Origin of the sequence: Streptomyces sp. 840.1 (genome assembly GCF_003751445.1) — a bacterium.
In the GTDB taxonomy this organism is placed as follows: Bacteria; Actinomycetota; Actinomycetes; order Streptomycetales; family Streptomycetaceae; genus Streptomyces.
In genome coordinates, this window is the sequence record NZ_RJUU01000002.1 from 516,023 (window position 1) to 573,693 (window position 57,671).

Sequence of the window (57,671 nt, forward strand, 5' to 3'; positions counted from 1 at the left end):
GGCGGCTCTCAACCACTGCGTCCTGAGCGATCCGCGTCACGACTGGCAGGCGGAGAACCGCTCCCTCTACTACGCGCGCCTCTATCTCGACCTCGACGGCGGCATCGAGGAGATCGAGCGGCACCTCGTCGATCCCGACGACCACCTGGACACCGACGAGTCACGGACCGGCCTCGCCCTCGCCGTACTCGGCCACCTCGCCTCCTACGGACGGGACGACGCCCTGGCCCTGCTGCGCCGCTACGCCGCGACCGGCTCCAACTGGGCCTGGGCCCTGGACGAGCTGGCCCTGCGCGACGACGACGCCGGCCTGCGGTCCCTGGCCGTGCCCGTGCTCGCCCGCTTCGCCACGGACCCCGAGGGCTCCGCCGAGCTGGCCACCACCGTGCGCGACGCCTTCGAGCCCCGGCCCTGGCGGCTGTGGGCCGACGATCCGCGCGAAGAGGTCGGCGCCCGGGTCCGGGCCGCCTCGGAACAGGGCTCGTTCGACCGCTGGCAGCGGCAGATGCGACCCGGCGGGCCCCGGCCGGGCTGGAGCGTCCAGGCCGTCTTCGACTGGGCCCAACAGGGGCTCGACCGAGGCAGCCACCTCCACGTACCGGCGGCCCGCTGCCTCTCCGCCGTCGCGGGACCGGAGGACCGGCCCGTGATCGTCGAGGCCGCCCGCAGCGGCCCCGACGGCGCCCGCTGCGCCGCTCTGCACTACCTGGCCGAGGCCCGGGACCCGGTCGTGCTCGACCTGATCGAGGCCGCGGCGGTCAGCTCCTCGCGCACGGTCGCCGACGCGGCCGTCGCCGCCTTCGAGCGGATGTGCGGGGAGGCGGCCGTCGACCGCGCCCGGCGCTGGGCCCGTCGGCCCGACGCGCTCGGCGCATCGGCGGCCGGGGTGCTGGCCGGCCGAGGCGGCGCGCAGGACGCCTCGCTGGTCCTGGGCGCCCTGCGCGAGGCCGTACGCGGCGACGGGCCCGACGCACTCCGGCTCTGGACCCTGGTCGACGGCACCGGACGGCTGGGCATCGCCTGCGCAGCCCCCGTCCTGCGCCACGTCTACCGCGAGACGTCCTCCTCACAGCTGCGGGGCAGAGCTGCCCGCGCACTGGCCGCCACCGACCCCACCTTCGCCACCGGTTTCGCCGTCGAGTGCCTCTGGGACTGCGAGGAGACGACCCGGGAAGTCGCCGCACGCCACGCGGAGACCGGCGACATCAGGGTGGCCGAACGGCTGCGCCGGCTGGCCGCCGACCCGGCCGAGGAGGCCGAGGTGCAGACAGCCGTGCGCAGCAGGATCGGCCCGGACGCGTCCGCCGTCTGACCGGGCGGTGAACAGCGGGGCGTTGCGCGTCGGGGGCGCGCGGCGCGGCACCGCGAGCTGTCCGTGGCACGACACCGCCCAGGTCCCGTGGAGCCGCCCGGCAGGGCGTGACCGACTCCGGGGCAACCGGCCGCTTCTGCGCCGTTTCGACCCTTGTCCGTGCGAGGACCTAATCTGTGCAGCGTGACTTCGCCTGCCTACACGGAAAACGCTGCGCCCCAGCTCAGCGCGGGGCCCCGGCCCGCACCGGGCCCGGCCGCCGACGAGGGGCTCTCGCGCCGGCTGCGCGCCCTCGCCTGCACGGCGCCGCTGCACGACCTCGACGTGCGCAAGGCGAACCTCGCCGGTGAGTACAGCATCTACGCGATGGCCGAGGTGGCACTCGCCGCGATCGACCACGTCACGCTCAACATGGACTTCGACACCGGCGCGGACCACGACCAGATAGTGGCCAGGCTGCTCCCGCGTGTCGCCGCGCAGGCCCCGCGCCGCCCGGCCGCCGAGCACGAGCGGGTCGCCCGCTGGGTGCTGGAGAACCTGATCAACGTCGGCAGCGTGGACCGGGGCTTCCGGGCCGTCTACGGCACCTTCGGGCCGGACGGCACGTACGTCCGCCGCGACTACGACTTCAAGCTGATCGAGGAAGTCCCCGGTTACGGCGGCAGCGTCTACCTGCGGGCCACCGACGAGGCGGTCAACGTCCTGGTCGGCGCCCTCGACACGGACGTCACCAGCGCCCAGATCGCCGCCGAGGTGAAGCTGGAGGTCCTGATCAGCCGCGGCCGCCTCGCCGACGCACAGCTCGCCGCCGAACAGGCCCGCTACCGGACCGTGCAGTACGCGGAGACCCTCCGCAAGACCCTCGACGCGACCCGGCGCAACGTCCGGGCGGTCGACTGGCTCAACGCCGTGCCCGACATGATCACCGAGGCGCTGGACCACGTGGCCGACCGCTACCGCCACGAGAACGCCATCCTCACCAACATCCGCAAGGCCCGCGACGAGGCCGAGGAGCCCGAGCACAAGCGGCGCGCCGCCGAGCTCGTCGACATCGTCAAGGACTGCATCCGCCGCCACACGCAGCTGCAGTCCCGGCTGCTGGAGGCCGGGCCGCTGTTCCGCGCCGAGCAGGACCGGCAGGCGTTCGCCGCACCGGCCGCCCGTACCGGCCTCGACCTCTACGGACAGCTGCTGGCGCCGCTGCTGCCCCTGCCCGTCGAACAGTCGATCCGCGCCACCGACGCGTTCTTCGCCCACGGCACGGGACTGCGTACCCCCACCTCGGTACGGGTGGGCGATCTGGTCGACATGCTGCTGGCCCCGCCGCTGGAGCGCGAACACCTGGGCGCCGAGATGCCCGAACCCGATCTGATCGCCACCCCGGCCGACAGCCGGTTCAGCGAGGAACAGCTGGCGAGCGCCATGCAGTTGCTGGATCTGGAGCCCGACGCGCCGCGCCGCCTCTCCGGGCTGCTGGCCGAAGCCAGACGACGCGACGCGGACCTGCCCTACCTGGTCGCGCTGCTCGCCGTGCACGCGGCGAGCCCGCCGGTCGGCACCGCCTACCGGCAGGGCGAGCGCCGCCTGCTCTTCTCCGTCGACGACGGGACCCAGCTGGAGGACCCCGAGTTCGGCGGCGCGGACCTGATCGTGGGCACCGCCCTGCTGGACGCGGCCGGTACGGCCGCAGACCGCACGGAGGCGGCGTGAGAGCGCCGGTTTCCGCCGCCGCCCACCACGCGGACGCGGGGGCGGTGGCGGGACACGGCAGGGGCGCCCACCCGCCGCCGGAGCCCCGCCACCCCGCAGCGCAGCCGGCGCACCCCGTCCGCCCCGTACCGAAGTCCGTCCGCCCCGTACCGAAGTCCGTCCGCCCCGTACCGAAGTCCGTCCGCAGCAAGGAGCGTCCGTCGTGAGCGACCACCGCGCAGAGCACGCCGACGCGTGGAGCGAGCAGAACGCCGCGTACCCCGCCGACCGGACCGTGTCCGCCCCGCCGTCCGCCCCCGCCCCGGTCACCCCCGCCGACGCCGCCGACGCGGCCCGGCTCGTCGCGTTCGGGCTGCAGCCCAAGCTGCTGCCCGCCCGCGACGCCGAGTACGCCGAACTGCTGCGCCGCTACCGGGAGGAGCCCGCCTTCGGCCGCCTCGCGGACGCCGTCGCCACCGGGCTCGGCCTCATCGTGCTGGAGGTCTCCACCCGGGCGGGCATGGCCGTCACGGCGGGCGAGGACTCGGTCTTCGCCGTACGCATGGGCGACTACGCCCGCCGGGCCTCGCCGGACTCCGCCGACCGCTTCCTGCACGGCCTCGCCCACCTGGCCGTCGCCGCGATGGCCTTCCCGCGCCCCGAGGACCTCGCCGACGACGCCTACATCGGCCGGATCACCGTCAACGGCGTCGACGCCTTCGTGCGCCAGGCGTGCCACCGGCTGGAGGAGCGCGCCGACGAGCACGGCGACAACACCGACCCGGCCAGTGACGCCCCCGGCCTGGAGGCAGGCTGGCGGATCTACGCCCGGCGCAGCTCCACCGGGGCGACGAAGGACGCCAGACGGCTGGCCGGATCCACCACCGGCATCGTCGGCAAGGCCGTCGCCTTCCTCACCGACTCCGGCTTCCTCCAGCGCACCGGGGACGACGCGGGAGGCGCCTTCCGCACCACCGCCCGCTACCAGCTCCAGGTACGCGACATGGCAGGCAGCGCCGCCATGGCCGAACTGCTGGAACTGGGAGTGGTGCCGGTCACCGACGGATCGGCCACGCTGCTGCCCCCACCCGACCCGGACGACCTGGAGCTGGCGGCCGACGCCGGACTGCCGTTCCACAGCTGACCGGCCCTTCCCCGGCTGACCGGCCCCACCGCCGGGGCCGCCCACCGCAGTGTCCGCCCCGCCACCGACGTCTCCTTCCCGCCGCCTGAACGACGAGAGTCCGCCGCCATGTACGAGCTGTCCCGGGTCCGCCTCTACTCCATCGGGCCTGCCGGTGCGCGCTACGCCGACACCGTGCTTGACCTGCGCGGGGTGGGCGAGCCCGTGCCCCACCCCGCACCGGCGCAGGCGGAGTTCTTCGAGGAGGAGCCGGTCGGCCCGCCGCGCCGTCCCGCCCCCGCCGGAGTGCTCTTCCTGGAGAACGGCGGCGGCAAGTCCGTCCTGCTGAAGCTGATCTTCTCGGTGATGCTGCCCGGCCACCGCAACACCCTGGGCGGCGCCAGCTCCGGCGTCCTGCGCAAGTTCCTGCTCGCCGAGGACTGCGGTCATGTGGCGCTGGAGTGGCAGCACACCCTGACCGGTGAGTGCGTCGTCGTCGGCAAGGTCAGCGAATGGCGTGGCCGCCAGGTCTCCAACGACCCCAGGAAGTTCGCCGAGGCCTGGTACTCCTTCCGGCCCGGCCCCGGACTCAGCCTCGACTCGCTGCCGGTGGCCGAGGCGACCTCGGTGGGCCGCCCCGTCGAAGGCGTCTCCGGTGCCCGGGGCAGGCGCCGCACCATGAAGGGCTTCCGCGACGCGCTCACCGAGGCGGGCAAGTTCTACCAGCACCTCGACGTGCACTGGGAAGAGATCCACGACCGCTGGAACGAGCACCTCGGAGAACTCGGGCTCGACCCCGAACTCTTCCGCTACCAGCGCGAGATGAACGCCGACGAAGGAGAGGCAGCGGGGCTCTTCGCCGTCAAGAAGGACTCCGACTTCACCGACCTGCTGCTGCGCGCCGTCACCGACACCCGCGACACCGACGGCCTGGCCGACCTCGTCAGCGGCTTCGGCAACAAGCTGGGCCGCCGCGCCGAACTCACCGCCGAGCGGGACTTCACCGCCGGCTCGGTCGATCTGCTCGGCCGCATCGTGGAGGCCGCCGGAACGCGCTCGCGGACCCGGGACATCCACGCCGGCGCCGAACGCCGCACCCGCACCCTGGCCCGCAGGCTCTCCGCACGCGCCGGCCTGGAGCGCGGCCGCACCGCGGAGCTCGCCCAGCAGGTCACCGGCGCCGCCCACACCGTCACCGGCGCCGAGGAGACCCGCGGCCGGGCCGGCCTGATCGCCGCCGAACTCGCCTACCGACACGCCTCCCTGGCCCTCACAGCGGCCGAGAAGAGCGCCGCGGCCCAGCGCAAGGAGCTGGTCGACGCCCGCACCCTGCACTCCGCCTGGCAGGCGGCCGAGGCCGTACTGCGCCACCGCGCCGCCGCCGACCGCGCCGCGCGCGTCGCCGTCGCGATCCGCGAGGCCGAGCGCGACGCCGCCCCGGCGCTGGCCGCCCGCGCCACCGCGGCGGCCGATCTCGTACGGGCCCTGCACACCGCCGCCGAGGCCGGCGAGAGCGTGGCCAACGAGGAGGAGGAGCGTTCCGAGACCCTTCAGAGCTCGGGCGAGGCCGCACACCGCGACGCCACCACGGCCGCCACCGAGGCCCAGCGCGCCCGCAGCGAGGCCGGCCACCTGCGCCAGCGCCTCGCCGAGGTCGAGCAGGAGACCGCCGAGGCGGTACGGGCGGGCTGGCTCGACGACACCGCGCCCAACGCGGACCCCGCCCGCGCGGCCCTCGCCGCGAACGACGCCGAGAAGTCCGCGGTGGCCGCCTGGGACACCGCCCGCGAGGCCGCCGGGTCCGCCGCGGACCGCTCCCGGCAGGCGGCGGCCACCGAGAGCCGCGCCGAACTCGCCGCGGCGCGGGCCTCCGACGGCGCGCGCGCCGCCGAACAGGCCTACGAGGCCGAGCTCAGGGCCGCCGAGTCGATCGCAGCCGAGCACCGCCTCGCGGACCTGCTCGGCCTGCCCACGCCGCAGAGCGGCGGCGTACCCAGGCCGCGGCGGGGCGCGGCCGGCCCCGAATCCGGAGCGGAGGCCGGTACCGGCGACGAGGGACCGCAGCACGAAGCCCCCGACGCCGAGGCGCCCGCCACCGCTCCCGGCGCCGACGGAAGCGAACCGGCGGCGCACGGCACCCACACCGTCACCGCAGGCCGGCCCCGCCCGGCCGAACAGCCGCTCACCGCAGCCGAGTTCGACCGCAACGCCGAGGAGCTGCGCGAGCTCCTCGACCAGGCCGTCGGCACCGCCGAGCGACGCCTCTTCGAACTGCGCACTGCGGCCGCCGACGACTCCCGCATCCTGGGCGCGCTCGGCGACGGCGGACTGCTCCCGCCCGGCCCCGACGTACTCGCCACCGTCGAGTACCTCGGGGAGCACGGCATCCCCGCCCTGCCCGGCTGGCGCTATCTCGCCCAGGCCGTCGACCCGGCCGACCACGCGTCCGTGCTCGCGGCCCGGCCCGAACTCGTCGACGGCGTCGTGATCACCGACCCGGACGCGCACGTGCGCGCCCGTGAGGTCCTCGGCGCCGCCGCCCTGCTGCCGCGCTCGGCCGTGGCCGTCGGCACCGCCGCCGCCCTGCTCGCGCCCGTCCCGGCGCCCGGCACCGGCGCGAACGACGATGCCGCCGGGGTGTTCCTCGTCCCGCCGAACCCGGCCATGCACGACGAGCACGCCGCCGACGAGGAGCGCCACGCGCTCAGGAGCCGGGCCGCCGCCCGCGACGAGGACATCCGCACCCTCGCGGCCCGGCTCACCGCTGACCGCTCGCTCGCCGCCCGGATCGGCTCCTGGCGGGTGGACTGCCCGCCCGGGACGCTCGCCGAACTCGCGGAGGCCGCCGCGACCGCCCGCACCGCCGCCGAGACGGCCGAGGCCGCACTCGCGGAGGCCCGTACAGTCCGCGCCGAGGCCGACGAGGCCGCCTCGGACACCGCCCGGGTCCGGGACGAGCGCCAGGAAGCGGCCCAGCGCGCCCGCCGGGCCGCCGACGCGCTGGCCGGACTGGCCTTCCGCCTCCGCGAACGCGCGGGCTGGCAGGCCAAGCTCCGCGAACTGGCCGACGAGGCCGCGGAGTCCGAGGCCCGCGCCACCGTCTGCCTGGACCGCGCCAGAGCCGCCGACGAGGACCGCAGGGCCGCCCAGCGCGCCGCCGACGACGCCCGCCGCACCGCCCGCGCCCTGCGCGCCGAACGGGCCGAGATCGCCGGTGCGCCCGAGCACCTGCCCGAGCCCGCGACGGACGCCCCGCGCCGGGCGCTGCCGGCCCTGCGCGAGGCCTACCGGGCGGCGTCCCAGCTCTACGAGAAGGTGGGGGTCGGCGCCGACCTGCGCGCCGAACAGGCCCGCGCCGAGAGCGACGAGAGCGCAGCCCTGGCCGAGCTGGACCGGCTGACCAACAAGGTCCGCACCCGGGCCGCTCAGCTCCTGGAAGGAACGGACGGCGCCGACGGCCCCTCCCGGCAGGCGGCCGCCGCCCGCGCCGAGTCCCTCGTCCAGCTCCTGGAGACCCGCGCCTCGGCCGCCAGCGAGCAGCTCGGCCGGCTGCGCGGCGAGGCAGAGCGGCTGGCCCCCGCCGACGGCGAGAACCTCCACACCGAGCTCCCCGACGCGCAGGTCCCCGCCGACGCCGGACAGGCCCAGACCCTCCTGCGCACCGCCACCGCCGAACTGGCCTCCGCCACCGCGTCCCTGGACACCGCGAGGGCCGCCCACGCCGAGCTGCTGCACGCCCACCGCACCGCCGAGGACTCGGCGGGCGGCTTCGACGAGACCGCCGCCCTGCTGCGCGACCTCCTCAGGGACCACGGCGACGACGAGCCCGAGGCCCCCGAGCCGTACCCCGGCAGCCTCGACGAGGCCCGGCAGTCCGCCGCCGAGGCCCGCCGTTCACTGCGCGGCTGCGCCGCCGACCTGTCCACCGCGGAAGCGTCCGTCCGGGAGGCGAGCGACGTACTGGTCCGGCACGCCAACTCCACCCGCTACGAGCAGGTCCGCACCCCGGCCCGCCAGCAGATCCGGGAACTCCCGGCCGCCGCGCTGCCCGAGCACGCGGAGAAGTGGGCCATCGCCTTCGCCCCCAGGCTGCGGGTCCTCACCGACGAGCTGACCCAGCTGGAACGCAACCGCGACTCCATCGTCGACCGGCTGCGCGGCCTGGTCGACTCCGCGCTCACCACGCTGCGCTCCGCCCAGCGCCTCTCCCGGCTGCCCGAGGGCCTGGGGGAGTGGTCCGGGCAGGAGTTCCTCCGGATCCGCTTCGAGGAGCCCGACCAGGCCACCCTGACCGAACGGCTCGGCGAGGTCATCGACGAGGCCACCAAGGCGGCCCTGAAGAAGAACTCCGACCTGCGCCGTGACGGCATGTCCCTGCTGCTGCGAGGCGTGCAGGCGGCGCTGGAGCCCAAGGGCATCGCCGTGGAGATCCTCAAGCCGGACGCGGTGCTGCGCGCCGAGCGCGTGCCCGTCGGGCAGATGGGTGACGTCTTCTCCGGCGGTCAGCTGCTGACCGCCGCCATCGCCCTGTACTGCACGATGGCCGCGCTGCGCAGCAACGACCGGGGCCGCGACCGGCACCAGCACCACCACGCGGGCACGCTCTTCCTCGACAACCCCATCGGCCGCGCCAACGCCACCTATCTGCTGGAGCTCCAGCGAGCGGTGTCGGACGCGCTGGGCGTACAACTGCTCTACACCACCGGGCTGTTCGATACGACGGCGCTCGCCGAGTTCCCGCTGGTGATCAGGTTGCGCAACGACGCGGACCTGCGGGCCGGGCTGAAGTACATCAGCGTCGAGGAGCATCTGCGCCCCGGGCTGCCGCAGCAGGACCCCGGCGCCGAGACCGTGCACGGGGAGATCACCGCCACCCGCATGTTCAAGCGTGGCGCACCGGCGCCCGACGCCCTCCCGGGCCGGACCGAGGCGGCGGATACCGGGACCGGCTGAGCCGGCCGCGGGGACCGGGCCGTACCGGCACCAGCCCGGTGCGGCCCGGCGCGCGGTGTTCACGCGCGGGGCGTCAGGCCCGGGACAGCCTGCGGTCCGCGGAGCGGCGGCGTATCCGCGCCCCGTCCCGCTGTGCCGTCCGGGCGGCCCGCCTCGCCCTGCGCCGCTCGCGGCGCAGCTGCCGGGCGGAACTGCTCGGCATCGAGACCACGCCGTTGCGCTGGTTCCACACCTGCCGGGTGACCCACACGTCCAGCACCGACCAGGTCGCGCCCACCGTGCTCGCCACACTGCTCAGCACCATCGGGAAGGCCAGCCAGGAACCTGTCATGGTGGACAGGAACGCCACCATCGCCTGGATGATCGTCAGCGACAGGATCAGAACGGCCCGTACCGCCGCTCTGCGCACCGGGTCCGGCATCCGCCGCCGCAGCGCCGGCTCCTCCACCCAGAGCGGCTGCCGCGGAATCTCCGGGCGGCCCCGCGCCGGCTTGGCAGTGCCACGACGTTCTTCCGTGTCCAAGGACCTTCAACTCCCCACCACTGTCCGACTTCAGGGTTGCTGCCCGGCATGAGCGGTTTCTACGCGGACGAGCCGCCCTCACCTGCCGAATACGCCCCTGCAGTCCCCCTACCCCCGTACAGACAGACGAGTACCGCGCTGTGAAGATTCCCCCGAACCGTCACGGAACGAAGAATTCCAGCCAACTGATGTGGGGAGGAATGTGTGGCTCTGGCTGGTCTCTTCTGTCGCTTTCACGAATTCCATCTCCTGGAATACCAGGACAACTCATGGTCAACTCCCAGTAAGGCGGCCGAAAATCGCCCGGACATGCCTTCGAGTTGTCTGGGCGTCGGTAGTAGGCTCGCGCCGTTTGTTGACGGAACACCATCACCGCCCTGCGGGGACGAGCTGGGGGAGGCCATGCGCTTTCGCGGAAAGTCCATCCGCAGGAAGATCGTGGCCTTGCTGCTTGTGCCGCTCGTCTCCCTCACCGCGCTATGGGGCTTCGCCACCTATCTGACCGGCCGCGAGGCCGGCCAGCTGATGAGCGCGAGCGCTGTGGTGGAGAAGATCGGCCACCCCCTGGAGGACACCGTCCGGGTCGTCCAGAACGAGCGCAGACAGACTCTCGTCTACCTCGCGGACCCGCGCGCCTCCGACGCCCTGCCGGTCCTGCGCCGCCAGCGCGCCGCCACCGACCGGGTCGTGGACCAGGTCAACAGCAGCGCACGGCAGAAGGACATCCGCGACGCGCTGCGTCCGCAGGACGAGACCCAGCTCAGCTCCGTTCTGGGCGCCGTCGAGGGGCTGACGTCGCTCCGCGACTCCGTGGACAAGCGCACCATCAGCCGGGCCAAGGCGATGGAGTACTACAACGGCCTCATCGACCCCTGCTACCGCTTCCTGACCGGCCTCCACGTCATGGAGAACGTGTCGATGGACAAGCAGGTCCGCGCCCTGGCCGGCATCTCGCGGGCGAGGGAGATGCTCTCCCAGGAAGACGCGCTCGCGGCCTCGGGGCTCCTCGCGGGACGGCTGACGGCCCCCGAACTCCGCCAGATCTCCGACCTCATCGCCAAGCGCGAGCTGCTGTACGAGGTCAACCTGGAAGCGCTCCCCGCCTCCGAGCGCCGCCGCGTCCAGCAGTACTGGGAGAGCCCGGACAGCGAGCCCCTGCGCTCGGCCGAGGACAAGCTCATCGCCCAGGGGCCCACCCACGACCCCCGCGAGCTGGACGCCGCACGCTGGCAGGAGGTCGCCCCGCCGGTCCTGGACCGGCTGGCCAACGACTCGACGGAGATGAACAACCGCTTCCAGGACCGAGGCAGGCCCGCCGGCTACGGGGTCCTGATCAAGGCGGGCGTCGCCGGGGTACTGGGATTCCTGGCCCTGCTCGTCTCGGTCTTCGTCTCCGTACGGATCGGCCGCGAACTCATCCGCGACCTCTCGCGCCTGCGCAAGGACGCCCACGAGGTCTCCGGGGTGCGCCTGCCGAGTGTGATGCGCCGCCTCGCGGCGGGCGAACACATCGACGTCGAGACCGAGTCCCCGCACCTCAACTACGAACGCGACGAGATCGGCCAGGTCGGACAGGCCCTCAACATCCTGCAGCGTGCCGCCGTCGAGGCCGCCGTCCGGCAGGCGGACATGCGCCGGGGCGTGTCCGAGGTGTTCGTCAACCTCGCCCGCCGCAACCAGGTGCTGCTGCACCGCCAGCTGACGCTCCTGGACACGATGGAGCGCCGCACCGAGAACACCGAGGAGCTCGCGGACCTGTTCCGCCTCGACCACCTCACCACTCGCATGCGGCGCCACGCCGAGGGCCTGGTGATCCTCTCGGGAGCCGCTCCGTCCAGGCAGTGGCGCAAGCCCATCCAGCTGATGGACGTGGTGCGCGCCGCGGTCGCCGAGGTCGAGGACTACGAACGGATCGAGGTCCGCAGGCTGCCGAGGATCGGCGTGGGCGGACCGGCCGTCGCCGACCTCACCCACCTGATAGCCGAGCTCCTGGAGAACGCCACGGTGTTCTCGCCCCCGCACACGGCGGTCCAGGTCCACGGCGAGCGCGTCGCCAACGGGTTCACCCTCGAGATCCACGACCGGGGGCTCGGCATGCCCCCGGAACTCCTGCTGGACGCCAACCTCCGGCTCGCGGAGACACCCGAGTTCGAACTGTCCGACACCGACCGGCTCGGCCTCTTCGTGGTCAGCCGGCTGGCCCAGCGGCAGAACGTCAGGGTGTCGCTCCAGACCTCGCCCTACGGCGGCACCACCGCGGTCGTCTTCATCCCGGCCGCGCTGCTCACCGACGCCCCGGAGGCGCACGGCACCGGATTCCGCCTCGACCGCAGGTCGGAGAAGGCCATAGCCGGCAGCGGTCCGGGCGGCGGCAAGGGCCGCGTCACGGGTTCCGGCACAGGCGGCGGCGAGGAGGGCGACGCGTTCGAGCGCCCCGACGGCGGCCGTCCCCAGGGCGGCAGGACCGGCGGCCTCTCACCGGTGCCCACCGGCCTGGCGGACCCGGCGCCGCTGGACGGACCGGTCGAGCTCGAAGGCCCGCTCGGCCCCGTGGACTTCACCCGCGACCCGGTACTCGAAGCCGTGGCCGGACCCGGGCTCGACCCCGTACTCGACGGTGTTTCCGACCTGGAGGACACCGAGAGCGAACGTGGCGGCATCTTCCGGGCCCGTGAGCTCCGGCGCGACGGCGACCGCGACCAGCACCAGCAGGCCGCCGACCAGATCGCGGACGCCGACGGGGTGCGGGAGCTGCGCCCCGACGGCGTCAGGCCGCTGCCCCGCCGCAAACCGCCGACCCTGGTCACCGACCGGGGCCGCCGGATCGACGAGGCGGGCCGGGCCCACCCCACGGCCACTGACCCCGAGGCCGCGCGCCCGGCGTCCGGACCCGTCCGTTCCGCCGACCGCGTCCGGCCCGCCGAGATCAGGCCCGCCGCGATCAGGCCGGACAACGGCTTCCGGCCCCGCAGCGAGCCCGCCGCGCCCGCGGCAGTCACGCCGTCGGTGCCGGCTCCCCGTTCGCCGGCGCCCTGGAGCACCGCGCCCGGCCCCGGGACGATCGGCGGGCTGCCCCGCAGGGTCCGGCAGGCCAGTCTCGCCCCGCAGCTCCGCGAGGGCTCCGCCGGCCGCACCGCGGAGCCGGACCCGGTGGAGACCGTTGAGGACATCGAGCGCGACGCCGATGAGGTACGCAGCCGCATGGCGTCGCTCCAGCGCGGCTGGCAGCGCGGCCGCCAGCAGAACGCCGAGGACGTGACCGGCCCCGGCGACACAGCACGAGGAACCACTCCGGGAGGGGACGGTCCATGACCGCACCGAACGCCGCAGCAATCGACTCAGCGGGCCAGGGGTCCGGCGAACTCAACTGGCTCCTCGACGAGCTCGTCGAGCGGGTCGCCAGCATCCGCAAGGCGCTGGTGCTCTCCAGCGACGGACTCCCCACCGGCGCCTCCAAGGACCTGACCAGGGAGGACGGTGAACACCTGGCGGCCGTGGCCTCCGGGTTCCACAGCCTCGCCAAGGGCGTCGGGCGGCACTTCGACGCCGGGCGGGTCCGCCAGACCGTCGTCGAGCTCGACGAGGCGTTCCTGTTCGTCACGGCGGCAGGTGACGGCAGCTGTCTGGCCGTGCTCGCGGACTCCGACTCGGACGTCGGGCAGGTGGCGTACGAGATGACGCTGATGGTCAAGCGAGTGGGCGCCCACCTGGCCAACTCCCCCCGGACGACCGGTCTGACCTCCGGAGGGTGAGTGGATGGCATGAGCGCCGACCCCCGTACCCCCGCCGCCGGCGGCCCGCAGTCCTCGCGCTGGTACGACGCCGACGCGGGGCCGGTCGTCCGTCCGTACGCGATGACGCGGGGCCGTACCAGCAGCGCGTCCCGTCATCGTCTCGACCTGATCGCGATCGTCGTCCCCGAACCTGCGGCCGACGATCCCGGCCGGGACCAGATGCTCTCCCCGGAACACGTGGAGATCGTCGAACTGTGCAGCGGCATGCCCCAGTCGATCGCCGAGCTCGCGTCCGGTCTGGACCTCCCCGTCGGGGTGGTCCGGGTGCTGGTCGGTGATCTCGTCGAGGACGAGCTGGTGCATGTGACCCGTCCCGTTCCGCCGGCCGAGCTGCCGGACGTGAACATTCTTCGCGAGGTGATCAATGGCCTTCGGGCGCTCTAGCCGCAGCAGGCGGCCCGTGGAGCCCGTTACCCTGAAACTCCTGGTGGCGGGCGGCTTCGGAGTGGGCAAGACGACCATGGTGGGAGCGGTCAGTGAGATCAGGCCGCTGCGTACGGAGGAGAGGCTGACCGAGGCGGGGCGTCCCGTCGACGACCTGGAAGGGGTCGAGGGGAAGACCACCACGACGGTGGCGATGGACTTCGGGCGGATCACCCTCCGCGAGGACCTGGTGCTGTACCTCTTCGGCACCCCGGGGCAGGACCGGTTCTGGTTCCTCTGGGACGAACTCGCGCAGGGCGCGCTGGGCGCGGTCGTCCTCGCGGACACCCGGCGCCTGGAGGACAGCTTCGCGGCGGTCGACTACTTCGAACGCCGGAAGATCCCCTTCGCCGTCGCCGTCAACTGCTTCGAGGGAGCCGGCCGGTTCCCCACCGCGACGGTACGGGCGGCGCTCGACCTGGACCCGGAGGTGCCGCTGCTGCTGTGCGACGCCCGGGACCGCTCGTCGGTGCGGGACGTGCTGGTGGCCGTCGTCGAACACGCGCTGGCCCGCGCGGCCGCGCCCCGCGAGCCGGCCACGACCTGACGGGCCCGCACCGGCGGAGCGCGGCACCTGCCCACAGGGGTACGTGCCGCGCTCCGGGCGTCCGGGCGGCGGGTCAGCGGACCGCGACGACCGCCGAGCCGTGGCCGAACAGTCCCTGGTTCGCGGTCATTCCGGCGCGCGCACCCTCCACCTGACGTTCGCCCGCCGCGCCGCGCAACTGCCAGGTCAGCTCGCAGACCTGGGCGATCGCCTGCGCGGGCACGGCCTCCCCGAAGGACGCCAGACCGCCGCTCGGGTTCACCGGGACGCGCCCGCCGAGCGCCGTCGCCCCCGCCCGCAGGAGCGCGGCACCCTCACCCGGCGGACACAGTCCGAGGTCCTCGTACCACTCCAGCTCCAGCGCCGTGGACAGGTCGTACACCTCGGCCAGTGAGAGGTCCGCCGGCCCGATCCCCGCCTCCTCGTACGCCGCGCGGGCGATCGAGGCACGGAAGCTCTCCGTCGCGGGTTCCGCGGCGACCGCCGAATCGGTCGCGATGTCCGGCAGATCGAGCACCGCCTTCGGATACGTCGGCGTCACGGTCGAGACGGCACGGATACGGACCGGGTCCGCGGCCCCGTGACGCCGGGCGAACTCCATGCTGGACAGCACCAGCGCCGCCGCCCCGTCGGAGGTGGCGCAGATGTCGAGCAGCCGCAGCGGGTCGGCGACCACAGCGGATGCCGCGACCTGCTCGGCGGTGACGGGTGCCCGGTAGCGGGCGTTACGGTTCAGGGCGCCGGCCGCCGCGTTCTTCACCTTGACCAGCGCGAAGTCCTCCGAGGTGTCCCCGTGCACCGCCATCCGGCGACGGGCGTACAGCGCGAAGTAGGCGGGGTTCGTCGCGCCCAGCACCCGGAAGCGCAGCCAGTCCGGATCGTCGGGCCGGTCGCCGCCCGCCGGGGCGAAGAACCCCTTGGGCGCCGCGTCCGCCCCCACCACCAGCACGACGTCCGCCAGGCCGGCCAGGATCTGCGCCCTGGCGGTGCCGACGGCCTGGGCCCCCGACGCGCAGGCCGCGTACACGCTGGTGACCCGGGCACCCTGCCACCCCAGCGCCTGCGCGAACGTCGCCCCGGCCACGTACCCCGGATATCCGCCGCGCACGGTGTCCGCGCCGACCACGGACTGCACCTCCGGCCAGCCGATGCCGGCGTCGGCGAGTGCCTCGCGGGCCGCCACCCTGCCGTACTCGACGAAGCTTCGCCCCCACTTGCCCCAGGGGTGCATCCCAGCCCCGAGGACTGCCACATCCCCGCTCATCGCGCACCGCCCCCGGCGCCGGTGTCCTCAGAGCCGGTGTCCACCGGCCGCCAGTGCCATGTCGTCCATACCGTGCCGTCGTCGTCCGCTCCGCAGCCCGAGCCCGAATCCGGGCCCAGCACCCCCGGCACGACCTCGACCGTCATCCCGACCGCCAGGTCCGCCACACCGACCCCGGGCGCGGCCTGTCCGAGCACCACCATCCGCTCGGCGGCGAGCTCCACGGCCACCAGCGTGTACGGCTCCCAGGGCGCGTCCGGGTCGCTGGGATAGGGCGGCGGCGGCCGGTAGCGGCCGTCGGTGTACGACCAGACGGTCCCGCGCGGCGACAGCGGGACCTCGGCCGGCTTGCCGCCCGTGCAGCCCGGATTGCGGCAGAAGCCGTCCTGGCGGGGGAAGAAGACCGACGAGCAGAGCGGGCAGCGGGTGCCCAGGAGCCGGAACTCCCCGGCGCCCTCCTCGGTGAACCACCCGGCGACCACGGGTATGCGTTTGCGCGGCAAAGGCCCTCCCCAGCACTGAATCTGACGGAACGTCAGAAGTGTGCCACGGTCAGCTGCTGTCGGCGAGCCACTTGGCGGCCGTCTCCGCGAGCTCCCGGTCGCGGCCGGCCAGCATCATCCGGATCATCTGCACGTCGCCGCGCAGGGACCAGGCCGGATGCCCGAAGGACGCCGGGTTGTTCTTCTCGATCAGGAAGTGGGCGGGCCAGGCGGTCCCGTACCCGATCAGCGGCAGCGCCGCTGCGTACCGCTTGCGGCCGCGAGCCAGCCCGTAGGCCGTGAGGGCGAGACCGGTCAGGGTGCCGGTCAGATGGACCCAGCGGGTCGCGGCCCTGGAGTGCATCGCGACGTAATAGGGCCAGAATTCCTCGTACGAATCGAACGTCTGCTGTGACATACGGGCACGGTAGTGGCTGGAACGGCAACCGGATACGGCCGGTTCGCGTCCGAGAAGAAGAACGGGCGGCTGGAACCCACGGGGGTGGTCCCAGTCGCCCGCTCGTCCCCTCGGTTTCAGTGGCCCGCGACGGACCGTCGGGCCACCGGGAAGTCGAAGTAGGTGTCGGGGAACAGTTCCGGCGTGAAGGTGTAGTGCCACCATTCCTCGGCCAGATTGACGAATCCGGCGTCGGTGAGCGTCTTCTTCAGAAACTGCCGGTTGGCGCGCTGCACTCCGTGGATCCGCGGATCGTCCGTGTGCGAGAGGGTGTCGAAGCAGTCGAACCCGGTGCCCATGTCGACCGAATTGTCAGGGAAGCGCTCGGCCTGCGGTGCGTAACAGGGCACCAGCGGCTGACCCGGCCGGTACGGCGGGGTGGGCCGGGCCGGCAGCCTCACCAGCGTCAGGTCCACGGTGCTGCCCCGGCTGTGGCCGGACTTCTCCGCGATGTAGCCGTCGGCGAACAGCCGGGTCTTGTCGACCTGCGGGTAGAACTCGCCCTTCATGGTCTCGTCGTCCAGATCCTTCGCCCACCGTACGAAGTGGTCGACGGCCCGCTGGGGCCGGTAGCAGTCGTACACCTTGAGCGAGTAGCCCCGGCGCAGCAGCCGGAGCTGGGCCCGGTGCAGCGCCTGGGCGGCGGGCCGGGTCAGGATGCAGAGGGGGTCGCGGTAGCCGTCCACGGGTTCACCCATGAAGTCGTGCCCGGTGGGGTAACGCATCTCCTGGATGATCGTGGGATCCACCGCGCGCAGCGAGACGAACTCCGCGGGAGCCTTCGGCTCGGGCTTCGCCTGTGCCGCCGGGGCGGCGACGGTGACGGCGAGCAGGGTGGCGGCAGTGGCCGCGAGGGCACGGAAAGCGGAAGCGAGACCTGTCATGAGCACATCGTCCACCAGTGCGGCCGTGCGGCACAGGCGATCGGATACAGTCCGCGCGTGTCCGCGACGACGAGAGACCCCGACGAGCCCGTGAATCCCGATCAGCACGGTAACGCCGTGAATCCGGTGCACCCCGTGAGTCCGGCACATCCCGTGAAGGACTCCCACTGCGGCAGCTGCGGAGCCCCGTACACCGCCCTCGCCTCCCCGGACGCCTGGCCCCGCACGTGCACCGTCTGCGGCGCCACCGCCTACCGCAACCCCCTGCCGGTCGCCGTCGCCCTGCTCCCCGTCACCGGCCGGCCCGGCACCGGACTGGTCGTCATCACCCGCACCATCGAACCCCGCCTAGGCGGACGCGCCCTGCCCGGCGGCTTCGTCGACCACGCCGAGGACTGGAAACACGCGGTCGTGCGCGAACTCCGCGAGGAGACCGGCATCGAGGCCCACCGCGACGACGTCCGGCTCGCCGACGCCCTCAGCTCACCCGACGGCCACCTGCTCCTGTTCGGCCTGCTCCCGCCGCGCCCGGCCGCCGCCCTTCCCCCGTCCGTCCCCACCGACGAGACCTCCGGATACGAGATCCTGCGCACCCCCGAGGAGCTCGCCTTCCCCCTCCATACGGAGGCCGTCCGTTCCTGGTTCGCCGGCCGCTACCGCTGACCGGGGTCAGAGCCCCCGGACCCGCACCGGACACGACACCAGCCCCTCCTCGCCGTCCCGCTCCACCACCACCCGCCCGTCCACCAGCCGGGTCGTGTACCGCTCGACCACCGCCTCCTCCCAGCCGTCCCCCGGGTCACGGACCACCGATCCGCCACCGCCGCGCCCCTCCACCGGCGCCCACACCTCCAGTTCCAGCCCGCCGTCCGCACCCCGCACCGGAATCACCGACCCGGCCCGCGCGAGCACCGGCACCCGCGACAACGGCGCCTCCACCACCACCTGACCGGGCCCCTCGTGCACCGCACCGCTCACCGTGTCGTACCAGCGCCCCGGCGGCAGCCGCACCGCCCGCTCACCGGCCCCCGGCACCAGCACCGGCGCCACCAGCAGCGCGTCCCCCAGCAGGAACGCGTCCTCGCAGTCCCGCAGCGCCCGGTCACCCGGCGCGCCCCACCACAGCGGACGCACGTACGGCGCACCCGTCAGCCGGGCCAGGTGCGCCAGCGTCACCCAGTACGGGCGCAGCCGCTCCCGCTCCACCATCACTTCACGCGCGGCCTCGAGCACCCGGGGCCCGAACTCCCACGGCTCCCTGCGTCCCGCGCCGATCGCCGCATGCGTGCGGAACAACGGCAGGTACGCCCCCAGCTGGAACCACCGCAGATACATCTCCGGCGACGGCGACCCGTCGAAACCACCCACATCCGGACCCGAATACGGCACCCCGCACAGCCCGAGGCCCAGCACCAGCGCCAGCGAGGCCCGCAGCCCCGGCCAGCCCGTGGACACATCACCGGACCAGGTGCCCCCGTACCTCTGCATCCCCGCCCAGCCGGAACGCGAGAACAGGAACGGCCGCTCCTGCGGACGCAGCCGGGCCAGCCCCTCGTACCCGGCACGCGCCATCGCCAGTCCGTACACGTTGTGGGCCTCGCGGTGATCACCGCCGCGCCCCTCCAGCGAGTGCCGCGCCGAACGGGGCAGCGTCGTGTCGCCGAACGCCGCGAACGACACCGGCTCGTTCATGTCGTGCCAGACACCGGAGAACCCCTGCGCCAGCCGCTCCGCGTACAGCCCGCCCCACCACTCGCGCACCTGCGGATCGGTGAAGTCCGGATACACGCACTCACCCGGCCACACCTCCCCGCGCACGATTCGCCCCCCGGCGTCCCGCACGAACGCCCCCGAGGCCCCCACCTCCCGGCCCGCGTCGAACACCGCGTCACCCGGAGCCGCGGGCACCGCCGGATCCACGATCGACACCAGCCGCACCCCCTGCGCGCGCAGATCCGCCGCAAGCCCCGGCAGATCGGGGAACCGCTCCCGGTCCACCGTGAACACCCGGTGCGCGTCGTAGTGGTCGATGTCCAGATGCAACACCGACAGCGGCAGTCCCCGCTCCCGGTACCCCGACACGATCCGCCGCACCTCCCGCCCGCTCCCGAAACCCCAGCGGGCGTGCTGCGCACCCAGCGCCCACGACGGCGGCAGCGCCGGCGCGCCCGTCAGGGCCGTCCAGCCCTGGAGCACCCGGGCCGGTGTGCCCGCCACCACCCAGCAGCGCAGCGGCCCGCCCGCCATCCGCACCTCGGACATCCCCGGACGGTCATGACCGGAGCCGGCCCCCTCCTCGCCCTCGCGCAGCGTCACCCGCCCCGCCCAGGAGTTGTCGTGGAACGCCAGATGCGTCCCCGCGTCCGACACCACCAGTTGCACCGGCATCGTCACGTACAGCGGATCGTCACCGGGACCGAACCGGCCGCCCGGATCGGTGTTCCACAGCCCGTACCCGCCGTCCGTCAGCCGAGGACCCGCCGCCCGCCCGCCGAGCCCGAAGAACCGTGCGTCCGCCGGGACCTCGGACCGCTGTACCCACCGCGCGGGCCCGCCCGCCACCGGCTCCCACCACCGGGGCGGCAGCTCACGACGGAGCACCACGCCCCCGGGGGTCCGCAGCTCCACGGCCCCGTGCCGGGACACCGCGAAGGTCAGCCGCTCCGACACCACCTGCCACCCGCCGTCCTTGTCCGGCTCCAGAACGGCCCGCGGATCGGCGTCCGGAACGGACCCCGGCAGCGCGTACGACGGCGAGGGCTCCGCCCCGTCCCACCCCCAGAACACCGCACCCCCCACCGCGACCCGGACACTCAGCTCGGAGCGCGCGAACCGCACCACACCGCCGCCCGGCCCCGGCTCCGCCCCCACCACCGGCCCCGGCACCCGCGCCCGCTCCGGACCGCGCGACGGCAGCGCCCGCGCGTCCAGCCGTGAGCGCCGCCACGCCGAGCGCACCGCCCGCAGCCCCTGCTTCGAACCCACCGACTTCACCGAGCGCACCAGGTCACGACCGTTCATGCGGCACACCCTGCCATCAGGCGACGCGGCAGCGGGCTCTGTTCAACTTCCGTTCATTCACGGACCACCGCACGGCCGTGCGCCACGAAGCGTGGCCGGACCACATATCCGGACACGCGGTCATGGAGGGGCGGCCCTGGTGCGAAAGACGATCACATGGCATCGTCCGTGAAAGCCGCCTCACGCGCACACCCCAGCACGTGCGCGCGACCCACGCCGACCCGCGTACCCGGAAAGCCAGGAGCCGATCCATGACCTCAGCAGCCGACGAAGCCCCCCTCTGGCAGCCCGGCCCGGACCGCATCGCGACCGCGGCCGTCACCCGCTTCCAGAACTGGGCGGCCGAGCGCCACGGAGCACCGGCCGACGGCGGATACCCAGCGCTGCACCGCTGGTCGGTCGACGAGCTGGACACCTTCTGGCAGGCCGTCGCCGAATGGTTCGACGTACGGTTCTCCACCCCGTACGAGACCGTCATCGGCGACCGCGCCATGCCCGGCGCCCAGTGGTTCCCCGGCACCACCCTCAACTACGCCGAACACGCGCTGCGCGCCGCCGAGGACCCCCTGCGCGCCGACGCGCCCGCCCTGCTCCACGTGGACGAGACCCACACCCAGACGCCCATGTCCTGGTCCGAGCTCCGCCGCCGGGTCGGCTCGCTCGCCGCCGAACTCCGCGCACTGGGCGTCAACCCCGGCGACCGCGTCAGCGGCTACCTCCCCAACATCCCGGAAGCGGTCGTCGCCTTCCTCGCCACCGCCGCCGTCGGAGCCGTCTGGACCTCCTGCGCCCCCGACTTCGGCGCCCGCAGCGTCCTCGACCGCTTCCAGCAGGTCGAACCCGTCGTCCTGTTCACCGTCGACGGCTACCGCTACGGCGGCAAGGAACACCACCGCGCCGACACCGTCGCCGAGCTGCGCCGCGAACTGCCCACCCTGCGCGCCGTCGTCCACATCCCGCTGCTGGGCACCGACGCACCCGACGGCGCCCTGAACTGGTCCGCCCTCACCGCCTCGGACACCGAACCCGTCTTCGAGCAGGTCCCCTTCGACCACCCGCTGTGGGTGCTCTACTCCTCCGGCACCACGGGCCTGCCCAAGGCCATCGTCCAGTCCCAGGGCGGCATCCTGCTCGAACACTTCAAGCAGATCGGCCTGCACTGCGACCTCGGCCCCGAGGACCGCTTCTTCTGGTACACCTCCACCGGCTGGATGATGTGGAACTTCCTCGTCTCCGGCCTCCTCACCGGCACCACACTCGTGCTGTACGACGGAAGCCCCGGCTACCCGGACGTCAGCGCCCAGTGGCGCGTCGCCGAACAGACCGGCGCCACCCTCTTCGGCACCTCCGCCGCCTACGTCATGGCCTGCCGCAAGGCCGGCATCCACCCGGGGCGCGACTTCGACCTCTCCCGGGTCCAGTGCGTCGCCACCACCGGCTCCCCGCTCCCGCCCGACGGGTTCCGCTGGCTCCACGACGAAGTCGCCGACGACCTGTGGATCGCGTCCGTCAGCGGCGGCACCGACGTCTGCAGCTGCTTCGCCGGAGCGGTCCCCACCCTCCCCGTCCACATCGGCGAGCTCCAGGCCCCAGGCCTGGGCACGGACCTCCAGTCCTGGGACCCGGCCGGCAAGCCGCTGACCGGCGAGGTCGGCGAACTCGTCGTCACCAAACCCATGCCGTCCATGCCGATCCGCTTCTGGAACGACCCCGACGGCAGCCGCTACCACGACAGCTACTTCGACGTGTACCCCGGAGTCTGGCGCCACGGGGACTGGATCACGATCACCTCCCGCGGCTCCGTCGTCATCCACGGCCGCTCCGATTCCACCCTGAACCGCCAGGGCGTACGCATGGGCTCCGCCGACATCTACGAAGCGGTCGAACGGCTCCCGCAGATCCGCGAATCGCTCGTCATCGGACTGGAGGAGCCGGACGGCGGGTACTGGATGCCGCTCTTCGTCCACCTCGCCGAGGGCGCCACGCTCGACGACGAACTGCGCGCCGCCATCAAGCGCACCATCCGCGAGAACCTCTCACCGCGCCACGTCCCGGACGAGGTCATCGAGGTCCCCGGCATCCCGCACACCCTCACCGGCAAGCGCATCGAGGTTCCGGTCAAGCGCCTGCTCCAGGGAACGGCCCTGGCCAAGGCCGTCAACCCCGGATCCATCGACAACCTGGAACTCCTCCACTTCTACGAGGAGCTGGCGCGCCGGCGCCGCTGACCGACGGCACTGTCAGTGCCCGTGATTACTCTGAGTGAGCAATGATCGACAGCGCACTGGGGGAATCATGGCGCAGACCAGTAACAAGCAGTCCAGCAACAAGCGGACCGGGAACAGCCGGGCCGGCAGCAAGCGGTCCGCGCCCGGCGGCCGGACCGGCACCACGATGCGACGCTCGCTGCGCCGCGAAGCACCCAGCACCATCGGCCTCCTGACCGATGAACAGGACTTCGCGGCGATGCGGCACTACGCCACCTTCACCTTCGACGACCACTCCGTCTACCTCCAGCAGGTCGAAGGCCTGCTCAAAGCCCTCACCGCGCAGGGCGTGCACACGACGGTCGCACTCTTCGACCCGGAGGAGTACGCGCAGTTCTGCGCCGAATCGGACATCGCGGCCGACTCCCCGGCCAGCCGCAGCCGCTTCACCGCGGAGATCGCGGGGATCGGGGCCACCGTCACCTACACGGGACAGCCGCTCGACGGTCTGATCCCGCTCCTCGTCTCCAGGTCGGTCCGCCGGGCCACCTGGGAGTACGGCACGATGCTCCTGGCCGGCCTGGGGGAGTGCGCCGACTGCGGCCAGGACGTCGGCCGCGCGGCGTTCGACCGGGCGTCCCATCTCCTGTTGCGCGTCCTGGAGTCGGCGGGCCCCGGCACCCATCACCTGGTCTGCAGCACCCCCACGGAGAACGAACAGCTGCTCGCCGCCCTGCACACGGACCGCGACACGACCGGACCCGCCCGCCTCGACTCGGCGGAAGGAGCCGAATTCGTGACCGTCCTCGCCGTCGGCATCGCCCTCGAACGCCGCGGCGGAGTCGTCCTGCGGACGACTGCGCCCGGGGCCCCGGACCGGGTGCACGGCTGGCGGCTGGCACGGGGCGCCCTGGTCCCGCTCACCGCGGGCGAGGTCTTCAGCGCCTACTGCACCGATGCCGACACGGGAGAGCCGGTCTCCCCGGAATCCGGCGTGGAGTACTGCGCGGGCTTCAACATCGGGGCCGATGAGCCGGAGTCCCACCACTGACAGGCCGAAGGGGCTCCCCGCCACCAACGGCGGGAAGCCCCTTCGCGTCATCGTCCGGAACGTCCGGGCGGTGCGGCCCTACTCGCCCGAAAGCACCGCCTGCGCGGCGACCCGCGCCTCCTCGGCGGAGTCCGCCGCACGCGCCGCGGAGGCGGCCCGCTCGCACTGGGCGAACGTGTACTTCGCCAACGTGGTGCGTACATAAGGAATGGAGGCGGCACCCATCGAGAGCGACGTGACTCCAAGACCGGTCAGCACACAGGCGAGCAGCGGGTCGGCGGCAGCCTCACCACAGACGCCGCAGCTCTTGCCCTCGGCCTTGGCAGCGTCGGCGGACATCGCCACCAGATCCAGCAGCGCGGGCTGCCACGGGTCCTGCAGCCGGGACACCGCACCCACCTGACGGTCGGCCGCGAAGGTGTACTGCGCCAGGTCGTTGGTGCCCAGCGACAGGAACTCCACCTCCTGAAGCACCGAACGGGCGCGCAGCGCGGCCGACGGGATCTCGACCATCGCACCGAACTTCGCGTTCAGCCCGGCCTCCCGGCACGCGTCGGCGAACGCCTTGGCGTCCGCGCGGTCCGCGACCATCGGGGCCATGACCTCGAGATAGACGGGCAGCCCCTCGGCCGCCTTCGACAGCGCGGTCAGCTGGGTCCGCAGCACATCGGGGTGGTCCAGCAGACTGCGCAGCCCGCGCACACCCAGTGCGGGGTTCGGCTCGTCCGCCGGAGTCAGGAAGTCCAGCGGCTTGTCCGCCCCGGCATCCAGTACCCGCACCACGACACGTCCCTCGGGGAACGCCTCGAGCACCGCGCGGTACGCCGTGATCTGCTTCTCCTCGGACGGCGCCTGCTTGCTGTCGTCGAGGAAGAGGAACTCGGTGCGGAACAGGCCCACACCCTCGGCGCCCGCCTCGAGGGCCGCCGGCACGTCGCCGGGCCCGCCGACGTTGGCGAGCAGCGGCACCTTGTGACCGTCGGACGTCGCGCCGGGACCGGTCGACTTGGACAACGCGGCCTTCCGTTCGGCGGCGGCGCTCTCCATCTCCGACCGCTTCTCCGCGCTCGGCTCGACGAAGATCTCGCCGGTGCTGCCGTCCACCGCGATGACGGTGCCCTCGGCCAGCTCACCCGCGCCGGGGAGTGCCACAACGGCGGGCACACCGAGCGCCCGCGCCAGGATGGCGCTGTGGCTGGTCGGTCCGCCCTCCTCGGTGACGAAGCCGAGCACCAGAGCCGGGTCGAGGAGAGCCGTGTCGGCGGGGGCCAGGTCCCGTGCGATCAGCACGTAGGGCTCGTCGCTGTCCGGCACACCCGGCATCGGCACACCGAGCAGCCGGGCCACGATCCGGTTGCGCACGTCGTCGAGGTCGGCGACCCGCCCCGCCAGGTACTCTCCGGCACCCGCCAGCAGCGCGCGGTAGGAGGCGAACGCGTCGTACACGCCGCGCTCGGCGGTGCTGCCGACAGCGATGCGCCGGTCGACATCGGCCATCAGCTCGGGGTCCTGGGCCATCATGGCCTGGGCCTCCAGCACGTGCTGGGCCTCGCCACCGGCCAGGTTGCCGCGAGCGACGAGGTCGGCCGCCACCGCCTCCACGGCCTGCCGCGCCCGTCCCTGCTCGCGCTCAGCCTCTTCGGCCGGGATCTGCTTGGCCGGCGGTTCGAGCACTGCCGTGCCCATGTGCCGTACCTCGCCGATCGCCACACCGTGGCTCACGCCTACGCCCCGCAGCGTTGTCTCCATTTCACCTGTCTCCGATTGTGCGGTGGTCGATGCCGCCGCGTTGGTTATCCGGTCGGCTGTCACTGCGCCGAACGCATTACTGCCAGCCGAACAGTGCGTCGCCGACTTTGACCTCGCCGCTCTCGATGACGTCGGAGAGCGAGTCGGGCGTCGCCTCCAGTGCCACGACGGGGCAGATCGGGGACTTGCCGGCTGCCTCGACGGCGCTCGGGTCCCAACGCACGATGCTCTGGCCGCGAGTGACGGTGTCACCCTTGTTCACCAGGAGTTCGAAGCCCTCACCATTGAGCTGGACGGTGTCGATACCGAGGTGGGTGAGAACCCCGTGTCCCTCGCCGTCCACGACCACGAAGGCGTGGGGGTGCAGGGAGACGACGATTCCGTCGACCGGCGACACGGCTTCCGACGGCTCGCGTACGGGGTCGATGGCGGTGCCGGGACCGACCATCGCACCGGAGAAGACCGGGTCGGGTACCGCAGCGAGCCCGATGGCGCGTCCGGCAAGAGGGGACGTCACAGTGGTCATGGGGGGAGCCTCCCAGAGTGGAGCTTCAATGGCGCCGCCGCGGCCTGTAGGACGGCGGCGTACTGCTCAGCAGAGTAAGTCATGAGAAGTCCCGGTTCCGCCTGAGTCCTGGCGGTTCGAGGACCTAGGGGTGCACCGGAAACGATTTGCCTCGTCTCCCGGCAGCCTGTACTGTCGTACTCCTGCCTGACCCCAACGCGACATTGAGTCGGGGGTCGGCGGCGACTAATTAGCCCAAACCCTAACCCGAGATCGGCACCGGCATGTCTGCTGGGCCTTGGTCAAAGGGACAGGAAAGGCCTGATAGAGTCGGACTCGCCGGAAAGGGAAACGCGAAAGCGAAGAACTGGAAAGCGGAAATGCGAGGCCCGCTTCGACCGGGAATCGGACACGAAAGAGTCTGATAGAGTCGGAAACGCAAGACCGAAGGGAAGCGCCCGGAGGAAAGTCGCAGAAAATGTTCTGCGGTGAGTACAAAGGAAGCGTCCGTTCCTTGAGAACTCAACAGCGTGCCAAAAGTCAACGCCAGATACGTTGATACCCCGACCTACTTCGGTAGGTTCGAGGTTCCTTTGAAAGTCCTGGCAGACCACACTAGTGGTTCTACCAGGCAATGCACATAGCGAGGACATAGTGAACAGTCGGTCTTATTCCGACTCGACTGTTCCGCTCTCGTGGTGTGGTCCCGATTACGGGAAAACATTCACGGAGAGTTTGATCCTGGCTCAGGACGAACGCTGGCGGCGTGCTTAACACATGCAAGTCGAACGATGAAGCCCTTCGGGGTGGATTAGTGGCGAACGGGTGAGTAACACGTGGGCAATCTGCCCTTCACTCTGGGACAAGCCCTGGAAACGGGGTCTAATACCGGATAATACTTTCCCTCTCATGGGGGAAGGTTAAAAGCTCCGGCGGTGAAGGATGAGCCCGCGGCCTATCAGCTAGTTGGTGGGGTAATGGCCTACCAAGGCGACGACGGGTAGCCGGCCTGAGAGGGCGACCGGCCACACTGGGACTGAGACACGGCCCAGACTCCTACGGGAGGCAGCAGTGGGGAATATTGCACAATGGGCGAAAGCCTGATGCAGCGACGCCGCGTGAGGGATGACGGCCTTCGGGTTGTAAACCTCTTTCAGCAGGGAAGAAGCGAAAGTGACGGTACCTGCAGAAGAAGCGCCGGCTAACTACGTGCCAGCAGCCGCGGTAATACGTAGGGCGCAAGCGTTGTCCGGAATTATTGGGCGTAAAGAGCTCGTAGGCGGCTTGTTGCGTCGGTTGTGAAAGCCCGGGGCTTAACCCCGGGTCTGCAGTCGATACGGGCAGGCTAGAGTGTGGTAGGGGAGATCGGAATTCCTGGTGTAGCGGTGAAATGCGCAGATATCAGGAGGAACACCGGTGGCGAAGGCGGATCTCTGGGCCATTACTGACGCTGAGGAGCGAAAGCGTGGGGAGCGAACAGGATTAGATACCCTGGTAGTCCACGCCGTAAACGTTGGGAACTAGGTGTTGGCGACATTCCACGTCGTCGGTGCCGCAGCTAACGCATTAAGTTCCCCGCCTGGGGAGTACGGCCGCAAGGCTAAAACTCAAAGGAATTGACGGGGGCCCGCACAAGCAGCGGAGCATGTGGCTTAATTCGACGCAACGCGAAGAACCTTACCAAGGCTTGACATATACCGGAAAGCATCAGAGATGGTGCCCCCCTTGTGGTCGGTATACAGGTGGTGCATGGCTGTCGTCAGCTCGTGTCGTGAGATGTTGGGTTAAGTCCCGCAACGAGCGCAACCCTTGTTCTGTGTTGCCAGCATGCCCTTCGGGGTGATGGGGACTCACAGGAGACTGCCGGGGTCAACTCGGAGGAAGGTGGGGACGACGTCAAGTCATCATGCCCCTTATGTCTTGGGCTGCACACGTGCTACAATGGCCGGTACAATGAGCTGCGATGCCGCGAGGCGGAGCGAATCTCAAAAAGCCGGTCTCAGTTCGGATTGGGGTCTGCAACTCGACCCCATGAAGTCGGAGTTGCTAGTAATCGCAGATCAGCATTGCTGCGGTGAATACGTTCCCGGGCCTTGTACACACCGCCCGTCACGTCACGAAAGTCGGTAACACCCGAAGCCGGTGGCCCAACCCCTTGTGGGAGGGAGCTGTCGAAGGTGGGACTGGCGATTGGGACGAAGTCGTAACAAGGTAGCCGTACCGGAAGGTGCGGCTGGATCACCTCCTTTCTAAGGAGCACTTCTTACCAGGGTCTACGGGCTTTGGTCAGAGGCCAGTACACCGGCGAATGTTCGGTGCTGGTTGCTCATGGGTGGAACGTTGACTATTCGGCACGGTTGGCTGGTTTTCGTGAGTACTGCTTCGGCGTGGAAAATGGGAATTGGTTGATCGGGTCGGGCACGCTGTTGGGTATCTGAAGGTACGGCCGTCATGGTCGTCCTTCGGTTGCCGGCCCCAGTGAACTCGCCCGGTAAGGGTGGGGTGATGGGTGGCTGGTCGTTGTTTGAGAACTGCACAGTGGACGCGAGCATCTGTGGCCAAGTTTTTAAGGGCGCACGGTGGATGCCTTGGCACCAGGAACCGATGAAGGACGTGGGAGGCCACGATAGGCCCCGGGGAGCTGTCAACCAAGCTTTGATCCGGGGGTGTCCGAATGGGGAAACCCGGCAGTCGTCATGGGCTGTCACCCGCTGCTGAACACATAGGCAGTGTGGAGGGAACGAGGGGAAGTGAAACATCTCAGTACCCTCAGGAAGAGAAAACAACCGTGATTCCGGGAGTAGTGGCGAGCGAAACTGGATCAGGCCAAACCGTATGCGTGTGATACCCGGCAGGGGTTGCGCATGCGGGGTTGTGGGATCTCTTTTTCACGGTCTGCCGGCTGTGAGACGAGTCAGAAACCGTTGATGTAGGCGAAGGACATGCGAAAGGTCCGGCGTAGAGGGTAAGACCCCCGTAGCTGAAACATTAACGGCTCGTTTAAGAGACACCCAAGTAGCACGGGGCCCGAGAAATCCCGTGTGAATCTGGCGGGACCACCCGTTAAGCCTAAATATTCCCTGGTGACCGATAGCGGATAGTACCGTGAGGGAATGGTGAAAAGTACCGCGGGAGCGGAGTGAAATAGTACCTGAAACCGTGTGCCTACAAGCCGTGGGAGCGTCGCGCGCCGAGTTTACTCGGTGCGTCGTGACTGCGTGCCTTTTGAAGAATGAGCCTGCGAGTTTGCGGTGTGTTGCGAGGTTAACCCGTGTGGGGAAGCCGTAGCGAAAGCGAGTCCGAATAGGGCGATTTAGTAGCGCGCTCAAGACCCGAAGCGGAGTGATCTAGCCATGGGCAGGTTGAAGCGGAGGTAAGACTTCGTGGAGGACCGAACCCACCAGGGTTGAAAACCTGGGGGATGACCTGTGGTTAGGGGTGAAAGGCCAATCAAACTCCGTGATAGCTGGTTCTCCCCGAAATGCATTTAGGTGCAGCGTCGTGTGTTTCTTGCCGGAGGTAGAGCACTGGATAGGCGATGGGCCCTACCGGGTTACTGACCTTAGCCAAACTCCGAATGCCGGTAAGTGAGAGCACGGCAGTGAGACTGTGGGGGATAAGCTCCATGGTCGAGAGGGAAACAGCCCAGAGCATCGACTAAGGCCCCTAAGCGTACGCTAAGTGGGAAAGGATGTGGAGTCGCAGAGACAACCAGGAGGTTGGCTTAGAAGCAGCCACCCTTGAAAGAGTGCGTAATAGCTCACTGGTCAAGTGATTCCGCGCCGACAATGTAGCGGGGCTCAAGCGTACCGCCGAAGTCGTGTCATTCACACATATAGGGCCAACGCCTGTGTGGATGGGTAGGGGAGCGTCGTGTGCCGGGTGAAGCAGCCGCGGAAGCGAGTTGTGGACGGTTCACGAGTGAGAATGCAGGCATGAGTAGCGATACACACGTGAGAAACGTGTGCGCCGATTGACTAAGGGTTCCTGGGTCAAGCTGATCTGCCCAGGGTAAGTCGGGACCTAAGGCGAGGCCGACAGGCGTAGTCGATGGACAACCGGTTGATATTCCGGTACCCGCTTTGAAACGCCCAATACTGAATCAGGCGATGCTAAGTCCGTGAAGCCGGCCCGATCTCTTCGGAGTTGAGGGTAGTGGTGGAGCCGACGAACCAGACTTGTACTAGGTAAGCGATGGGGTGACGCAGGAAGGTAGTCCAACCCGGGCGGTGGTAGTTCCCGGGGTAAGGGTGTAGGCCGTGTGGTAGGTAAATCCGTCACACATTGAGGCTGAGACCTGATGCCGAGCCGATTGTGGTGAAGTGGATGATCCTATGCTGTCGAGAAAAGCCTCTAGCGAGTTTCATGGCGGCCCGTACCCTAAACCGACTCAGGTGGTCAGGTAGAGAATACCGAGGCGTTCGGGTGAACTATGGTTAAGGAACTCGGCAAAATGCCCCCGTAACTTCGGGAGAAGGGGGGCCATCACTGGTGATCGGATTTACTCCGTGAGCTGGGGGTGGCCGCAGAGACCAGCGAGAAGCGACTGTTTACTAAAAACACAGGTCCGTGCGAAGCCGTAAGGCGATGTATACGGACTGACGCCTGCCCGGTGCTGGAACGTTAAGGGGACCGGTTAGCTGACTTTCGGGTCGGCGAAGCTGAGAACTTAAGCGCCAGTAAACGGCGGTGGTAACTATAACCATCCTAAGGTAGCGAAATTCCTTGTCGGGTAAGTTCCGACCTGCACGAATGGCGTAACGACTTCTCGACTGTCTCAACCATAGGCCCGGTGAAATTGCACTACGAGTAAAGATGCTCGTTTCGCGCAGCAGGACGGAAAGACCCCGGGACCTTTACTATAGTTTGATATTGGTGTTCGGTTCGGCTTGTGTAGGATAGGTGGGAGACTTTGAAGCGGCCACGCCAGTGGTTGTGGAGTCGTCGTTGAAATACCACTCTGGTCGTGCTGGATGTCTAACCTGGGTCCGTGATCCGGATCAGGGACAGTGTCTGATGGGTAGTTTAACTGGGGCGGTTGCCTCCTAAAGAGTAACGGAGGCGCCCAAAGGTTCCCTCAGCCTGGTTGGCAATCAGGTGTTGAGTGTAAGTGCACAAGGGAGCTTGACTGTGAGACCGACGGGTCGAGCAGGGACGAAAGTCGGGACTAGTGATCCGGCAGTGGCTTGTGGAAGCGCTGTCGCTCAACGGATAAAAGGTACCCCGGGGATAACAGGCTGATCTTCCCCAAGAGTCCATATCGACGGGATGGTTTGGCACCTCGATGTCGGCTCGTCGCATCCTGGGGCTGGAGTCGGTCCCAAGGGTTGGGCTGTTCGCCCATTAAAGCGGTACGCGAGCTGGGTTTAGAACGTCGTGAGACAGTTCGGTCCCTATCCGCTGTGCGCGTAGGAATATTGAGAAGGGCTGTCCCTAGTACGAGAGGACCGGGACGGACGAACCTCTGGTGTGCCAGTTGTCCTGCCAAGGGCATGGCTGGTTGGCTACGTTCGGAAAGGATAACCGCTGAAAGCATCTAAGCGGGAAGCCTGCTTCGAGATGAGTATTCCCACCCTCTTGAAGGGTTAAGGCTCCCAGTAGACGACTGGGTTGATAGGCCAGATGTGGAAGCCCGGTAACGGGTGGAGCTGACTGGTACTAATAGGCCGAGGGCTTGTCCTCAGTTGCTCGCGTCCACTGTGTTAGTTCTGAAATAACGAACGGCCGTGTTGTGTTCCGGTGTTGGTTAATTTCATAGTGTTTCGGTGGTCATTGCGTTAGGGAAACGCCCGGTTACATTCCGAACCCGGAAGCTAAGCCTTTCAGCGCCGATGGTACTGCAGGGGGGACCCTGTGGGAGAGTAGGACGCCGCCGAACTCCTTTTAATAGTTAAGCCCCGTGCCCTTGTGGCACGGGGCTTTTCTGCGTTCCCGACAGCTTTCGTGCACCCCCGTGCACCCGCCGGCCGCCCCTGAGGGTAGGGTCAGGAAGCATCATTGGCACGTTCTTCACAGGAGGCCCCCGGGTGGAGGTCCAGGAGACTCGCGTTCAGACGAACCGGGTACTCACCATCCCCAACATCCTCAGCATGGCCCGCCTCGTCGGCGTGCCTGTCTTCCTGTGGCTGATTCTCCGCCCCGAGTTCGGCGGGCCCAAGAGCGACGGCTGGGCGTTGCTCGTGCTGATGTTCAGCGGTGTCAGCGACTACCTCGACGGAAAGCTGGCCCGTCGTTGGAACCAGATCAGCAGCCTCGGACGACTACTCGACCCGGCCGCTGACCGCCTCTACATTCTTTCGACCCTTGTCGGGCTGACCTGGCGGGAGATTCTTCCGCTCTGGCTCACCGCAGCCCTTCTCGCGCGCGAGCTGATGCTTCTCGTGATGGTGGGAATCCTGCGCCGTCACGGCTATCCACCGCCCCAGGTGAACTTCCTGGGCAAGGCGGCCACGTTCAATCTGATGTACGCGTTCCCCTTGTTGCTGCTCAGCGACGGAGATGGTTGGCTTGCAGGACTGGCCACTGTTTTCGGATGGGCGTTCGCAGCATGGGGTACAACCCTCTACTGGTGGGCAGGGATCCTCTACGTGGTTCAGGTCCGCCGGCTTGTCAAGGCGGATGCAGTAGCCGACTGAGCCTGTTGATGCGGTGCCGCGCAGCGTGGCCGGCCCGCGGCTGATGACACAGAAGCTGCCCTGACGGGTGAAGTCGGCTAGACCGTCGTCTCTTCGAGGAGGACGTTTCCGACATGAAGGCCGTCGTGATGGCTGGTGGTGAAGGCACTCGCCTTCGCCCCATGACCTCAAGCATGCCCAAACCGCTCCTGCCCGTAGCCAATCGGCCGATCATGGAGCATGTGCTCCGGCTGCTCAAGCGGCACGGGCTCAGTGAGACGGTTGTGACCGTCCAGTTTCTCGCGTCCCTGGTGAAGAACTACTTCGGGGACGGCGAAGAGCTCGGAATGGAGCTCAGCTACGCCAACGAGGAGAAACCGCTCGGCACCGCGGGCAGTGTGAAAAATGCCGAAGAGGCATTGAAGGACGACACCTTCCTCGTCATCTCCGGTGACGCTCTCACCGACTTCGATCTCACCGACCTCATCGCCTTCCACAAGGAAAAGGGCGGCCTCGTCACGGTCTGCCTCACCCGTGTGCCGAATCCGCTGGAATTCGGCATCACGATCGTGGACGAGGCGGGCCAGGTCGAGCGGTTCCTGGAGAAGCCCACCTGGGGACAGGTCTTCTCGGACACCGTCAACACGGGCATCTACGTAATGGAGCCCGAGGTCTTCAACTACGTCGAGGCCGACGTTTCCGTGGACTGGTCCGGAGACGTGTTCCCTCAGCTCATGAAGGAAGGCAAGCCCATCTACGGCTATGTCGCCGAGGGCTACTGGGAGGACGTGGGCACGCACGAGAGCTACGTCAAGGCCCAGGCCGACGTCCTCGAGCGCAAGGTCGACGTGGAGATCGACGGCTTCGAGATCTCGCCCGGTGTATGGGTGGCCGAAGGCGCCGAGGTGCACCCTGACGCCGTGCTCCGGGGCCCGCTGTACATCGGTGACTACGCCAAGGTCGAGGCAGGCGTCGAGATCCGTGAACACACCGTCATCGGTTCGAACGTCGTCGTGAAGAGCGGGGCGTTCCTGCACAAGGCCGTGGTGCACGACAACGTGTACATCGGTGATCACAGCAATCTGCGCGGCTGCGTCATCGGCAAGAACACCGACATCATGCGCGCGGCCCGCATCGAGGACGGCGCGGTCATCGGCGACGAATGCCTCGTCGGCGAGGAATCGATCATCCAGGGCAACGTCCGCGTCTACCCCTTCAAAACCATCGAAGCCGGCGCCTTCGTCAACACCTCGGTGATCTGGGAGTCGCGCGGACAGGCCCACCTCTTCGGAGCACGCGGCGTCTCCGGGATCCTGAACGTCGAGATCACGCCGGAACTGGCGGTCAGGCTGGCCGGCGCTTACGCCACGACGCTGAAGAAGGGATCCACGGTCACCACCGCGCGTGACCACTCCCGGGGCGCCCGAGCGCTGAAGCGTGCGGTGATCTCGGCGCTCCAGGCCAGCGCCATCGACGTCCGCGACCTGGAGAACGTACCGCTGCCCGTGGCCCGCCAGCAGACCGCACGCGGCAGCGCCGGCGGCATCATGATCCGGACGTCGCCGGGCGTCCCCGACTCCGTCGACATCATGTTCTTCGACGCGAGCGGCGCCGACCTCTCGCAGGCGCAGCAGCGCAAGCTGGACCGCGTCTACGCCCGGCAGGAATACCGCCGGGCCTTCCCCGGGGAGATCGGGGACCTGCACTTCCCGTCCAGCGTCTTCGACTCCTACACCGGGTCGCTGCTGCGTAATGTGGACACCGCCGGAATCGCCGACGCCGGGCTCAAGGTCGTCGTGGACGCCTCCAACGGCAGCGCCGGGCTTGTTCTGCCCAGCCTGCTGGGACGGCTCGGCGTGGACGCGCTGACCATCAACCCGGGACTCGACGAATCGCGCCCCACCGAGTCCGCCGAAGCCCGGCGGTCCGGGCTCGTGCGACTCGGGGAGATCGTCTCCTCGGCCAGGGCAGCCTTCGGCATCCGGTTCGACCCGGTCGGTGAACGCCTCTCCCTCGTCGACGAGCGCGGGCGGATCATCGAGGACGACCGGGCGCTCCTGGTCATGCTCGACCTCGTCGCCGCCGAGCGGCGCAGCGGCCGGGTGGCGCTGCCGGTGACCACCACCCGTATCGCCGAGCAGGTGGCCGCGTACCACGGCACCCAGGTCGAGTGGACGACGACCTCGCCCGACGACCTGACCCGGGTCGGACGCGAGGAAGGCACCATCTTCGGTGGAGACGGGCGCGGCGGCTTCATCGTTCCCGAATTCAGCAGCGTCTTCGACGGTTCGGCCGCGTTCGTACGGCTGATCGGCCTGGTGGCCAGGACCCAGCTCACCCTCAGCCAGATCGACGCACGTATCCCGCGTGCCCATGTTCTGCGCCGCGATGTGGCGACCCCGTGGGCCGTCAAGGGGCTGGTGATGCGCCGCGTCGTCGAGGCCGCCGGAGACCGTGATGTCGATACGACGGACGGCGTGCGGGTCGTCGAGGCGGACGGACGCTGGGTGATGGTGCTGCCCGACCGGGCGGAAGCGGTCACCCATCTGTGGGCCGAGGGGCCGGACGACGCCTCGGCGCAGGCTCTTCTGGACGAGTGGTCGACGATCGTCGAGAGCGCGGGCGACTGAGCCGTCAGGCCGCGGCGACTGCGGAGCAACGCTGTCGCCGCGGCCGGACCGTCCGCCTTCCGGCGGTCCGCCGGAACGAGCCGCCCGGCGGCTCCGGTCACACCGGTGGGGCCATTCGGCGGTAGCAGCTGCGACGTGCGACGATGTGCGGCATGTCGCAGCAGCCCCCCGATCGGAGTACGGCCTCGCCGCCCGCGCGCCCCGACGCGTCCATGTCGCTGCTGACCAACGTGATGGACCACAGCCTGGACGACGGGTACGCCGAGGCATCGGCTCGTCGCAAGGCCGACGGCCGTGCCGGCATGCCCCGCACGCTCAAGGCGAAGCTGGGCTTCGCCGCGTGCCTCGTGCTGGCCGCGCTCGTTGTCACACTGGGCGCCGCGCAGGCACGGGTGTCGGCACCGGTCCTCGCCAAGGAGCGCGAGGAACTGATCGACCGGATCGACGCGGAGACCGACGCGGCCGACACCCTCGAGGCACAGGTCGAGAAGGTCCGCGACGACGTCGGCAGACGCCAGCGCAAAGCTCTGGAGAAGCACGGTGGGGACCAGGCGGAGCTGGTGGCCCTGCTCTCCGGCGCGACCGCCGTGCACGGGCCCGGAGTGAAGCTGGTCGTCGACGATGCGAAGAACACCGACCAGGGCGGTGGCGGCCCGCGTGAGACCAGCGGCTTCTCCGACACCGGCCGGGTCCGGGACCGCGACATGCAGCGGGTCGTCAACGGCCTGTGGCAGTCCGGTGCCGAGGCGATCGCCATCAACGGGCAGCGTCTGACCGCCCTGTCGGCGATCCGGGCCGCGGGCGACGCCATACTGGTCGACAACAAACCGCTCGTGCCGCCGTACTCGGTGCTCGCGGTGGGGGACGGGAAGAAGCTCGGCGCCGCCTTCCGCGACAGTGCCGACGGCCAGTACCTGCAAGCGCTGAAGGACACCTTCGACATCAGGACGAGCATCTCCGTCCAGGAGAAGGTGAGCCTCCCGGCCGCCCCGAGCCTGATCGTACGGACAGCAGAGCCTTATAAGGCCGCAGACACCGGCAGTGGTGCGGCAGACACAGGGAAGGGCACATCGTGATCGCCGTACTGGGCCTCGTCGTGGGAGTCGTGGTCGGACTGTTGGTCCGGCCCGAAGTGCCGGCGGTGGTCGAGCCCTATCTCCCGATCGCCGTCGTGGCCGCCCTCGATGCCGTCTTCGGTGGCCTGCGCGCCATGCTCGACGGAATCTTCGTCGACAAGGTCTTCGTGGTCTCGTTCCTCTCGAACGTGGTCGTGGCCGCCCTGATCGTCTTCCTGGGCGACAAGCTCGGCGTCGGCGCCCAGCTCTCCACCGGAGTGGTGGTCGTCCTCGGCATCCGCATCTTCTCCAACGCCGCCGCCATCCGCCGGCACGTCTTCCGGGCCTGAGGCCGATGAGCAACGACGAGGAATTCACCGGCGGCCGGGAACAGCCCGGCGAGCGGCCCGCGGGCCCGCCCAAGGAACTGACCGGACGCCAGCGGCTGATCGCAGGCGTCTGGCCGCCGAGGGTCACCCGTGCCCAACTCATCGTCGCGGTCCTGCTGTTCGTCCTCGGTCTGGGGCTCGCCATTCAGGTGCGGTCCAACAGCGACAACAGCGCCCTGCGCGGTGCGCGCCAGGAGGACCTGGTCCGCATCCTCGACGAGGTGGACGACCGTTCGCAGCGGCTGGAGGACGAGAAGCAGCGCCTGGAGGACCAGCGCACGGAGCTGGAGAACAGTTCCGACCAGGCGGAGGAGGCCCGCAAGCAGACGGTCGAGAAGGAGCGTCAACTCGGCATCCTCGCGGGTACGGTGGCTGCGCACGGGCCGGGTATCACCATGACGATCAACGACCCCGGTGACGCGGTCGAGGCGGACAAGCTGCTCGACGCGCTTCAGGAGCTCCGGGCCGCCGGCGCCGAGGCGATCGAGGTCAACGGTGTGCGGGTGGTGGCCAATACGTACTTCTCCGGCGACGGTGGCGCCATCAGGGTGGACGGGCGGAAGATCTCGGCTCCGTACGTCTTCAAGGTCATCGGCAAGCCGCAGGATCTGGAACCGGCGCTGAACATCCCGGGCGGCGTGGTGCAGACTCTGGAGAAGGAGCAGGCCACCGTGCATGTGTCGCAGGCCGAGGACATTGTCGTGAACGCCTTGCGACCGGCGGAGCGGCCTGACTACGCTCGGTCGTCGGCCCAGTGAAACCGGGGCGCGTGGGCGTCGGGGGACACGGGCACAAGGTTGCGGGGGGTCGCCGCATCGTAATCGTGGTGCGTGGTGGAAACTGTCGAGTAGATACGGACGTTGTGAAGATGTCCGGGTCGGCAGGTGTGTTCATTCAGGGTTCGTCCTGCCCCACGGGCGGGTCTGTTTCGGTCAAGGGGAATCGCCCGTGAAGTTGTTTGGAAAGTTGTTCGGCAAGAGCGCACGCGATGAGGCAGCCCGCCATCGCGCGCCGCGCAGTGGTCAAGCCGACGAGCAGGGCTCCGAGCGCCCGCTCTTCCGCGATCAGGTGTCGGGCCCGGGGGGTGACAATTCGGGCGCGTCGTCTGTTGACCCCGCCGGTCCCGGCCGCATAGGTTTCGGAGAACCGTCAACCTCAAGTACGGGTGGAGGGTTCACCCCGAGGCAGGAGGGTTCGTCCATGCCGGTCTGCACGAGGTGCGGTCACCGCAATGCCGAAGCCAGCCGTTTCTGCTCCAACTGCGGTGCGCCGTTGAGGGGCGGGGTTCCCGAGCGGGCCTCGGAGACGACGTCGACCATCTCCATCTCGGGCCTCGAGGCCTACGAGGCGGAGGCGACCGGTCAGACGTTGGCACCGTCGCTCTCGCCCGAGGCGCAGGCCGCTGTGGACGCCCTGCCGCTGGGCTCGGCGCTGCTGGTGGTGCGACGCGGTCCGAACTCGGGCAGCCGCTTCCTGCTGGACGGCGAGCTGACGACGGCCGGACGCCACCCGCAGAGCGATATCTTCCTCGACGACGTGACGGTCTCGCGCCGCCACGTGGAGTTCCGCCGGAGCCCCGACGGCAGCTTCACGGTCGGGGACGTGGGCAGCCTCAACGGCACCTACGTCAATCGTGAGCGCATCGACTCCGTCGCGCTTTCCAACGGTGACGAAGTGCAGATCGGCAAGTACCGGCTGGTCTTCTACGCGAGCCAGCGGGCCATCTGACCCGTCCCCGGACTCCGTCCGGGGGGACCCCCAGGAAGGTCCATGCTGAGAACACCGACGGGCGGTGCCGGAAACGGCACCGCCACGGCCGACGACCGCCCGATGAGCATCGGCACGGTGCTCCTGCAGCTGCGGGACGAGTTTCCCGAAGTCACCATCTCCAAGATCAGGTTCCTGGAGGCGGAAGGGCTCGTGGAACCGCAGCGGACGCCTTCCGGCTACCGCAAGTTCCGCTCCGACGACGTCGAGCGGCTCGCCCAGGTGCTGCGGATGCAGCGGGACCACTATCTTCCGCTGAAGGTCATCCGCGAGCACCTGGACGCCGTCGCCCGGGGCGAGCGGGCGCCCCTGCCGGCTCCGGACGGCGAGCGGGACCTCTCCGACGGCAGCTGGATGGGCGGGACGGGCCGGTCCACGGCCGCCCGCATCGGCCGGGCCGAGCTGCTCGCTGCCGCGGAGGTGACCGAGAGTGACCTCGATGCGTGGGAGTCCTACGGTCTGGTCGTTCCGTCGGCCGACGGCGGATACGACGCCGAGACGGTCACCGTCGCCAGGCTCGTGGCGGATCTGGGCCGGTTCGGCCTGGAACCGCGGCACCTGCGCGCCATGCGGGCGGCCGCGGACCGCGAGGCCGGACTGATCGAACAGGTCGTCGCGCCACTGCGCCGGCACCGGAATCCGCAGACCAGAGCCCATGCCGAGGCCACCGCCAAGGAGCTCGCGGAGCTCTCTGTACGCCTGCATTCGGCCCTCGTACAGACCGCGCTCCAGATCAGGCTCCACTGATCCGCGTGGGCCCCGACTACCCAAACCTGCCGAGCAAGTCCTAGGGTTGCTGTGTGAACGAGCTCGACGTTGTGGGTGTCCGGGTGGAAATGCCCTCCAACCAGCCGATCGTGCTCCTGCGTGAAGTGGGAGGCGACCGGTACCTCCCTATTTGGATCGGTCCTGGTGAGGCGACCGCGATCGCCTTCGCTCAGCAGGGCATGGCTCCGGCCAGGCCGCTGACCCATGACCTCTTCAAGGATGTGCTCGAGGCCGTGGGCCAGGAGCTCACCGAGGTCCGGATCACGGACCTCCGTGAAGGGGTCTTCTACGCGGAGCTGGTCTTCGCGAGCGGAGTCGAGGTGAGCGCACGGCCGTCCGACGCCATAGCGCTCGCCCTGCGAACCGGAACGCCGATCTACGGCAGTGACGGGGTGCTCGACGACGCGGGAATCGCGATTCCCGACGAGCAGGAGGACGAGGTGGAGAAGTTCCGCGAATTCCTCGATCAGATCTCGCCGGAGGACTTCGGTACGAACAGTCAGTGACGTCCCGAGGGGTCGTCGTCAGCGCATCCGACAAGCCTTTCCCCATCGAGGGTCACGGGAAACCACCCTCAGGGTGATTATCACTCGGCGTGCCGAGTGTGGCGATCGTTGACGCACCCCGAGTGACTGCCTACCTTCGAGTGGGCAGGTCAAGGACGGAGGTCGGCGTGGGAAGCAGCGGCGACGGTGCGGCAGTGGGTGGGCCGTATCCGCAGCAGGGGAGTACGGCCGACCAGACCATCAGGCAGCCGGCTGCGCCGGCTGCGGTGTCGGGGGACGGCGTGACATCGGCCAAGGACATCGGCTATCGCGGGCCGACGGCGTGCGCGGCGGCGGGGATCACCTATCGGCAGCTCGACTACTGGGCCCGTACGGGTCTGGTCGAGCCGAGCGTCCGTCCGGCCTACGGGTCGGGCACGCAACGGCTCTACAGCTTCAGGGACGTCGTCCTGCTGAAGATCGTGAAGCGCTTCCTCGACACCGGGGTGGCGCTCCAGAACATCCGCACCACGGTCCAGCACCTGCGGGCCCGCGGGTTCCAGGATCTTGAGCGCATGACCCTGATGAGCGACGGGGCGACGGTCTACGAGTGCTCCTCGCCCGCCGAGGTCGTGGAGCTGCTCCAAGGCGGCCAGGGCGTCTTCGGCATCGCTGTGGGGGTGGTCTGGCGGGACGTCGACGCCGCGCTGTCACAGTTGCACGGGGAGCGGGTGGACACCGGCGAGACACTGGTCGGGAACAACCCCGCCGACGAGCTCGCCCGACGGCGCAACCGGGCCGGCTGAGCAGGTGAGCCCCGGCCGGGCCCGGGGAATCCCGGGCCCGCAGACAGCCGTCGCCCGGCGATTGTCAGTGCCATGGGGCAGCATCGACTGATGTGAGAGCCGCGCCGACCATCCTGCATCTGGACATGGATGCCTTCTACGCCTCTGCGGAGCAGGCGGCGAAGCCGAGTCTGCGCGGCAAGCCCGTCGTGGTGGGCGGACTGGGGCCCCGCGGGGTCGTCGCCACCGCCTCGTACGAGGCCAGGCGTTTCGGGGTCCACTCGGCCATGCCGATGGCGCAGGCCAGGCGCCTGGCGCCGAACGCCGCCTACCTGGTGCCGCGCTTCGCGCTGTACCGGACGGTGAGCGACCAGGTCATGGAGCTGCTGGGCCGGCTGTCACCGCTGGTGGAGCCGTTGAGCCTGGACGAGGCCTTCGTCGACCTGGAGGCGGGCGGCACAGCGGACGACACCGCCTCCGCCCTCGCCATCGGTGAGCAGCTGCGGGAGGCGATCGAGGCGGTCACCGGACTCAGCGGATCCGTCGGTCTCGCGGGCTCCAAGATGCTGGCGAAGATCGCCTCGGAGGAGGCCAAGCCGGACGGGATCATGCTGATCGAGCCCGGCACGGAGCGGGAGCTGCTGGCGCCCATGCCGGTACGGACCCTGCCCGGCGTCGGACCGGCCACCGCGGACCACCTGCGGCGCGCCGGGATGACCACGGTGAACGACCTGGCCGAGGCGGGCGAGGCGGAGCTCGTACGGCTGCTGGGCAAGGCGCACGGCGCCTCGCTGCACCGGATGGCCTCAGGCCGGGACGACCGGCCGGTCGTCGCCGAACGGGACGCGAAATCGGTCTCGGTGGAGGACACCTTCGATACGGACCTGCACGACCGGGTCCGGGTCAGGGGCGAGGTCGAGCGGCTCGCCGACCGGTGCGTCCAGCGGCTGCGGGCGGCGGAGCGCTCGGGCCGGACCGTGGTGCTCAAGGTGCGGCGGTACGACTTCTCGACGCTGACCCGGTCCGAGACGCTGCGCGGGCCCACCGACGACCCCACGGTGGTCCGGGAGGCCGCCGCCCGGCTCCTGGAGTCCGTGGACACCACCGGGGGAGTGCGGCTGCTGGGCGTGGGCGTCACCGGGCTCGCCGACTACACCCAGGAGGACCTGTTCGCGCAGGCGGCCGATGAGCGCACCGCCGCAGGACTCGCTGCGGCCGAGCTCGCCGCCGGCCCTGCCGCCATGGGCTCGGCCGGCGGTGCGGAGGCCGGGGTGGACGCCGCCGCGGGCGAGGGCCGGCCGGAGTCCGAGGAGGCGTCGGAACAGGAGAGCGCCGAGCAGCTCGCCGCCCGGCGCTGGCCCGCCGGACACGACGTGCGGCACGACACCCACGGCCACGGCTGGGTGCAGGGCAGCGGGGTCGGCCGGGTCACGGTGCGCTTCGAGGAGCCGGAATCGGCACCCGGCCGGGTCCGTACGTTCCGTATCGACGATCCGGAACTCCAGCCGGCCGATCCGCTGCCGCTCGTGCGGGACCCGGTCGACTACTCGTCCTGGCCGGCCAGCCTGCCGAAGTCCCGGTCCGGGGCGGTCGCCTCGGGCGGGGCGTCCAGGCCGTAGTGCCGGTAGAGCTGGAGCTCCTGCTCCGGCGAGAGGTGGCGGCCGACCCCGAAGTCGGGAGCGTCCTTGATCAGCGTGCGGTCGAAGGGGACGCGAAGCGTGTCCTTGACGAATTCGCTGGGTTCCAGCGGGACGAAGGCGTCCCGGCTGAACAGGCCGGTGCGTACGGCCGCCCACTCCGGCACGCCGGTCGCGTCGTCGAGGTACACCTCGTCCACCGTTCCGATCTTGGTGCCCTCGCGGTCGAACGCCTTGCGGCCGATCAGGCTGCGCGGATCGATGTCGGTCTGCACGGTCCCTCCCACGGGTCGCGGGTACTCCACAGGAACCACAGAAGTGCAGATCCGTGCGGTTGGCCACTCGAAAACTCCGCCGGGCACCCCGCTGGTAGGCTGGGGGCGGCTGCTTACCCCGTGCGGGAGAGTCCTCCGGAGCGAATCCGGAGGCGCCGAAGGAGCAAATCCTCCCCGGAATCTCTCAGGCCCCCGTACCGCACGGACGAGGTCACTCTGGAAAGCAGGGCGGGTTCCGCACGGCCGGGTGCCGAGTGGGTCCCTCCCTCACCGACGGTGAAAGCCGGTGCGCGCAGTGGGCACCGGTGAAGCTCTCAGGTTGAGATGACAGAGGGGGAGGCCGTTCGGGCACCCCGCGCCGCGGTGCCCCTCGCAGGTCGTGACAGACCAGGAGGCCTCCACCATGACCCCCCGTCGCACTTCGCTCTCCCAGCTCGAACAGGGAATCCCCTTCGAGCAGCGTCATATCGGTCCCGACGCCGCGGCGCAGGCGAAGATGCTCGCCCAGGTCGGTTACGGCTCGCTCGACGAGCTCACCGCGGCCGCGGTGCCCGATGTCATCCGGAGCGCCGAGGCGCTGCAGCTTCCGACGGCCCGTACCGAGGCCGAGGTGCTGGCCGAACTGCGGTCGCTCGCCGACCGCAACCAGGTGCTGGCCCCGATGATCGGGCTCGGCTACTACGGCACGTTCACCCCGCCGGTGATCCTGCGCAACGTCATGGAGAACCCCGCCTGGTACACGGCCTACACGCCGTATCAGCCGGAGATCTCGCAGGGCCGCCTCGAAGCCCTCCTCAACTTCCAGACGATGGTCGCTGACCTGACCGGGCTGCCCACCTCCGGTGCCTCGCTGCTGGACGAGGGCACCGCCGCCGCCGAGGCGATGGCGCTCGCGCGGCGCGTCGGCAAGGTGAAGAACGGCGTCTTCCTGGTCGACGCCGACGCCCTCCCGCAGACCGTCGCCGTGATCCGGACCCGCGCCGAACCGACCGGTGTCGAGGTCGTCGTGGCCGACCTGGCCGACGGCATCCCGGCCGAGATCGCCGAGCGCGGTGTCTTCGGCGTCCTGCTGCAGTACCCGGGCGCCTCCGGAGCCGTGCGCGACCTCGCTCCCGTCATCGAGCAGTCCCACGAGCTCGGCGCGATCGTCACCGTCGCCGCCGACCTGCTGGCGCTCACCCTGCTCACCTCGCCCGGTGAGCTGGGCGCGGACATCGCGGTTGGCACCACGCAGCGCTTCGGTGTGCCGATGGGCTTCGGCGGACCGCACGCCGGGTTCATGGCCGTGCGCGAGAAGTTCGCCCGCAGCCTGCCGGGCCGCCTCGTCGGCGTCTCCGTGGACGCGGACGGCAACAAGGCCTACCGGCTGGCCCTCCAGACCCGTGAGCAGCACATCCGCCGCGAGAAGGCCACCAGCAACATCTGCACCGCCCAGGTGCTGCTCGCCGTGATGGCCGGCATGTACGCCGTCTACCACGGCCCGGAAGGGCTGCGGACGATCGCCCGCCGGACCCACCGCTACGCCGCGATCCTGGCCGAGGGGCTGCGCGCCGCCGGTGCGGACGTGGTGACCGGAGCCCACTTCGACACGCTCACCGTCCGGGTTCCGGGCCGGGCCGCGGAGGTCGTCGCCGACGCCCGCGAGCGCGGGGTGAACCTGCGGCTCGTCGACGGCGACCTCGTCTCGCTCGCCTGCGACGAGACGACCACGCGTACGGAGATCGCGTCCGTCTGGGCGGCCTTCGGCGTCACCGGCGACATCGAGGCGCTGGACGCCACGACCGCCGACGCGCTGCCCGAGGGGCTGCTGCGCTCCGACGCCGTGCTGACCCACCCGGTCTTCCACCAGCACCGTTCCGAGACCGCGATGCTCCGCTACCTGCGCAAGCTCGCCGACCGCGACTACGCGCTGGACCGCGGCATGATCCCGCTCGGCTCCTGCACCATGAAGCTGAACGCGACCGCCGAGATGGAGTCGATCACCTGGCCCGAGTTCGGCGCCCTGCACCCCTTCGCGCCGGCCGAGCAGGCGCAGGGCTTCCTGACGCTGATCCGGGAGCTGGAGGAGCGGCTGGCCGAGGTCACCGGTTACGACGCGGTGTCCATCCAGCCGAACGCGGGCTCGCAGGGCGAGTTCGCGGGGCTGCTGGCCGTCCGGGCGTACCACCGTGCCAACGGTGACGAGGAGCGGACCGTCTGCCTGATCCCGTCCTCGGCGCACGGCACCAACGCGGCCAGTGCCGTGATGGCCGGGATGAAGGTCGTCGTGGTGAAGACGGCCGACGACGGCGAGGTCGACATCCAGGACCTCCGCGCCAAGATCGAGCAGTACCGCGAGCAGCTCGCCGTGCTCATGATCACCTACCCGTCGACGCACGGTGTCTTCGAGGAGCACGTCGCGGACATCTGCGCCGAGGTGCACGACGCCGGCGGTCAGGTCTACGTCGACGGCGCCAACCTCAACGCGCTGGTCGGCCTGGCCAAGCCGGGCCACTTCGGGGGCGACGTCTCGCACCTGAACCTGCACAAGACCTTCTGCATCCCGCACGGCGGCGGCGGCCCCGGCGTCGGCCCGGTGGGCGTGCGCGCGCACCTCGCGCCGTACCTGCCGAACCACCCGCTGCAGCCCGCAGCGGGTCCGGAGACCGGGGTCGGCCCGATCTCGGCCGCCCCGTGGGGCTCGGCCGGCATCCTGCCGATCTCCTGGGCGTACGTACGCCTGATGGGCGGCGAGGGCCTGAAGCGTGCGACGCAGGTCGCCGTACTCGCGGCGAACTACATCGCCAAGCGCCTCGAGCCGCACTACCCGATCCTGTACAACGGCCCGGCCGGGCTCGTCGCGCACGAGTGCATCGTGGACCTGCGGCCGATCTCCAGGGCGACCGGCGTCAGCATCGACGACGTGGCCAAGCGGCTCATCGACTACGGCTTCCACTCACCGACCATGTCGTTCCCGGTCGCGGGCACGCTGATGATCGAGCCGACCGAGAGCGAGGACCTCGCGGAGCTGGACCGCTTCTGCGACACGATGATCGCCATTCGCGGCGAGATCGAGAAGGTGGCCTCCGGCGAGTGGAGCGCGGACGACAACCCGCTGGGCAACGCCCCGCACACCGCCGCCGCGCTGGGCGGCGACTGGGCGCACGGCTACAGCCGTGAGGTGGCGGTCTTCCCGGCCGGGGTCACCGCGGCCGACAAGTACTGGCCGCCGGTGCGCCGCATCGACGGTGCGTTCGGTGACCGTAACCTCGTCTGCTCCTGCCCGCCGCTGGACGAGTACGACAACTGACGGGACCGACGTCCCGGACGTCGTGGGGTGACGCGGAACTGCGTCGGGGCCGGTTCGGAGATCTCTCCGGGCCGGCCCCTTCCGTTACCTGCCGCGGTCAGGCGGCCTTCATCACCCGGCCCGTTCCCAGCGGCCGGTGCGGCGCGATGATCTGCCCGTCCGGGAGCAGCTCACCGGTGTCCTCGAAGAGCAGGACGCCGTTGCACAGCAGGCTCCAGCCCTGTTCCGGGTGGTGTGCCACCAGGCGGGCGGCCTCCCGGTCGGCTGAGTCGGCTGTGGGGCAGGGTGGCTGGTGCTGACACATGGCTGGGTTCTTTCGCTGCGTTGAGTTGAGTGTCCTGCGGCTTGAAGAGGTGTTCATGGCCGCCCCCCGTATCTGTCGGTCCGGTCCCAGTGTTGCCCCACGGGCGTCAATCCGCAGGGATTTCGCGGGAGCGCTGCTACTCCTCTCATGACGCGTCACCCAGCCGGACGGTTCGGCGCAACTGCCCTGTCACTTCGGGTGGTTCGGGGTGGCCGGATGGGGCTAGTCCGGATGGGTCCCGGATGCGCCCTCGCAGCGCGCCGTGCCCCGCCGCCGGAGTCGGCGGCGGGGCACAGTGAAGTGGGGGCGGCCGTAGGTCAGGCCGGGGAGCCGAGCAGGGGGCCGGGACCGGGCGTGATGCGAGTGGTGATCACGGGAAGCAGATCGGCGACCTGGTGCGGACGGTGTGCCGCGATACCCGGTGGGGCGGGAGCCAGCGGAACCAGCAGGTCGGCGGGGGCGGGGGACCCGCCGGCCGCGTCGGCCCCGGTGTCCTCGTGCAGCCACAGTGCCAGCATGTAGAGCTCGGGAATGGACAGCAGCCTCGGCTGGTAGTGGGTGCTCGCGGCCTCCGCCTGGCGCAGGGCCAGTTCGGTCGAGGCGATGTAGGGGCCCTCGAAGAAGTGCGAGAACGTCCAGCCGTCGGGGGTGAGCATGGTGTCCGCCGCGGCGACCGCCCGATCCGGGCCGCAGATCTGGAAGCGCCAGGCGGCGAGCCGGGTGGTGGATGTGAGCCCGCCCGGTCCGATGCGGTCCAGCACGTGTACGGGGAGCGGGTGTTCGGGGCTCAGGGGTCCCTGGGCCGAACGCAGGGCAGGTGTCCGGGCCTCGCGGACCGCGGTGGGTGAGCCGAGCGCCGCGAGAACACTTCTCAGCGCGGGCGCGGGAGCTGGAGGAACATGCAGGGGCATAGTGGGTCGCCTCTCACTTCGGAGACACGGTGGAGCGTGGGCGGGTGCAGACGGCGCTGTCGGCGTGCGGGGCCAGAGGAGGCCGGTGACTGAGCCGGTGCGTCAACTCTCTGCCTCGTCCGCGGAGTTTATACGACAGGTGTTCACGCGGTGATTCCACTAGCCATCACTACTATTGCCGGCAAGACGGTATCCGGACTTTATTATGCGGAGATTATGCTGATTCGGCGTGAGCGGCGCAGCCGTCGCCTCGGGTTTTTCGTGTGACGCGGTAGGCTGAAACGCGTCGGTGCATTCCTCGCGTCGAGCGGCGGAAACTGCGTGCTGCGTCATGCCGAGTGAATGTGCCCCGGGTCGTGGTCATCAGATTAGCGGCTGCGCACCGTCCGCGAGGCGTTATAGATCACTCCGTCTGGGCATTATCGATCGTGACGCGAGCGGCCTGGGCCGCGGGCTGCCCACTCGAGGAGGGACACTTCGATGGGGGAGAAGGTCGTTGCGGGCGCCTTTGACCTGTCCGATCGGCAGAAGTACCGACGGAAGCTCCACCAGTGCCTGGAGGGGCTGGAGAGGCTCCTGGCGGAGCGGCGATTCGACCGGCCGCGCAACCTCATGGGCATGGAGATCGAGCTGAATCTGGCGGGCTCCGACGGCATGCCGAAGATGTTGAATGGACAGGTACTCGAGCGCATCGCGAGCCGGGATTTCCAGACAGAACTCGGGATGTTCAATCTGGAAGTGAACATTGTTCCCCATCGCCTGGACGGCCGCGTTCTCGATCAGCTGGCCGAGGAGCTGCGGACCGGCCTGGGATATGCCGACCGGAAGGCCGGCGAGGTCGATGCCGGGATCATGATGATCGGAATACTGCCCACCGTCGGCAGCGAGGACATGGTCCGCGGGAACCTCTCCGACGGGGATCGCTACACACTGTTGAACGACCAAATGGTGGCGGCGCGCGGCGAGGATTTCTCCCTGGATATCGAAGGTGTGGAGCGACTGGTCTGTACCTCCGGGTCGATCGCGCCGGAAGCCGCCTGCACCTCCGTCCAACTGCATCTGCAGGTCACCCCGGAGCGGTTCTCGGACGTGTGGAACGCCGCCCAGGCCGTCGCCGCGGTCCAGGTGGCAGTGGGGGCCAATTCGCCCTTCCTGTTCGGCCGGGAGCTGTGGCGGGAGTCGCGTCCGCCACTCTTCCAGCAGGCCACGGACACCAGGCCGCCCGAACTGCAGAACCAGGGGGTGCGTCCCAGGACCTGGTTCGGGGAGCGGTGGACCGGTTCGGTGTACGACCTCTTCGAGGAGAACGTGCGCTACTTCCCCCCGCTCCTGCCCATCTGCGACGAGGAGGAACCGCTGCGGGTCCTCGACGAGGGCGGGGTGCCCCGGCTCCAGGAACTCGTCCTGCACAACGGCACGGTCTACCGCTGGAACCGCCCGGTGTACGGGCTGTCCGACGGCGTCCCCCACCTCCGGGTGGAGAACCGGGTGCTGCCCGCAGGGCCGACGGTCGCCGACGTGATCGCCAACGCCGCGCTCTACTACGGGCTCGTGCGGGCGCTCGCCGAGGAGCCCCGCCCGGTGTGGACCAGGATGCCGTTCGCCGCGGCAGCCGAGAACTTCGACACCGCCTGTCGCCGGGGCATCGACGCCGAGCTGCTCTGGCCCAGGCCCGGCCGCGCCGGCGGGCTGACCCGGGTGCCGGCCGTCAAGCTCGTACGGGACGAACTGCTTCCGCTGGCGGCCGCCGGGCTCGACGCCTGGAACATCGAGCCCGCCGACCGCGACCGTTACCTCGGCATCATCGAGGAGCGCTGCAAGCGCCGGACCAACGGGGCGTCCTGGCAGGCCGACACCTATCACCGGGCGCGGGAGGCCGGGCTGGGGCGGGACGCCGCACTCGCCGCCATGACCCGCCGGTACGCCGAACTGATGCAGTCCGGCGAGCCCGTGCACAGCTGGCCGGTGGGCATCCCGGGCGCATGAGCGGACGGGGCCGGGCCCCTGGTCCGGGGACGGCCCCGCCCGCTCGCGTCACCGTCCAGCTCGGCGACGCGAGCGCTATTCCCGGGCGGCGCGGCCGCTCTGCCCCGCGGTCATGACGGCCTGAAGGATCACCGCCTGGATCTCGGCCGGGTCGTTGACCTGGTAGCCGCCCCCACCGGTCACCTTGGCTATCTGGTTCACCTCTTCGCGGTCGGCGTCGGGGCCGACCGCGATGGCGAGCAGCGGAACCGGCCGCTCGGGGTCGGCGATCCGGGTGAGTTCCGCGATCAGGGCGCTGCGCGAGATGGAACGGTCGTCCTGGTTCGAGCCGTCGGTCAGGATCACCACGGCGTTGAACTTGCCCTTCACGTAGGTGCGCTGCGCCTCCTTGTAGGCGGCCAGCGTGGTGTCGTACAGCCCGGTCGCCCCGTCCGGCACCGGCTGCAGCGCCGAGAACGCGTCGGCCAGCTTCGCGCGGTGGGTGCCGCCGCCCTTCGTCTTCTCCCCGAGCCGGCTGGTCGCCACCAGCCGGCGGTAGTCCTTGTCGCCGTCGAGCCTGGTGGCGAACTCCCAGAGGCCGATCTCGTCGTTCGGGGTGAACTGGTTCAGGGCCTCGATCAGGGACGCCTTGGTGACGTCCATCCGGGACTGGTTGCGGCCCGGCACGATCGTGGCCATCGACCCCGAGGCATCGACGACCGTGGTGAGCCGCGCGCTCTGCACGGTGATCGTCCACATGCCGAGTGTTTCCTGAAGCGTGTCGTCCGAGGGCGCGGTGGCGGGTGAGGTGGCGTACGGCTGAGGCGACCTGCCGCCCGCCGACGCGACCAGCGTCTCGCCCGCCGTGCCGTCGACGGTCCGGAAACCGTGCTCCTCCAGCGTGCGCTGCGCGCTGTCCTCGGACAGCAGGGTCATGAACCGCAGGGCCGCCCGGCTCTTCTCCGTGCTCAGCTGGTCCTCGTTGACCAGCGCGAAGGGATAGTCGAGCAGCGGGGTGCCGTCCGTGGGGTAGAAGAGGTCGAGCTTGCCCGCATCGGTCGACTCGGCGTTGTGGGCGAAGGCGGCCTGCTCGGAGAGCAGCACCGCCTGGTTGCGGGAGGGATTGCCCTCCTCGGCGCCCGAGCCGTCGCCGGCCAGTGTCCCGGGCACCTGGGTGTCGCTGTCGGACATCCGCTGGGCGAGGAGTTTGGCGGTGGCCGCGACCCTCGTGTCGCTGTCCCCGCCCAGCTTGTCAAAGGACGCGCCGATGCTGGTGAGGGCCAGCAGACCGGTGGCGCTGCGCGCCGGGTCGGCCGAGCCCAGCCGCACCTTGTCGGACTCCGTTGCCGAGGCCATCAGCTCGGCCCAGGTGTACTTCTTCTTCGGCCAGCCGAGGGTCTTGGCGGCCGAGGGCACCATGGCCAGGGCCACGGGGGAGGAGGCCACGGAGTCGCCCGGGGTGACCGGCACGGCGTCGCCGGTCCCCTTCGCGCGGCCCAGCCAGAGGTCGGAGTCCGGCAGCCACATCTGGTAGTCGGGCTTGCCGGTGCCGGCGGCCAGTGCGTCGGCGACCTTGTACGAGTCGCGGGCCAGCACTTCCACGTCGACGCAGTGGCCGTCGGATCTCAGATCGTCCTTGCGGGCCTTGTCGGCCACCGCGCGCACGGCGGGCGCGATGTCGGGCGAGGCCACCATGGACAGGTGCACCGCGGAGTCCTCGCAGGACTTCGAGAACGAGAGCAAGCCCCCCTGGGCCGCTACCGCCGTTCCCGCCGCCACGGCGAGAACGAGCGCGGTGGCGATGGCTACGGTACGACGGCGGTTCCGTGGACGGTCCCCGCTTCCGTCCGCCGTGTAGTCGTCGGGCAAGCTGTGACGTCCCATGTCGGTGGTGCCCCTCCTTGAGGATGAACAAGGAAATGGGGGACCACACCATCGGCAATGGTGCTCGTCCCCCGGCCTGTCGCGCATGATCTTCGTACCTGTATTCGAGACCCTAGTGGGGCGGGGAGCGGCATGGGACGTGAATGCACAACTCAAGGCAGGTGTACAGGTGGAGGCGGGGCGTGTGGCTGATTCTTATCCTCAGGAGGCCGTGTCACGACGGATCCTGCGGTCCGAGACGGTGCTGGTGCTGGCGCTCTCGCTGGGCGCCAGCGGGGTGTCTGCCCTGATCAGTTTTGTCGGATCGCTGACGAAACCAGGGGGTTTGAAGGATCAGGCGGCAACGCTCAACAGTTCCTACGCACCTGGCCGTCCCTGGCTGGATCTCGCCTGGCAACTCTTCGGTATCGCGACCGCGCTGGTGCCCGTCGCCCTGGTGGCCCATCTCCTGATCCGCGAGGGGACGGGCCTGCGGGCGATCGGCTTCGACCGGACCAGGCCGGGATCGGACCTGGGGCGCGGCACGCTGGTGGCGGCGGGCATCGGCAGCGCCGGGCTGGCCTTCTACCTGTTGGCGCGGGCCGCCGGATTCAACCTCACGGTCGTTCCCGAGTCGCTGCCGGACGTGTGGTGGAAGTTCCCGGTACTGATCCTTTCGGCGATCCAGAACTCCGTCCTGGAGGAAGTGATCGTCGTCGGATACCTGCTGCGCCGGCTGGGGCAGTTGGGCTGGACCCCGATGGCCGCCCTGGTGGCCAGTTCGGTGCTGCGCGGCTCGTACCACCTGTACCAGGGGATCGGCGGGTTCATCGGGAACATGGTGATGGGGATCGTCTTCGTACTGCTGTACCGCCGCTGGCAGCGCGTGGGGCCGCTGGTGGCCGCGCATGCCCTGCTCGACATCGGCGCGTTCGTCGGATACGCGCTGCTCGCCGGGAAGGTGGGCTGGCTGCCCACTCCGTGAGCGGCCGCGGGGCCGGGCGTCCGGGAGGGGGTGTGCGGGTGATCCGCACACCCCCTCCCCGCGTTTTCCCCGCACCGTCCGGCAGGCCGGCGCTTGCCGGGACCCGGCCCTGTTACTGGGCGACGAGCAGTTCTCCGTCCAGGACGGTGACGGCGTCACCGGTCAGCAGCGTCCGGTCGCCGCGCAGCGCGGTGCGTACGAGGCCGGTCCGGGCGGACGCCTGGAGGCCGGTCAGGTCGTCGCGGCCGAGCCGGGCCGACCAGAACGGCGCCAGGGCGGTGTGGGAGCTGCCCGTGACGGGGTCCTCGTCGATGCCCACGGCCGGGAAGAAGCCGCGGGAGACGTAGTCGTAGCCGGACCCGGTGGCCGCGGCCGTGGCGATGACGCCGCGCCGCGAGTGGGCGCCCAGTGCCGCGAAATCCGGGGTCAGTGCCCGTACGGCCGCCTCGTCGGCCAGCTCCACCAGCAGGTCGCCGGTGTGCGGGCCCGTGTCGTGCACGGAGACGGGCTCCGCGCCCAGCGCGGCGGCCAGCCACTGCGGCGCGGCCTCCGGGGTCAGCGGTGCGGTGGGGAAGTCGAGCGTGAGCGAGCCGTCGGGCCGGGCGGTCGAGGTGAGGATGCCGCACCGGGCGGTGAAGCGCACCGTGCCGCTCGCGGCGCCGGTGGTGTGCAGGACGTGGGCGGTGGCGAGGGTGGCGTGGCCGCACATGTCGACCTCGGTGGCCGGGGTGAACCAGCGCAGCGCCCAGTCGGCGGCGCCGCCCGGCGGCAGCGGGTGGGCGAAAGCGGTCTCGGACAGGTTCAGCTCCGCCGCGATCTGCTGGAGCCGGCTGTCGTCCGGGAAGCCTTCCGGGCCCAGCAGCAGGACGCCTGCGGGATTGCCGGTGAAGGGGCGGTCGGTGAACGCGTCGACGATTCGAATCCTCATGCCACCGACCGTAGGCATGTCGCGAAGCCGCAGGCCAAGGCCAATTTCGCATGCGCGGACCGGTCGGCCTCCTGGAGGGGTTTGTCAAACGACCGGTTCCGATATATCGTTGACGCATCGCGACCGATCAACGATAGAAGGAGTTAAGTCATGCGATCACATGGACACGAACACGGACATGGACACGGGCACGGTCCCTGCGGGCCGGGCGAGCGCGGACGGGGTGACTTCGAGGGGCGCCGGGCGGCCTTCGGGCAGTTCGGACCGCCGTTCGGCGGCGGGCCCTTCGGCGGTGGCCCCTTCGGGGGCGGGCGCGGCAGGGGCGGCGGCCGGGGAAGGGCACGCCGCGGTGACGTACGCGCCTCGATCCTGGCGCTGCTGAAGGACCGGCCGATGCACGGCTACGAGATGATCCAGGAGATCGGCGAGCGCAGCGGCGGGGCCTGGCGGCCCAGTCCCGGCTCGGTGTACCCGACCCTCCAGCTCCTGGAGGACGAGGGCCTGATCGTCAGTGCCAGCGAGGGCGGCAAGAAGCTGTTCACGCTGACCGACACCGGCCGCACCGAGGCGGAGTCGGGCCCCGAGGCGCCCTGGGAAGAGGCCGGCCGCGGCGTCGACTGGGAAGGCGTCAACGAGATCCGGCAGGCCGGTTTCGGCCTGATGGAGGCGTTCGGCCAGGTCTGGAAGACCGGGTCGGCCGACCAGCGCGAGAAGGCGCTCACCGTCATCAACGACGCCCGTAAGAAGCTCTACCTGATTCTCGCCGACGAGCACTGAGCCGGCCGGTGCGAAGACTGAGGAGCTGTAGTGCGAGAAGGCCCCGCGGATGTCCCGCGGGGCCTTCTCGATGTCCGTGTGCGGACGGCCGGTCCGCCGGTCGCCGGTTCGCCGCGTCTCAGGCGACGATCAGTCCGTCCAGTTTGCGCAGCGACTCGATGAGGGCGGCGGTGGCCGAGTCCTTGAGTTTGCCGGCCATCAGGGAGACCGCGGCCCCCGTGAACTCGCCGTCGATGCGGACCGTGGTGGCGTCCCCGTCCGGCGTCAGCGCATAGCGCATCTTCAGGTTGACGCCCATCGGACCCTTTCCCGTGGTCGTCAGCAGGCGGCCTTCGTCGAGCTCGGCGATCGTCCACGTCACCTCGGCCGGGAAGCCCATGAGCTTCATGTTCTCCTCGTAGGTGCCCGCGAGCTCCAGCGTGGCCGGTCCGCCCTTGGGGAAGCTGGTGTGGGTGGCGTTCCACTCCCCGTACGTGCTGAAGTCGGTCAGCTGGGCCCAGACCTTCCCGGCCGGCGCCTCGATGCGCGCCTCTGCACTGACTTCGGCCATGCGACCACCCCTTCTCGACGGGTTACGGTGTCGCGGAACGTAGCCGCAGAGCCGTGAACATTCAATGCTGATGAACTGTCAGATCTATGGGTTCGGTTCCTGCCCGCCAGATCAGCGCGGAGTCGAAGCGGTCGGATGCGCGCGGATGCGGTCCGTCGTCGTGGCAGTGGAACGCCGCCCAGAACAGATCGGCGGGCAGCGCGTCGCAGGGCGCGTGGACCCGGTAGACGTAATCACGCCCGTCGAGGGCGGGCAGCGCGACCAGCCAGCTCACCTCCGGCTCCCCTCCCGCCGCCGCAACAGCGCTCCTGGCTGTGGGACGTGCGCGGGGAGGCTTCCGGTTGCTCCGGGAGCGCAAGGCAAGGCGGCGCGCGCCGATTCCCGGGATCGGACACCGGAACGGCGTGATCTCATCCGTAAGGAGGAGGAGTCGCGCTTCTGTGCCCAACTCGGGTGGGATGCGTCAATGGGCCTCTCCGGGGACGTTCCGGCCCGTCAGGGCTGATGAGGTAGGAGTGTGCAGAACCGGACACCGCGGATTCCTCAGCAACCCGCACCGAACCACCGTGCCGAGACGGACGCCGAACTCACCGATGAGCTGGCCGCCGTGGTGACGGGTGCGCGCAGGCGCGCCCTCCGCGACGGCGATCAGCAGATCGACACGGCTCATCTGCTGCACTCCCTGATCGAATCCGACCCGGCGGTCCGCACCGCTTTCGACGGCGGACCGCAGCTGGCCAGGGTGCTCGGCTATCTCGTCCAGCGCAGTATCGGCTACGGGCTCCGCTGGCAGGGCGCGATCGAGGACTCCGGAGCGATCCCGCTGGTCCCCGCCGCACCGAACGCGTCGGCCGAGGGCTGGTCGCCGGGCGCCGCAGCCGCGATGGAGGAGGCCCACCGGCGCGCGCGGCTCCTCGGCCGGGAGCGGGCCTGCGGCCTCGATCTGCTCGCCGCGCTCGCCGCGGACCGGCAGTGCCGGGCCGTCGAGGTCCTGGAGCGGGCGGGAGTGGACGCGGCGCTGCTCGCGGACCGGATCATCGGCGCCTCCGGCCAGGGCTGACTGTCTGAACGGGCCCGGGTCCGTCACTGCCCGGACGGGGGTGCGGGTCAGGGGTGGCGGTGACATCGGAGTGTTACCCGCGTCAGGCGTCACCGGGATGAAGCTCCTGACGGCAGCTGTCATGATGTGCCGATGCACGCGTCTCAGGGGAGAAGCGCCGGCCTGGGACTCGCCCTCGCCTCGGCCTTCGCATTCGGCGGTTCCGGAGTGGCGGCCAAGCCGCTGATCGAGGCGGGGCTCGACCCGCTCCATGTGGTGTGGCTCCGGGTGGCGGGCGCCGCGCTCGTCATGCTGCCGGTGGCCTGGCACCACCGCTCACTGGTGCGGAGCCGGCCCGTGCTGCTGCTCGGCTTCGGCCTGCTCGCCGTCGCGGGCGTCCAGGCCTGCTACTTCGCGGCTATCTCGCGCATCCCGGTCGGCGTCGCGCTGCTGGTCGAATACCTCGCACCGGCTCTCGTCCTGGGCTGGGTGCGCTTCGTCCAGCGACGCCCGGTGACCCGGGCCGCCGCCGTCGGCGTGGTCCTGGCCGTGGGCGGTCTGACGTGCGTGGTCGAGGTGTGGTCCGGGCTGAGCTTCGACGCCGTCGGACTGCTGCTCGCACTCGGTGCCGCCTGCTGCCAGGTCGGCTACTTCGTCCTCTCCGCCCAGGGCAGCGGCGAACAGGCGGCCGGCGCCGAGCCGCCGCACCCGGTCGGCGTCATCGCCTACGGGCTGCTGGTCGGCGCCGTCGTCCTCACCGCGGTGGCCAGGCCGTGGGGCATGGACTGGTCCCTGCTCGGCGGGAACACGGTCATGAACGGCACGGATGTGCCCGCCTGGCTGCTGCTCGTCTGGATCGTGCTGCTCGCCACCGTCATCGCGTACGTCACCGGCGTCGTCTCGGTGCGGCTGCTCTCCCCGGCGGTCGCGGGCGTCGTCGCCTGTCTGGAAGCGGTCATCGCGACCGTGCTCGCCTGGGTGCTGCTCGGGGAACACCTGGCGGCCCCGCAGCTCATCGGCGGGTTCCTGGTGCTGTTCGGCGCCTTCATCGCGCAGTCCTCGACACCGAAGGCACCCTCGGGGCCCCTCGCTTCGGGGTCCGTCGCTTCAGGGCCGGGCGGTGAGCTCGCCGGGACCGAGGGGGAGTTGTCCGCGGACCGTGCCGCCTCGTAGTGTGGCGATCATGCATCTGACCGTACTTCCGCCTCCCGTCGCTTAGCGCGGGCGGCCACCTCTGACGAAGACCGGGCTCGGGCAGTCCCCGAGCGGTTCGTCGCTGCCCGCGTGCGGAGCGACCACCTTCCCGTCTTCCTTGGAGAAGTCACGTGTCGAATCCTGCTTCCGGCCTGTCCACCGGGCGGAGCCTGTGCTATTTGATCATCGCCGGAGTGGCCTGGGGTACGGCCGGTGCCGCCGCCTCACTGATCTACGAGGCCAGTGATCTCGGCCCTCTCGCGCTGTCGTTCTGGCGCTGCGCGGGCGGCCTCGTACTCCTGCTCGGCGCGCTGGCGCTACGGCCCGCCCGGCCTGCCGTCGCTGCCGAGCCCCGCCGTCGCCGGATGCTGCGCACCGTCGGTACCGGTGCGGGGCTCACCGTCTTCCAGACCGCCTACTTCGCCGCGGTCCAGGTCACCGGCCTCGCCGTCGGGACCGTCGTCACACTCGGGGCGGGCCCCGTCCTCATCGCCGTGGGTGCCCGGCTCACCATGGGCGAGCGGCTGGGCGGCGGCGGTATCGCCGCGGTGGCGGGCGCGCTGGCCGGGCTCGCCGTGCTGGTGCTCGGCGGCGACGCCGGCACGGTGCGGCCCGCCGGGATCGCGCTGGCCCTGCTCTCCGCGGCGGGATACGCGTCGCTCACCCTGCTGACCCGGTGGCTCGGCCGGGACGGCGGCGGCACCGACGCGCTCGCCACGAGCGCCTGGGCGTTCGCCGTCGCGTCGGTGCTGCTGCTGCCGATGGCGGCCGGTGAGGGAATCGTGCCGGGGACCGCGCACCCGCTTCAGGTGGTGGTCCTCATGGCGTATGTCGCCGCGATCTCGACCGCACTCGCCTACGCGCTCTACTTCGCGGGCGCCGCGGTGGTGCGCGCCGCGACCGTCTCGGTGATCATGCTTCTCGAACCGGTGAGCGCGGCGGCGATCGCCGTCGTGGTGCTCCGCGAGGAGCTCACCGCGGCCACCGTCGCCGGGACCCTGCTGCTGCTCACCGCGGTGGCCGGACTCGCGGTGACCGAGACCCGCGACGCCGCGAACGCCCGCCGGGAAGCGGCCGCCCACGCCTGACCGAGGGTGGCGGGCCGGGTCGCTTCCGATGGGCCGGCCCGCCGCTCCGGGTGCTTCAGAGGGCCTCGATGTAATCCGGCACCGTGATGGCGGGATCGAGGTCCGCCGCGGGGACGGGGGCGGCGAACCCCTGCGTGAGCGGGACTACGCCCGTCCAGTGGGGCAGTGCGAGGTCTTCGGGTTCGTCGTTCGGACCGCCGGTGCGGACCTTGGCGGACACCTCCCGCAGATCCAGCCGGAGCACGGCGGTGGCGGCCAGTTCCTTCTCGTTGGCCGGCCGTGAGTCCCGTGAGCGCCCCGGAACCACCTGTTCCACGATCGCGTCGAGCGCGGTGCGCCGCTCCTCGGGGTCCGTCACCGCGTACGCGGTCCCGTGGACGACCACCGAG

General features: G+C 70.3%; 45 protein-coding genes, 3 rRNA genes and 1 riboswitch (2 of these 49 running past the window's edge). Of the genes, 32 read left to right on the top strand and 16 right to left on the bottom strand.

Annotated elements, in window-relative coordinates; genetic code table 11:
- From EDD93_RS28665 to EDD93_RS28680, 5 genes are all read left to right on the top strand, one after another.
- Positions 1-1,312, top strand: partial view of a HEAT repeat domain-containing protein gene (locus tag EDD93_RS28665; protein ID WP_123528391.1) — the 3' portion only. The gene continues 107 nt to the left of window position 1, outside the view; the window shows 1,312 of its 1,419 coding nt (coding positions 108-1,419); the start codon falls outside the window, past its left edge; it ends in the stop codon at positions 1,310-1,312.
- Between the two features lie 183 nt (positions 1,313-1,495).
- Positions 1,496-3,022 carry a hypothetical protein gene (locus EDD93_RS28670; RefSeq protein WP_123528392.1) on the top strand — a complete coding sequence of 509 codons (1,527 nt, stop codon included), beginning with the start codon at positions 1,496-1,498 and terminating at the stop codon, positions 3,020-3,022.
- On the top strand, positions 3,019-3,228 hold the full coding sequence (locus EDD93_RS39460) for a hypothetical protein (RefSeq protein ID WP_148083911.1): 210 nt from the start codon (positions 3,019-3,021) through the stop codon (positions 3,226-3,228). Before EDD93_RS28670 ends, EDD93_RS39460 begins: the two co-directional genes overlap by 4 nt.
- Positions 3,225-4,145 carry a hypothetical protein gene (locus tag EDD93_RS28675; RefSeq protein ID WP_123528393.1) on the top strand — a complete coding sequence of 307 codons (921 nt, stop codon included), beginning with the start codon at positions 3,225-3,227 and terminating at the stop codon, positions 4,143-4,145. Before EDD93_RS39460 ends, EDD93_RS28675 begins: the two co-directional genes overlap by 4 nt.
- 108 nt (positions 4,146-4,253) lie before the next feature.
- Entirely contained in the window at positions 4,254-9,077 is a 4,824-nt protein-coding gene (locus EDD93_RS28680; protein ID WP_123528394.1) for a hypothetical protein, read from the top strand.
- Between the two features lie 73 nt (positions 9,078-9,150).
- Here the strand turns inward: EDD93_RS28680 and EDD93_RS28685 are convergent, their stop codons facing one another.
- Complete coding sequence (locus EDD93_RS28685; RefSeq protein WP_398905404.1) at positions 9,151-9,600, bottom strand: hypothetical protein; 450 nt, start codon at positions 9,598-9,600, stop codon at positions 9,151-9,153.
- A 402-nt stretch (positions 9,601-10,002) separates the two neighbouring features.
- On the opposite strand from EDD93_RS28685, the gene EDD93_RS28690 reads away from it, so the two are divergent.
- From EDD93_RS28690 to EDD93_RS28705, 4 genes are read left to right on the top strand one after another with little or no spacing between them, the layout of a single operon-like run.
- Positions 10,003-12,912, top strand: coding sequence for a nitrate- and nitrite sensing domain-containing protein (locus EDD93_RS28690; protein WP_185092554.1), 2,910 nt, complete (start codon positions 10,003-10,005; stop codon positions 12,910-12,912).
- Positions 12,909-13,352, top strand: a complete 444-nt coding sequence (locus EDD93_RS28695) for a roadblock/LC7 domain-containing protein (RefSeq protein ID WP_123528396.1) — start codon at positions 12,909-12,911, stop codon at positions 13,350-13,352. Before EDD93_RS28690 ends, EDD93_RS28695 begins: the two co-directional genes overlap by 4 nt.
- Before the next feature lie 9 nt (positions 13,353-13,361).
- Complete coding sequence (locus EDD93_RS28700) at positions 13,362-13,778, top strand: DUF742 domain-containing protein (protein ID WP_123529401.1); 417 nt, start codon at positions 13,362-13,364, stop codon at positions 13,776-13,778.
- On the top strand, positions 13,759-14,364 hold the full coding sequence (locus EDD93_RS28705; protein ID WP_123528397.1) for an ATP/GTP-binding protein: 606 nt from the start codon (positions 13,759-13,761) through the stop codon (positions 14,362-14,364). Before EDD93_RS28700 ends, EDD93_RS28705 begins: the two co-directional genes overlap by 20 nt.
- 73 nt (positions 14,365-14,437) lie before the next feature.
- Here EDD93_RS28705 and EDD93_RS28710 read toward each other — a convergent pair whose 3' ends face one another.
- The 4 genes from EDD93_RS28710 to EDD93_RS28725 form a co-directional block, all read right to left on the bottom strand.
- Positions 14,438-15,628 (bottom strand): lipid-transfer protein, encoded by a 1,191-nt coding sequence (locus EDD93_RS28710; RefSeq protein WP_123528398.1) that lies wholly within the window; start codon positions 15,626-15,628, stop codon positions 14,438-14,440.
- A complete protein-coding gene (locus EDD93_RS28715; protein ID WP_123528399.1) occupies positions 15,625-16,131 on the bottom strand; it encodes a Zn-ribbon domain-containing OB-fold protein in 507 nt (168 codons plus the stop codon). The genes EDD93_RS28710 and EDD93_RS28715 overlap by 4 nt, the downstream gene beginning before the upstream one ends.
- A 49-nt stretch (positions 16,132-16,180) precedes the next feature.
- Positions 16,181-16,528: a DUF962 domain-containing protein gene (locus tag EDD93_RS28720; RefSeq protein ID WP_123528400.1), complete on the bottom strand. Its 348-nt coding sequence runs from the start codon at positions 16,526-16,528 to the stop codon at positions 16,181-16,183.
- 116 nt (positions 16,529-16,644) lie between these two features.
- Positions 16,645-17,451 carry a M15 family metallopeptidase gene (locus EDD93_RS28725; protein ID WP_123528401.1) on the bottom strand — a complete coding sequence of 269 codons (807 nt, stop codon included), beginning with the start codon at positions 17,449-17,451 and terminating at the stop codon, positions 16,645-16,647.
- Between the two features lie 135 nt (positions 17,452-17,586).
- Between EDD93_RS28725 and EDD93_RS28730 the strand changes: the two genes are divergently transcribed.
- Positions 17,587-18,114 carry an NUDIX domain-containing protein gene (locus tag EDD93_RS28730; protein ID WP_260255972.1) on the top strand — a complete coding sequence of 176 codons (528 nt, stop codon included), beginning with the start codon at positions 17,587-17,589 and terminating at the stop codon, positions 18,112-18,114.
- Positions 18,115-18,120: 6 nt separating this feature from the next.
- Here the strand turns inward: EDD93_RS28730 and EDD93_RS28735 are convergent, their stop codons facing one another.
- A complete protein-coding gene (locus EDD93_RS28735) occupies positions 18,121-20,472 on the bottom strand; it encodes a glycoside hydrolase family 31 protein (RefSeq protein ID WP_123528403.1) in 2,352 nt (783 codons plus the stop codon).
- A gap of 251 nt (positions 20,473-20,723) precedes the next feature.
- Between EDD93_RS28735 and EDD93_RS28740 the strand changes: the two genes are divergently transcribed.
- Positions 20,724-22,700, top strand: coding sequence for an acetoacetate--CoA ligase (locus tag EDD93_RS28740; protein ID WP_123528404.1), 1,977 nt, complete (start codon positions 20,724-20,726; stop codon positions 22,698-22,700).
- 166 nt (positions 22,701-22,866) lie between these two features.
- Positions 22,867-23,730: a hypothetical protein gene (locus EDD93_RS28745; RefSeq protein ID WP_398905859.1), complete on the top strand. Its 864-nt coding sequence runs from the start codon at positions 22,867-22,869 to the stop codon at positions 23,728-23,730.
- A 78-nt stretch (positions 23,731-23,808) separates the two neighbouring features.
- On the opposite strand, the gene ptsP is transcribed toward EDD93_RS28745, so the two are convergent.
- Together ptsP and EDD93_RS28755 are read right to left on the bottom strand one after the other, a co-directional pair.
- Positions 23,809-25,479, bottom strand: a complete 1,671-nt coding sequence (gene ptsP, locus EDD93_RS28750; RefSeq protein WP_123528406.1) for a phosphoenolpyruvate--protein phosphotransferase — start codon at positions 25,477-25,479, stop codon at positions 23,809-23,811.
- A 76-nt stretch (positions 25,480-25,555) separates the two neighbouring features.
- Positions 25,556-26,005: a PTS glucose transporter subunit IIA gene (locus EDD93_RS28755; RefSeq protein WP_123528407.1), complete on the bottom strand. Its 450-nt coding sequence runs from the start codon at positions 26,003-26,005 to the stop codon at positions 25,556-25,558.
- 702 nt (positions 26,006-26,707) lie between these two features.
- Here EDD93_RS28755 and EDD93_RS28765 point away from each other — a divergent pair.
- From EDD93_RS28765 to EDD93_RS28825, 13 genes are all read left to right on the top strand, one after another.
- Positions 26,708-28,233 (top strand): 16S ribosomal RNA (locus EDD93_RS28765).
- Between the two features lie 307 nt (positions 28,234-28,540).
- A 23S ribosomal RNA gene (locus tag EDD93_RS28770) occupies positions 28,541-31,666 on the top strand.
- A 79-nt stretch (positions 31,667-31,745) separates the two neighbouring features.
- Positions 31,746-31,862, top strand: a 5S ribosomal RNA gene (gene rrf, locus EDD93_RS28775).
- The 16S, 23S and 5S rRNA genes sit together here, the layout of an rRNA operon.
- A gap of 148 nt (positions 31,863-32,010) precedes the next feature.
- On the top strand, positions 32,011-32,619 hold the full coding sequence (locus EDD93_RS28780; protein ID WP_123528408.1) for a CDP-alcohol phosphatidyltransferase family protein: 609 nt from the start codon (positions 32,011-32,013) through the stop codon (positions 32,617-32,619).
- 113 nt (positions 32,620-32,732) lie between these two features.
- Positions 32,733-35,228 (top strand): mannose-1-phosphate guanyltransferase, encoded by a 2,496-nt coding sequence (locus tag EDD93_RS28785; protein WP_123528409.1) that lies wholly within the window; start codon positions 32,733-32,735, stop codon positions 35,226-35,228.
- 152 nt (positions 35,229-35,380) lie between these two features.
- Positions 35,381-36,304 (top strand): DUF881 domain-containing protein, encoded by a 924-nt coding sequence (locus EDD93_RS28790; protein ID WP_123528410.1) that lies wholly within the window; start codon positions 35,381-35,383, stop codon positions 36,302-36,304.
- A complete protein-coding gene (locus tag EDD93_RS28795; protein WP_003970459.1) occupies positions 36,301-36,633 on the top strand; it encodes a small basic family protein in 333 nt (110 codons plus the stop codon). The genes EDD93_RS28790 and EDD93_RS28795 overlap by 4 nt, the downstream gene beginning before the upstream one ends.
- 5 nt (positions 36,634-36,638) lie before the next feature.
- On the top strand, positions 36,639-37,430 hold the full coding sequence (locus EDD93_RS28800; protein WP_123528411.1) for a DUF881 domain-containing protein: 792 nt from the start codon (positions 36,639-36,641) through the stop codon (positions 37,428-37,430).
- Between the two features lie 190 nt (positions 37,431-37,620).
- On the top strand, positions 37,621-38,400 hold the full coding sequence (locus EDD93_RS28805) for an FHA domain-containing protein (RefSeq protein ID WP_123528412.1): 780 nt from the start codon (positions 37,621-37,623) through the stop codon (positions 38,398-38,400).
- Positions 38,401-38,442: 42 nt separating this feature from the next.
- Positions 38,443-39,186: a MerR family transcriptional regulator gene (locus tag EDD93_RS28810; RefSeq protein ID WP_123528413.1), complete on the top strand. Its 744-nt coding sequence runs from the start codon at positions 38,443-38,445 to the stop codon at positions 39,184-39,186.
- A 53-nt stretch (positions 39,187-39,239) separates the two neighbouring features.
- Entirely contained in the window at positions 39,240-39,713 is a 474-nt protein-coding gene (locus EDD93_RS28815; RefSeq protein ID WP_006123076.1) for a bifunctional nuclease family protein, read from the top strand.
- 167 nt (positions 39,714-39,880) lie between these two features.
- A complete protein-coding gene (locus tag EDD93_RS28820) occupies positions 39,881-40,498 on the top strand; it encodes a MerR family transcriptional regulator (RefSeq protein WP_123528414.1) in 618 nt (205 codons plus the stop codon).
- 92 nt (positions 40,499-40,590) lie between these two features.
- Positions 40,591-42,096: a DNA polymerase IV gene (locus EDD93_RS28825; RefSeq protein WP_123528415.1), complete on the top strand. Its 1,506-nt coding sequence runs from the start codon at positions 40,591-40,593 to the stop codon at positions 42,094-42,096.
- On the opposite strand, the gene EDD93_RS28830 is transcribed toward EDD93_RS28825, so the two are convergent.
- Complete coding sequence (locus EDD93_RS28830; RefSeq protein ID WP_123529403.1) at positions 42,021-42,389, bottom strand: PRC-barrel domain-containing protein; 369 nt, start codon at positions 42,387-42,389, stop codon at positions 42,021-42,023. The two genes, EDD93_RS28825 and EDD93_RS28830, sit on opposite strands and share 76 nt — an antisense overlap.
- A gap of 113 nt (positions 42,390-42,502) precedes the next feature.
- Positions 42,503-42,599: riboswitch (glycine riboswitch) on the top strand.
- Positions 42,600-42,792: 193 nt separating this feature from the next.
- Here EDD93_RS28830 and gcvP point away from each other — a divergent pair.
- Positions 42,793-45,678, top strand: a complete 2,886-nt coding sequence (gcvP, locus tag EDD93_RS28835; RefSeq protein WP_123528416.1) for an aminomethyl-transferring glycine dehydrogenase — start codon at positions 42,793-42,795, stop codon at positions 45,676-45,678.
- 97 nt (positions 45,679-45,775) lie between these two features.
- Here the strand turns inward: gcvP and EDD93_RS28840 are convergent, their stop codons facing one another.
- On the bottom strand, positions 45,776-45,982 hold the full coding sequence (locus EDD93_RS28840; RefSeq protein ID WP_123528417.1) for a DUF5999 family protein: 207 nt from the start codon (positions 45,980-45,982) through the stop codon (positions 45,776-45,778).
- Positions 45,983-46,299: 317 nt separating this feature from the next.
- On the bottom strand, positions 46,300-46,893 hold the full coding sequence (locus EDD93_RS28845) for a hypothetical protein (RefSeq protein WP_123528418.1): 594 nt from the start codon (positions 46,891-46,893) through the stop codon (positions 46,300-46,302).
- Positions 46,894-47,373: 480 nt separating this feature from the next.
- Here EDD93_RS28845 and EDD93_RS28850 point away from each other — a divergent pair, with 480 nt between their 5' ends.
- Positions 47,374-48,879, top strand: a complete 1,506-nt coding sequence (locus EDD93_RS28850) for a glutamate-cysteine ligase family protein (RefSeq protein WP_123528419.1) — start codon at positions 47,374-47,376, stop codon at positions 48,877-48,879.
- A gap of 75 nt (positions 48,880-48,954) precedes the next feature.
- On the opposite strand, the gene EDD93_RS28855 is transcribed toward EDD93_RS28850, so the two are convergent.
- Positions 48,955-50,742, bottom strand: a complete 1,788-nt coding sequence (locus EDD93_RS28855) for a substrate-binding and VWA domain-containing protein (protein ID WP_123528420.1) — start codon at positions 50,740-50,742, stop codon at positions 48,955-48,957.
- A 184-nt stretch (positions 50,743-50,926) separates the two neighbouring features.
- Between EDD93_RS28855 and EDD93_RS28860 the strand changes: the two genes are divergently transcribed.
- Positions 50,927-51,706 carry a CPBP family intramembrane glutamic endopeptidase gene (locus tag EDD93_RS28860; RefSeq protein ID WP_123528421.1) on the top strand — a complete coding sequence of 260 codons (780 nt, stop codon included), beginning with the start codon at positions 50,927-50,929 and terminating at the stop codon, positions 51,704-51,706.
- A 112-nt stretch (positions 51,707-51,818) separates the two neighbouring features.
- Here EDD93_RS28860 and EDD93_RS28865 read toward each other — a convergent pair whose 3' ends face one another.
- Positions 51,819-52,634: a PhzF family phenazine biosynthesis protein gene (locus EDD93_RS28865; protein WP_123528422.1), complete on the bottom strand. Its 816-nt coding sequence runs from the start codon at positions 52,632-52,634 to the stop codon at positions 51,819-51,821.
- Positions 52,635-52,784: 150 nt separating this feature from the next.
- Here EDD93_RS28865 and EDD93_RS28870 point away from each other — a divergent pair, with 150 nt between their 5' ends.
- Complete coding sequence (locus EDD93_RS28870) at positions 52,785-53,411, top strand: PadR family transcriptional regulator (protein ID WP_123528423.1); 627 nt, start codon at positions 52,785-52,787, stop codon at positions 53,409-53,411.
- A gap of 118 nt (positions 53,412-53,529) precedes the next feature.
- Here the strand turns inward: EDD93_RS28870 and EDD93_RS28875 are convergent, their stop codons facing one another.
- The gene (locus EDD93_RS28875; RefSeq protein ID WP_123528424.1) at positions 53,530-53,961 is read right to left on the bottom strand and encodes an SRPBCC family protein; all 432 of its coding nucleotides are present in this window, start codon (positions 53,959-53,961) and stop codon (positions 53,530-53,532) included.
- A gap of 61 nt (positions 53,962-54,022) precedes the next feature.
- Positions 54,023-54,235, bottom strand: a complete 213-nt coding sequence (locus EDD93_RS28880) for a hypothetical protein (protein WP_123528425.1) — start codon at positions 54,233-54,235, stop codon at positions 54,023-54,025.
- A gap of 243 nt (positions 54,236-54,478) precedes the next feature.
- Here EDD93_RS28880 and EDD93_RS28885 point away from each other — a divergent pair, with 243 nt between their 5' ends.
- The 3 genes from EDD93_RS28885 to EDD93_RS28895 all read left to right on the top strand — a co-directional run bounded on the left by EDD93_RS28885 (position 54,479) and on the right by EDD93_RS28895 (position 57,282).
- Entirely contained in the window at positions 54,479-55,021 is a 543-nt protein-coding gene (locus tag EDD93_RS28885; RefSeq protein ID WP_123528426.1) for a Clp protease N-terminal domain-containing protein, read from the top strand.
- Between the two features lie 132 nt (positions 55,022-55,153).
- Positions 55,154-56,173, top strand: a complete 1,020-nt coding sequence (locus EDD93_RS28890) for a DMT family transporter (RefSeq protein WP_123528427.1) — start codon at positions 55,154-55,156, stop codon at positions 56,171-56,173.
- Positions 56,174-56,325: 152 nt separating this feature from the next.
- On the top strand, positions 56,326-57,282 hold the full coding sequence (locus EDD93_RS28895) for a DMT family transporter (protein WP_123528428.1): 957 nt from the start codon (positions 56,326-56,328) through the stop codon (positions 57,280-57,282).
- 55 nt (positions 57,283-57,337) lie between these two features.
- Here EDD93_RS28895 and EDD93_RS28900 read toward each other — a convergent pair whose 3' ends face one another.
- Positions 57,338-57,671 carry the final stretch of a pyridoxamine 5'-phosphate oxidase family protein gene (locus EDD93_RS28900; RefSeq protein ID WP_123528429.1) on the bottom strand. 362 nt of this gene lie beyond the right edge of the window, so only the last 334 of its 696 coding nucleotides appear in the window; the start codon falls outside the window, past its right edge; it ends in the stop codon at positions 57,338-57,340.

Excerpts from the sequence above, each read along its gene's own strand:
- EDD93_RS28740 (WP_123528404.1), top strand. The coding sequence starts at position 20,724 with ATGACCTCAGCAGCCGACGAAGCCCCCCTCTGGCAGCCCGGCCCGGAC.
- EDD93_RS28865 (WP_123528422.1), bottom strand. The coding sequence starts at position 52,634 with ATGAGGATTCGAATCGTCGACGCGTTCACCGACCGCCCCTTCACCGGC.
- EDD93_RS28790 (WP_123528410.1), top strand. The coding sequence starts at position 35,381 with ATGTCGCAGCAGCCCCCCGATCGGAGTACGGCCTCGCCGCCCGCGCGC.
- EDD93_RS28840 (WP_123528417.1), bottom strand. The coding sequence starts at position 45,982 with ATGTGTCAGCACCAGCCACCCTGCCCCACAGCCGACTCAGCCGACCGG.
- EDD93_RS28875 (WP_123528424.1), bottom strand. The coding sequence starts at position 53,961 with ATGGCCGAAGTCAGTGCAGAGGCGCGCATCGAGGCGCCGGCCGGGAAG.
- EDD93_RS28810 (WP_123528413.1), top strand. The coding sequence starts at position 38,443 with ATGCTGAGAACACCGACGGGCGGTGCCGGAAACGGCACCGCCACGGCC.
- EDD93_RS28785 (WP_123528409.1), top strand. The coding sequence starts at position 32,733 with ATGAAGGCCGTCGTGATGGCTGGTGGTGAAGGCACTCGCCTTCGCCCC.
- EDD93_RS28850 (WP_123528419.1), top strand. The coding sequence starts at position 47,374 with ATGGGGGAGAAGGTCGTTGCGGGCGCCTTTGACCTGTCCGATCGGCAG.
- EDD93_RS28680 (WP_123528394.1), top strand. The coding sequence starts at position 4,254 with ATGTACGAGCTGTCCCGGGTCCGCCTCTACTCCATCGGGCCTGCCGGT.
- EDD93_RS28710 (WP_123528398.1), bottom strand. The coding sequence starts at position 15,628 with ATGAGCGGGGATGTGGCAGTCCTCGGGGCTGGGATGCACCCCTGGGGC.
- gcvP (WP_123528416.1), top strand. The coding sequence starts at position 42,793 with ATGACCCCCCGTCGCACTTCGCTCTCCCAGCTCGAACAGGGAATCCCC.
- EDD93_RS28700 (WP_123529401.1), top strand. The coding sequence starts at position 13,362 with ATGAGCGCCGACCCCCGTACCCCCGCCGCCGGCGGCCCGCAGTCCTCG.
- EDD93_RS28690 (WP_185092554.1), top strand. The coding sequence starts at position 10,003 with ATGCGCTTTCGCGGAAAGTCCATCCGCAGGAAGATCGTGGCCTTGCTG.
- EDD93_RS28855 (WP_123528420.1), bottom strand. The coding sequence starts at position 50,742 with ATGGGACGTCACAGCTTGCCCGACGACTACACGGCGGACGGAAGCGGG.
- EDD93_RS28890 (WP_123528427.1), top strand. The coding sequence starts at position 55,154 with ATGCACGCGTCTCAGGGGAGAAGCGCCGGCCTGGGACTCGCCCTCGCC.
- EDD93_RS28870 (WP_123528423.1), top strand. The coding sequence starts at position 52,785 with ATGCGATCACATGGACACGAACACGGACATGGACACGGGCACGGTCCC.
- EDD93_RS28705 (WP_123528397.1), top strand. The coding sequence starts at position 13,759 with ATGGCCTTCGGGCGCTCTAGCCGCAGCAGGCGGCCCGTGGAGCCCGTT.
- EDD93_RS28800 (WP_123528411.1), top strand. The coding sequence starts at position 36,639 with ATGAGCAACGACGAGGAATTCACCGGCGGCCGGGAACAGCCCGGCGAG.
- EDD93_RS28755 (WP_123528407.1), bottom strand. The coding sequence starts at position 26,005 with ATGACCACTGTGACGTCCCCTCTTGCCGGACGCGCCATCGGGCTCGCT.
- EDD93_RS28695 (WP_123528396.1), top strand. The coding sequence starts at position 12,909 with ATGACCGCACCGAACGCCGCAGCAATCGACTCAGCGGGCCAGGGGTCC.
- EDD93_RS28720 (WP_123528400.1), bottom strand. The coding sequence starts at position 16,528 with ATGTCACAGCAGACGTTCGATTCGTACGAGGAATTCTGGCCCTATTAC.
- EDD93_RS28725 (WP_123528401.1), bottom strand. The coding sequence starts at position 17,451 with ATGACAGGTCTCGCTTCCGCTTTCCGTGCCCTCGCGGCCACTGCCGCC.
- EDD93_RS28845 (WP_123528418.1), bottom strand. The coding sequence starts at position 46,893 with ATGCCCCTGCATGTTCCTCCAGCTCCCGCGCCCGCGCTGAGAAGTGTT.
- EDD93_RS28745 (WP_398905859.1), top strand. The coding sequence starts at position 22,867 with ATGCGACGCTCGCTGCGCCGCGAAGCACCCAGCACCATCGGCCTCCTG.
- ptsP (WP_123528406.1), bottom strand. The coding sequence starts at position 25,479 with ATGGAGACAACGCTGCGGGGCGTAGGCGTGAGCCACGGTGTGGCGATC.
- EDD93_RS28735 (WP_123528403.1), bottom strand. The coding sequence starts at position 20,472 with ATGAACGGTCGTGACCTGGTGCGCTCGGTGAAGTCGGTGGGTTCGAAG.